The sequence below is a fragment of the Georgenia sp. AZ-5 genome, assembly GCF_043952095.1.
GTDB lineage: Bacteria > Actinomycetota > Actinomycetes > Actinomycetales > Actinomycetaceae > Georgenia.
The window spans coordinates 2600727-2657442 of record NZ_JBINOU010000001.1; the positions used below are offsets into that span (position 1 = coordinate 2600727).

A 56716-nucleotide genomic window follows, 5' to 3' on the forward strand; every position below is an offset into this window, starting at 1 on the left:
GCTGGGCCGCGCGGTGGGAGCGAGCGAAGCAGGAGCACGAGGACCTGCTCACCAAGATCGAGCGCCGGACCGGCTCCATCGCGCAGGACTTCGACAAGGTGTGCGACATCCTCGTGGAGCTGCACTACCTCGAGCGCGCCGGTGACGGCGGGATCGCGGTCACCGAGGACGGCAGGTGGCTCGGCCGTGTGTATGCCGAGAAGGACCTGCTGCTGGCCGAGTGCCTGCGCTCGGGCACCTGGGAGCAGCTGACCCCGGCCGAGCTGGCCGCCGTCGTGTCCACCACCGTCTACGAGGCGCGCACCCCGGAGCAGCGCGGGCCCGGCCCGGTGCCCGGCGGGCGGCACGGCCGGCTCGGGCAGGCCTTGAGCGCGACCTCGGCACTGAGCGACCGGCTCGGCGAGCTCGAGCGGCTGCACGGGCTGCCGGTCACGGCTCCGGTGGACATGGGCCTGGTGGGCGGCGTGCACCTGTGGGCGGCCGGTGCGCCGTTGGTGGAGGCGCTGCGCGCGGCGGAGCTGGGCGCGGGGGACTTCGTGCGCTGGTGCAAGCAGGTGCTGGACGTGCTGGACCAGCTCGCGACGGCCGCGCCCTCGGTGCGCCTGGCCCAGCGCGCCCACGAGGCGATGGGGATGGTGCGGCGCGGCGTCGTGGCGTGGTCGAACGTCTGACCGGCGGGCCCGCGGCGATCGTTCCGGCGCCGGCGCGATGGCCGGCCGCCGGCGCGCGGGGGCGACACACCCCCCGGCCGACACGCCGGGAATCGTCGTCGGCGGCCGTGCCGCACCCTGCCGCGTGACCTGCGCCGTCGGGCGCCATCTGCGGGGACGGGCGGCTTGTGAGAACGGCGGGGGTGGCGCTAGGTTCTTGCTCTGTCCCCCGCCGAGCAGGCCACCGCAGCGTCGATCCGCTGCGGGTCGGTTCACTCACGGGAATGCAGTGACCAGACCCGCGTAACCGTTAGAAAACGGCCACATCGCCATCACGGCGGAACAGCCGGTCCGAAGGTACGCGGGTCTGGCGCTGTCCCGATGGGCCGCTGGCGCGGGCCCCGGCCGCCCGGGGCCCGCGCCGGTCGGTCGCCCGGAGCCCGCGCCTCGGGCCGCCCGCCCACCGGGTGACCTTGGTCACCCCGCGCCGCGGCCGCCCCGGCCCGCGAGGCGCACTCCCCGACGACCGGCCGCACCTAGACTGACATGGTGCGTCATGCCCTCCCGTCCCGCCGGTGGACAGTGCTGCTGGCCGTCGCCGGTGGCCTGGCCACGGAGACGGCGTTCCCGGGCAGGTCCTGGTGGTTCATGGCGTACCTCGGCGTGGCCCTGCTGCTGCTGGCGCTGCGGCGCGACTCCGCGCGGTGGGCCTTCGTCGTCGGCTTCCTCTACGGGCTGGCGTTCTTCCTCCCGCACATCTGGTGGGCCAACGAGGCCGTGGGCGAGCCCATCGGCTGGGTCGCGCTCTCGGTGGCCGAGTCGCTGTACCTCGGCGCGTTCGGCTCGCTGTGGGTGTGGGCGCGGCGGGGCTCGTGGCTGCGCGCCCGGACCTGGCTGCAGGTCCCGGCCGCCGCGGTGCTGTGGGTCGCCGGCGAGCAGGTCCGCGGCCGCTGGCCCTTCGGCGGCTTCCCCTGGGGGACGCTGGCGTTCTCCCAGACGGACGCGCCGCTCCTGCGACTGGCCCCGCTGGGCGGCACGATCCTCGTCAGCGCCGTGGTGGTTTCCCTCGGCGCGCTCCTCGCCGTGGTGCTGGTGCACCTGCGCAGCCTCCGCGTGGGCTCGGCCAGCGCCGCCTTCGTGGTCGCCGTCGGCGTGCTCTTCGTCCCCCTGATGGTGCCGCTGGGCACACAGGCCGAGGCGGGCGCGCTGCGGGTGGGCGCCGTGCAGGGCAACGTGCCCACCGAGGGGGCGGCGGCGATGTCGCAGGCCCGGGCCGTGGCCGCGAACCACGCCGAGGGCACGCTGGCCCTGCTGGACCGGGTCGAGCCCGGCGAGCTGGACCTGGTGCTGTGGCCCGAGAGCGCCTCGGACATCGACCCCCGCACCGACCCCGACGTGGCCGCCGCGGTGGACGGCGCCGCCCGCGCGGTGGACGCCCCCATCCTCCTGGGCACCCAGCGCTTCCTCGACGACGTGCGGTACAACGACTACATCCTCTGGGAGCCGGGCGCGGGCAGCGACGCGTCCTACACCAAGCAGCATCCCGTGCCCTTCGGCGAGTACATCCCGTACCGGGACTTCTTCCGCCGGTTCACCTCCGCCGTCGACCTGGTCACGACCGACATGCTGCCCGGCACCGGGTTGGCGACCGTGCCGGTGCCGATCGACCGCCTCGGGCGCACCGTGCCGGTCACCACGGCGATCTGCTTCGAGGTGGCCTACGACGACCTCATCCGCGAGTCGGTGGTGGACGGCGGGGAGCTCATCGTCATCCCGACCAACAACGCCTCGTTCGGCATGACGCAGGAGTCGACCCAGCAGCTGGCGATGTCCCGCTTCCGCGCCGTGGAGCACGGACGGGCCGTCGTGCAGATCTCCACCGTCGGGGTCAGCGGCGTGATCAGCCCCAACGGCGTGGTGCAGGAGCGGACGGGGCTGTGGACCGCGGAGCAGATGCTCGAGACCCTGCCGCTGCGCACCTCGATCACCTTGGCGGACCGGCTGGGGCAGTGGCCCGCCGCCGTGACGACCGCCCTCGCCGTGGCGCTGCTCGCGGCCGGGCTGCTCACCTGGCTGCGCGACCGTCGTGACGGTGCGCCTCTGGCCGGCCGCGGTGCCGGCGGTGCCGCGGGCCGGGGTGCCGGCCGCGGTGCCGGTGGGTCGGCGGGCAAGGGTTCCGGCCGTGCGCCGGGGGAGCGGGCGGGCTCGCCCCGGGGCGCGGGGCGGCGCGGCGGGCGCGCGCCGGCCCGCGTGGGCGGGGGCCGCGGGCGGACCGGCCCGTGAGAGTCCTGGTCGTCATCCCTACCTACAACGAGCGTGCGTCCCTGCCCCGGGTGATCGCCCGGACCCGGGCCGCGGTGCCGGACGCCGACATCCTCGTCGTCGACGACGCCAGCCCGGACGGCACGGGGGCCGTCGCCGACGAGGCGGCCGCGCGCGACCCCCGGGTGCGGGCGCTGCACCGCCGGGCCAAGGACGGGCTCGGCCGGGCCTACGTCGAGGGCTTCCGGTGGGCGCTGGCGCGCGGGTACGACGCCGTGGTGGAGATGGACGCCGACGGGTCCCACCGTCCCGAGCAGCTCCCCGCCCTGCTGGCACGGGCGGCCGCCGGTGACGCCCCCGACCTGGTGCTCGGTGCGCGCTGGGTGCCGGGCGGGGCCGTGGTGAACTGGCCGCTGCACCGCCAGCTGCTCTCGCGGGGCGGGAACCTCTACGTGCGCCTGGCGCTCGGCCTGCCGGTCCAGGACGCGACCGGCGGCTTCCGGGTGTACCCCGCCGCCACGCTGCGGCGCCTGCCGCTGGACGACATCCAGTCGCAGGGGTACTGCTTCCAGGTCGACATGACCTGGCGCGTCCACCGCGACGGCGGGCGGATCGCCGAGGTCCCCATCAGCTTCGTGGAGCGCACCGAGGGCCGCTCGAAGATGAGCCGGGACATCGTGCTCGAGGCGCTCTGGCGCACCACGCTGTGGGGCGTGGCCCACCGCGGCCGCCAGCTCTGCGGCGTGCTGCGCGGAGCCGGTCGGCGCCGCACGCGCCGGTAGACCTGGCGGGTCGCAGCGGAGCCTGACGCGCCGACGGCGGGTCACTGCGCGCCGGTGGACGGAGGACACGCCACCCGGGGGTTCTCGCGCGCCGGTGGACGCGGAACGGCCCGCCGCCCCGATGGGGGCGACGGGCCGAACGGTGCCTGCTCAGGCGCTGCGGCGGCGCAGCTCGCCGCTGCGCAGGAGCGCGAGGCGCTCCTCGAGCAGCGCCTCGAGCTCCGGGATCGAGCGCCGCTCGAGCAGCATGTCCCAGTGCGTGCGCGGCGGCTTCACCGGCTTCTTCGGCTCGGGCTTGGTGGCATCGCGGAGCAGCGCCTCCTTGCCGCACTTGCACTCCCACACCGGCGGGACCTCGGCATCGACCGAGAACGGCAGCGTGAAGGTGTGCCCGTCCGCGCAGTGGTACTCAGCACGGATGCGCGGGGCGAAGTCGACGCCCTCGTCAGTCTCCATGCTGTTCGCGCCGATCTTCATCCCTCGCAGTGAGCGCTCTGCCATGTGCATCTCCCTCGCTCGTCAGTTCGCCGGCGGCCTGAGCCGGCCGGCTGCGGGGACCAGAAGGTCACCACCCGCGTTCGTCCACCCTGTCCAACGCCGTTCGTTCATCCGGTGTTCCACCGAAGTTGTGAAGGTTCTGTGACCTTCGTCGCCGTCCGCACCGTGGCGCCCCCAACCCGGCGTGCCCCCGGTACGGCATGCTGGACAGAGCAGACCACTTTGGAAGAACGATGAGGAGACCATGTCCGTTCCCGCCGCCGCCCCGCGTCCCGTCCTCGCCGACCTCCTCCCCGGCGGGCTGCCCCGCGCGGCGGCCGTCCCGCGGAGCCGTGCGCGCCTCCGGGACGCCGCCCTCGTGCTCGGCGGCGCCGCGCTCGTGGCGGGCATCGGGCAGGTCGCCGTCCCGCTGCCCTTCACCCCCGTGCCGCTGACCCTGGGGACCTTCGCGGTGCTGCTGGTCGGCGCCGCCCTCGGCCCGGCCCGCGGCGCGCTGAGCATCGCCGTGTTCCTGCTCGCCGGCGTGGCCGGTGCGCCTGTGTTCGCCGACGGCACGAGCGGCGCGGCGTTCGCGTCCTTCGGCTACGCCGTCGGCTACCTGCCGGCCGCGGCGCTGCTGGGATGGCTGGCGCGCCGTGGCGGCGACCGGTCGCCGTGGCGGACCGCCCTGGCCGCCGTCGTCTCCACCGCCGTGGTCTACACGGTGGGCGTGCCGTGGCTGATGGCCTTCCTCGGGATCGGGCTCGGCGAGGCGCTGGTCATCGGTGTGGCCCCCTTCCTCGTCGGGGACGCGATCAAGGCGATCGCGGCCGCGACGCTGCTGCCGTCGGCGTGGCGGGTGCTGGGGGAGCGCGGCGCACGCCGTTGAGCCCGAGAGCCGCGCTCGCACCGGGCGGTGACGAAGAGGTCCCCATGTCCTACGTGCCGCTGGTCAACGTCCTCGTCCGTGACTACGACGAGGCGATCGGCTTCTACACCGCGGCCTTCGGCCTCGAGCTGCTGGAGGACGTGGACCAGGGCGAGGGCAAGCGCTGGGTGGTCGTCGGGTCGCGGTCCCGCGGTGCCGGCCTTCGCCTGGCGAGGGCCAAGGAGAACCAGCGGGACCTCGTCGGCCGCCAGAGCGGCGACGGCGTGGGCTTCTTCCTGCACGTCGAGGACTTCGACGCGGCGCTGGAGCGGGCGCTGCGCCACGGCGCCGTGCCCTGCGAGGAGCCCCGGTCGGAGGCCCACGGCCGCGTCGTCATCCTGAAGGACGTCTACGGCAACAAGTGGGACGTCATCCGGCCGGCCGGCGGCGCCTGAGCGCCCGCGCCTACCTGGTCCAGCGCAGCAGCCTCTTCCTGGACGCCGCACGCCAGGCCTCGGCGTACGCCGCCCGCGCCGCGGCCGCCCGCGTCGCCTCGCGCTCGGCGAGCCGGCCGAGGTGGAAGGTGTCCTGGCCCGCGGCGCGAGCGCGCGCGGCCATCGTGGTCAGCGTCTCCCGTGCGACGACGCTGTCCTGGTGCTCGCCGAGCACGTCCTGGACGGCCTCCATGGCCGCGGCGAAGCGCTTGGCCCGCTTTCCGAACGCGGGGCGGAGCGCCTCGCCGGCGTAGCGGGCGCGCTTGGCCGCCTTGCGCACCTCGTGGAGCGCCGCGTCCGTACCGGCCGACTCGGCCACCCCGTGGGCGCGTCGCACCGCCTTGAAGGCCCTCCGGGCGAGGCGGGGCAGCTCCCGCCGCGCCTCGGCGGGGGCGCGCTCGGTGAGGGGCGGCGACTCCAGCAGTGTGTCCAGGTCGTCGAGCAGCCGGAGGTAGCGCGGGCCGTCGAGCTCCCTGAGCAGCTCGGCCCGCGCTGTGTCGTACCGGGCGGCGAGGTCGCTGTCGATGCGTCCCACCGCCGCCTGACGCTCGGCGGACGGCGGTGCGTCCGCGGCCTCCTCGCGCAGCCGCCGGCGCAATACCTCGGCGTCGCGGGCGTCTCCGAGGACCGTGGCGATCCAACGCAGCTCGCCCCGCAGGCGGTCGGTGTGCTCGCGGGCCAGGACTGGGCGGAAGGTCTTCAGCGCGGTGCGCAGGCGGCGGGTGGCGACGCGCATCTGGTGGACGGCGTCGGGAGCGTCGGTGCGCACGCCCGGGTCCGCCTCGAGCAGGGCGTCGACCTGGGCACGCAGGTAGGTCATCACGACGGCCGCCGCGGGGCCGTCGACGTCGAGCTCCTGCTCCTGCGGCCGGGCCGGGAACCGCGGGCCGAGCGCCCGGGCGAGCTTCGAGGGTGCGGGGGAGGGGACCGCCCCCGCCTCGAGGAGGGCGCGCGCCGCGGCGTGGAGCAGCTCCGGCGGGCCGCCGACGAGCTCGACCTCGATCTCCCGCCAGGTCCGCGCGCCCGGCTCGGCTCCGACGACCTCCGCCGCGACGTGGTCGTCAGCCAGCTCGGCGACCAGCTCGCCGTCGCCGCCGGCGCGCAGCCGGTGGACCGCCCGGGTCGTCCGGATGCGGGCCACCGGCTCGAGCGGCCGGCCGCGAGCGTAGGCCTTGACGAGGGCGGCGAGCCGTTCCGGCGGCGCGTCGTCGGCGCCGGCCTCGAGCGGCTCGCGGATCTCCTCCCGCGCGTCCTGCCCGCGCGGGAGCTTCAGGTGCCAGCCCTCGTCGTGGCCGCCGCTCCGGCGTCGCAGCGAGACGCCGCGCGCGGCCAGACGCAGGTCCGCGGTGTCGAGGTAGGTGCTGGTGAGCACGCGTTCACCCGCGGGCACGAGCCCGACGCCGTCGGGCCAGCGCACGCGGCCGAGCTCGAAGGCCTCGTCGACGGCGAACTTGCGCTCGACCTCGGTCTGTTGCTCCATGTGTCACTCCGTTGTGCGGCTGCCGCGGTGGCCGGACGGTGATCATCAGTGTCGGCCGACTTGCCGGTCGGTGCGCGGTAAGGGGGCCGACGGGCAGGACCGGTGACCGACCACCCGGGTTGGTGGTGGGATGCGGGGCATGACGAGCTCGCGGTGGGGCGGCCGGGTGATGAGAGACTCGGGTCGTGACGGCGATCCACCGGTACGAGGTCGAGGTCCTGCACCTGCTCGTCTCGCCGGAGCACGCCTACTTCGGGCGCGCCCGGGACGGTGCCGCGGACATCCCGACGACCGATGCCGACCGGGTCGAGCTGGTCGCGGGCAAGGGCATCGTCGGTGACCGATTCTTCGGCAAGGCCGCGCACATGGACGCCGCGGTGACCCTCATCGCCGTCGAGGCTCTCGAGGCCATGGCCGGGGAACTGGGCACCGGACCCTTCGACCCGCTCCTCACGCGGCGCAACGTGGTCCTCAGGGGAGCCCACCTGGCCCCGCTGCTGGGCGAGGAGTTCACCCTGGAGTCGCGCGGTGAGTCCGTGCGGCTGCGGGGCGGGCGCCCCGCGAACCCCTGTGCCTGGATGGACCAGGTGCTAGCCCCGGGAGCGCACGCGGCGATGAGGGGGCGCGGGGGCCTGCGCTGCCGGGCGCTGTCGGACGGCGCGCTCCACCGTGGCCCGGCCGTGCTGCTCAGCCCGGTGCCGTTGGAGCCGGAACGGGCCGGCGCGGCCACCTTGCGGCGACCGTCTCGACTTCCGTAGCGCCGGGCACCACGTCGGCCTTTGCAGCAGCGCGAGGTTCCGCGTACGGATTGCCAGTACCGATCGAGTATCGATAGATTGACATCGTTACTCGACTCCAAGGAGCACCCGATGGGAAATCTGGCCCTGCACGCGCTGCGCATCGTGCTCGCGATCTGTCTCGCCGGCACGCTGTTCGTCCAGGTGGTGATGGTGCCGCTGCTGGCCGCCGACCTGGCGGGGGGCGAGGGCATCGCCCTCGGGAACCTGCGGCTCCCTGTCCTGGCTGTCGTCTTCCTCGGCATCGTCCTCCTCGGCATCGTCACGATTCAGGTCACCCTGGTCTGCGTGTGGCGGCTGCTGACGATGGTGCGTCGCGGGACGGTGTTCTCGCACGCGGCCTTCCGGTACGTCGACATCGTGATCGGCGCGATCGCCACTGCCTCGGTGCTCACCTTCGGGCTCGCCGTCACCCTCCACCGGGCGATGTCGCCCCCGGCATAGTCCTCCTGATCTGCGGCGCCGCCCTGATAGTCGCCGGGGTCGCACTGATCGTCTTCGTGATGCGGATGCTGCTCGCCCAGGCGGTCGCTCGTGACGCCGAGGCGCACCACCTGCAGGCCGAGCTGGACGAGGTGATCTGATGCCGATCGTCGTCGACATCGATGTGATGCTGGCCCGCCGGAAGATGGCGGTAGGCACGCTCGCGGAACGTGTCGGGATCACGCCCGCCAACCTCGCGGTGCTCAAGAACGGTCGCGCCAAGGCGGTCCGCTTCACGACGCTCGCGGCACTGTGCGAGGTGCTCGAGTGCCAGCCCGGCGACCTGCTGCGGTGGGAGCCCGATGGCACGGCCGGCACGGTGACGTCGGCCGGCGTCAGTGCCGCCGACGCGGACCGATAGCCCGACACCGCTCAGCCCTGCTGGTGGGGACGAGCTTCCGGGGCACGCCGCGGGCCACGGGCTCGCACTCGCCGGGACCCGCCGTGACCTGCGGCCACGCCCGGTCGACGAAGGGGCGTCCTTGCCTCTGGTGCAGGTTCCGGCGGTTGACCGTGCAGGTTCCGGCGGTTGACCGGTAGCGAAGCGTGTTCAGGCGGTACGCGACGTGGCACGATCGCCCACGTGACCAGCAGGCCCGCCGCAGACCAGCACTTGCGTGACCTCGCTCTGCTGCGCCGCGTTCGCGACCGGATCGACCGGGAGTACGCGCAGCCGCTGGACGTCGAGGCGCTGGCCCGGGGCGTGAACATGTCGGCCGGGCACCTCAGCCGCCAGTTCCGGCTCGCCTACGGCGAGTCGCCGTACGCCTATCTGATGACGCGGCGCATCGAGCGCGCGATGGCGCTGCTGCGTCGTGGCGACCTCAGCGTCACGGAGGTCTGCTTCGCGGTCGGCTGCGCGTCGCTGGGCACCTTCAGCACTCGCTTCACGGAGCTGGTCGGGGTGCCGCCCAGCGTCTATCGGCGCGAGGCGGCGCGCGCGACGGCGGGGATGCCCCCTTGCGTGGCGAAACAGGTCACCAGACCGATCAGGAATCGAGAAGCGCGCGTCACGGAGCCGCAACTAGCGTGACGGGCATGGACATCACCATTCACGCGAGCTTCCTCCCGCACGACGACCCGGACGCCTCTCTGGCCTTCTATCGCGACATCCTCGGCTTCGAGGTCCGCAACGACGTCGGCAAGGGCACGATGCGCTGGATCACGGTCGGACCCGCCGACCAGCCGGGCACGTCCATCGTGCTGGACCCGCCGGGCGCCAACCCCGGCATCACCGACGACGAGCGCCGCACCATCGCCGAGATGATGGCCAAGGGCACCTACGCCATGCTCCTCCTGGCCACCAAGGACCTCGACGGCACGTTCGAGCGGCTGCAGGCCAGCGACGCCGAGGTCGTCCAGGAGCCGACCGAGCAGCCGTACGGGGTTCGCGACTGCGCCGTCCGCGATCCTGCCGGCAACCTGATCCGCATCCAGGAGATCCGCTGAGCCGTCCGGCCGATCGCAGCCATGACGTGGGCCGACGAAGCCGCGTAGCAGATGGAGACACGATGAGCACGGCCACGAAGAACGACACGGAGGCGCCCGCGCCGCACGTCGCCGACAGCCACGATCTGATCCGCGTGCAGGGCGCTCGCGAGAACAATCTCCAGGATGTCAGCATCGAGATCCCGAAGCGCCGGCTGACGGTGTTCACCGGCGTCTCCGGCTCCGGCAAGAGCTCGCTGGTGTTCGACACGATCGCCGCGGAGTCCCAGCGCCTGATCAACGAGACCTACAGCGCCTTCGTGCAGGGCTTCATGCCGACGCTGGCGCGGCCCGACGTCGACGTACTCGAAGGCCTGACGACCGCGATCATCGTCGACCAAGAGCGGATGGGCGCCAATCCGCGCTCCACCGTCGGCACCGCCACCGACGCCAACGCCTTGCTGCGCATCCTCTTCAGCAGGCTCGGCCAGCCGCACATCGGCTCGCCGAACGCGTACTCGTTCAACGTGCCCTCGGTGAGGGCCAGCGGTGCGATCACCATCGAGCGCGGCGCGAAGTCGAAGGCCGAGAAGGCGACCTTCAACCAGCTCGGCGGCATGTGTCCGCGGTGTGAGGGCATGGGCTCGGTCAACGACTTCGACCTGTCCGCGCTGTATGACGAGAGCAAGTCGCTCAACGAGGGCGCGCTCACGATCCCGGGCTACAGCATGGACGGCTGGTACGGCCGTATCTTCAGCGGCTCCGGCTACTTCGACATGGACAAACCGATCAGCAAGTTCACCAAGAAGGAGCTTCACGACCTGCTCTACCGGGAACCGACCAAGATCAAGGTCGAGGGCATCAACCTCACCTATGAGGGGCTGGTCCCCAAGATCCAGAAGTCGATGCTCTCCAAGGACGTCGACGCGATGCAGCCGCACATCCGCGCCTTCGTGGAGCGCGCGGTGACCTTCACCACCTGTCCCGAGTGCGAGGGCACCCGGCTCAGTCCGGAGGCGCGCTCGTCGAAGATCAAGGGGAAGAGCATCGCCGACGTCTGCGCCATGCAGATCAGCGACCTGGCCGACTGGGTGCGAGGGCTCGACGAGCCGTCGGTGGCCCCGCTGCTCACCGGGCTGCGGCACCTCCTGGACGCGTTCGCGGAGATCGGTCTGGGCTACCTCTCGCTCGACCGGCCTGCGGGCACCCTGTCCGGGGGAGAGGCGCAGCGCACCAAGATGATCCGCCATCTCGGCTCGTCGCTCACCGACGTCACCTACGTGTTCGACGAGCCCACGATCGGCCTGCACCCGCACGACATCCAGCGGATGAACGACCTGCTGCTGCAGCTGCGGGACAAGGGCAACACCGTCCTCGTCGTGGAGCACAAGCCCGAGGCGATCGCGATCGCCGACCACGTCGTCGACCTCGGACCCGGCGCCGGCACGGAGGGTGGCACCGTCTGCTTCGAGGGCACCGTCGACGGGCTGCGGGGGAGTGACACCACCACAGGCCGGCATCTCGACGACAGGGCCGTCCTGAAGGACACGGTGCGGACGCCCACCGGCGCGCTGGAGATTCGCGGCGCGTCGACGCACAACCTGAAGGACGTGGGGGTCGACGTCCCGCTAGGGGTGCTCTGCGTGATCACGGGCGTCGCCGGCTCCGGCAAGAGCTCGCTGATCCACGGCTCGGTCGCCGGACGCGACGGTGTGGTGGTGATCGACCAGGGCGCGATCCGCGGTTCGCGACGCAGCAACCCGGCGACGTACACGGGCCTGCTCGACCCGATCCGCAAGGCATTCGCGAAGGCCAACGGCGTGAAGCCGGCGCTCTTCAGCTCCAACTCCGAGGGCGCCTGCCCCACCTGCAACGGCGCCGGCGTCATCTACACCGACCTCGGCGTCATGGCCACCGTCGAGTCCACCTGCGAGGAGTGTGAGGGGAAGCGGTTCCAGGCGTCGGTGCTGGAGTACACGCTCGGCGGCCGGAACATCGCCGACGTGCTCGCGATGCCCGTGACCGAGGCCGAGGAGTTCTTCGGCGCCGGCGACGCGCGGACGCCGGCCGCCCACAAGATCCTCGACCGGCTCGCCGACGTCGGGCTCGGCTACCTCGCCCTCGGCCAGGCGCTCACCACGCTCTCCGGCGGCGAGCGGCAGCGGCTCAAGCTCGCCACCCAGATGGCCGAGAAGGGCGACGTCTACGTCCTCGACGAGCCGACCACCGGGCTGCACCTCGCCGACGTCGAGCAGCTGCTCGGCCTGCTCGACCGGCTCGTCGACTCCGGCAAGTCGGTCATCGTCATCGAGCACCACCAGGCGGTCATGGCGCACGCCGACTGGATCATCGACCTCGGGCCCGGCGCGGGCCACGACGGCGGCCGGGTCGTCTTCGAGGGCACACCCGCCGACCTCGTCGCCGCCCGGTCCACCCTCACCGGCGAGCACCTCGCGGCCTACGTCGGCTCCTGAACCGAGGCCGTCGCGAACACGACGCGACGAGTTCCCTCATCCATATCGACTCGTATCACTCAACTGTTGGTGCGACGTGTCGAAGAGAGAGGAGCAGACCACGGACTCGACTCAGGTGCCCGGCCGCCGACGCCGGCCCAGACCTGGGTGTTGACGAGCCCATCAGGGCTCGGTGAGTGAACGAGGTCGTTCGTCGGCGGGAGCGCGAGTCGCGGGCGCCCGTTGCTCAGTGGCGGGTGACCTGCTCCAGGATCTCGAGGACGTGGCGGTACGGCCGACCGGTGGCGGCGGTCATGCCCATCTCACACGTGCGGTTGCACGAGGCGTAGGCGTCGAACGGGCCGAGGGCGCGTTCCAGCGCGGCGAGCTCAGCGGCCTGCGGCTCGGTGGCGGCGGCACTCAGCTCGGGGTGGAGCAAGCCGCGGTCGCCTGCCGTGCCGCAGCATCCCCAGCTCATCGGCACGGTGACGTCGCGAGCCACCGCACGTGCCACGGCCTCTAGATCGTCGGTGATCTGAAGGTGGACTGACGAGCAGGTGGGGTGCAGCGCAAGCGAGCGCAGCCTGCGCTGGGGGTCTGTGAGGCCCAGCACCGGCAGCACGCGCCGGCGCACGAAGGTCACCGCGTCAAGCACCTGGACCTGAGACCATCGCTCAGCGTCTGGCTGGGGCAGGAGCGTGGCCAGGCCCGCCAGTCCGTGGGTGCAGCTCGAGGCGTCGCACACCACCGGGATGCGGCCTTCGTCGGTGAGGGGCCAGAGCGCCTCGGCGACCTTTCGGGCCATCACGGCAGCGCCGTCGACGAGGCCCTTTGAGTCCCAGACGGTTCCGCAGCAGAGGCTGTCCGCAACCGCGGGTGCGGCGAGGTCGAGTCCCGCCCGCTCGCACAGGCGCAGGAACGCGGCGCCGGCGCCGGTGCCGCCGCCTTCGGGCGCGAAGACCGAGCCGATGCAGGCGGGGAAGAACACGGCGTCGGCCGCGGTCAGAGAAGAGCCGTCGACGACGGCGATGACGGCCGGCGAGCGGCCCAGCAGAGCAAGACGCGAGCCAGCCGCACCGGGAAGGCCCGGCCCGAGCTGGGGGATCCAGTCGCGCAGGCGGTGACCGACGAGTCGTCGCGCCACGCGCGTTGTGCCGGACAGCACCGTGTCGGGCACCTGTTCGGCGAGTTTGAGCCCACCGCGCAGCGCCGCCGTGACCGGCCTCCACGCCCTGGCTGCCAGGGTGCCGCCGGTCTGCAGCGGGGTGCCGCGGCCCTGAGCGCGGAAGGACTTCATGACCAGGCCGGTGTCGATGCTGACCGGGCAGGCCAGGTCGCACATCGAATCCGCGGCGCAGGTCTGCACCGCCTGGTAGTCGTAGGCCTGCTCCAGCTCCGCGCGAGCCCTCGGCGGGGCGACCGCGATCTCGCGCAGCAGGGTGATGCGCTGGCGCGGCGTGGTGGTGGTGTTGCGGGAGGGGCACACCGGCTCGCAGTAGCCGCACTCCACGCACCGGTCCAGCTCGGGGTGCACGGCGGGCACCGTCTTGAGATGGCGCAGGTGTGCGCGCGGGTCCTCGTTGAGGATGACGCCGGGGTTCAGGACTCCCACGGGGTCGCACAACGCCTTGATGTCGCACATGACGTCATAGAGAGCGTCCCCGTACTGCCGTCGGACGAAGGGCGCCATGATCCGGCCCGTGCCGTGCTCGGCCTTGAGCGAACCGTCCGCCCTCAGCACGAGGTCTACCAGTTCCTCGGTGAAGGCCGCGTAGGCCTCGAGCTCGGACGGCACGTCCAGGCGGGGGTTGATCATGAAGTGCAGATTGGCGTCCCTGGCATGCCCGAAAGTCACGGCGTCGTCGTAGCCGTATCTGCCCAGCAGCGCCCCGAGCTCCTTCACCGTGCCTGTGAGTGCGCGGGGCGGGACGACGACGTCCTCCAGCAGCGCGGTGGTGCCCGGCGGTCGGGCGCCGGCGACGGCGGCGTAGAGCCCCTTGCGCACCGTCCACATGCGCCCGCGCGCCATGGGGTCGCTGGTGAGAACGGCCGGGACGGACAGGTCGAGTGCCGCCATGACCGGCTCCAGCCTGGCGCGGCTGTCCGCCAGCTCCTCCGCGGTGGCCTCCTGCAGCTCGACGAGCAGGGCCGTGTGGTGCTCCACCGTGATGGCCCTCATGACCTCGCTCGCCCGCGGGTCGCGCTGGGCGACCCGTAGCGCCCGGGGGTCCATGAGCTCGATGGCGACGGCGCCGGCGGCGGCGAGGGGGGCGATGGCGTCGGTCGCGGCGTTGATCGATGGGAAGATGCACAGCGTGGTCGCCGTGTGCGGCAAGGTGGGCAGCGTGCGCAGCGTGACCTCTGCGACGTAGCCGAGTGTTCCTTCCGAGCCGATGAGGAGGCGCTGGAGGATGCACACGGCGTCGTCGTGGTCGAGGAAGGCGTTGAGGCCATAGCCCATCGTGTTCTTCATCGAGAACTGATGCTCGATGCGGGCCCGGAGGGAGGCGTCGCCGCGCACCCGGTCCCGCAGGCGCAGCAGACCGGCATGGAGCTCCGGCTCCCGCACACGCAGCAGGGCGTCGGCGTCTGGGCGCGCGGTATCGATGATCGTGCCGCTGGGCAGCACCAGCACCATGGACTCCACGGTGCGGTAGGCGGTGGCGGCGGTGCCGGAGGTCATACCGGAGGAGTTGTTGGCCACCACGCCGCCGATGGTGCACGCCCCCTCGCTGGCCGGGTCCGGGCCGAGCCGGCGATGGTAGGGCGCGAGTGCGGCGTTGACCCGGCGCAGGACCGCGCCCGGTTCGCATCGGACGCGCGCGCCGTCGTCGAGCACCGTGACTTCGGCGCGGTGCCGCCGCGTGTCCACGAGTACTCCGTCGGTGACCGCCTGCCCTGACAATGACGTGCCGCCGGAGCGGAAGGTCAACGCCACCCGGTCGCGCGTGGCGGCCATCATGATGGCGGCCACCTCCTCGGTCGTGGCGGGCGTGACCACGGCCCGGGGCACCATCCGGTAGTGAGAGGCATCGTGCGCAAGCCGGGCCCGGTCCACCGCGCGGGTGCTCAACGAGCCCGGTGCGACCGCCGCGGCCAGGGCAGGGAGATAGCGGGTCGGTCCGGTGGTCATGGCCGCCGGTTTCTCCTCTCGAACCAGCTGCGTCGTCGTCCGGTCTGCGGCGCCACGTTCGCTCATCAGTGTGCGGTCCAGCCGCCGTCCACGGTGAGCTGGGCTCCGGTCATGAACCGCGCCTCGTCCGAGGCGAGGTAAGCGGCGGCGGCAGCCATGTCGCGGGTCTCAGCGATGTACTCGCCGTCCTCCATGCGCAACGGTGTCATCCGTTGCCACAGTTCTTGGGTGACGGGGTCGGCCCGGTAGCTGACGTTGATCTGGGTCTTGGTGGCGCCGGGGCAGAGCGCGTTGATGGTGACCGAGTACTGCCCCGTCTCCACCGCCACGGACTTGACCATGCCGATGACGGCGGCCTTGCTGGCGCAGTAGGCCGCCATGCCGGCCACGCCCACCTGTCCGAAGTTGGAGGCGACGACGATGATGGTGCCGCGGCGGCGCGGGACCATGATGCGGAGGGCCTGCTGCACGGCGATGAATGTGCCTCGGAGGTTGAGGCGCATGTGCCGGTCGAAGGCGTCCAGCGGGATCTCCCGCGTGTCACCTACCGGTTCTGCCATCCCGGCGGCCACGAACGTCACTTCAAGCCCGTCCAGGCGCTCGGCCACCGTCCGGAAGGCTGCCGCGGTGCTGGCTTCGTCGGTGAGGTCGCATTGTGCGAAGAGTGCTTCGCCGCCGTCGGCGACGATCTGCTCGGCGGTGGCCGTGCCGCCTTCTCGGGGTTCCTCGCGCAGGTCCGCGACGGCGACCCGGGCGCCTTCGGCCGCGAAGCGGCGCGAGACTGCCCGGCCGATGCCGGAGCTGCCTCCGATGACCAGTGCGCGTTTGCCGACCAGCCGGGTGTTAGGCACTGTCGTCCGTTCTTCGGTTCTGCTCACAACGACTCCCATCGACTGATGCTGCGGCAGTCCATCTCGAACTCGACATCGATCAGCGGGGGTCGCGTCGCCCAGGACGTGTAGCCCCACCGCCCGACCCCCGGCATCGCCCTCACGAGGGACTCGGTGAGCCCGGAAATCTCGTGTGCGGTGTAGACGTTGGTGGTCGTGGGTTCATCCGGGGAGTGGTCCAGCGCGGCGAGCCGGGCGCGCATCTCCGAGAGCACCGAGGCGACCTTGCGGGCGAGGCCGCCGGGGGAGAGGTCGCCGCGGGCGACGATGCTGGCCGGGTCGAGCCCTCCCTCGACCTCCCCGCTCCCGGCGATGACGAAGTCCGTGCCGGACCGCTCGGCCGCCTCGCGGATCACGAAGGCAGTCAGGAGCACCGGCTCCGGGGGTGGGGCGTAGAGGGGTACCACGTTGGTCCGGGCGAGCGGGTTGACGCCGTCCTGGAGGAGGCCGCGCTCGGCGAGGAGGTGGCGATAGACGTCGTTGAAGGCGTCGAAGCCGTCGAAGCTGAAGGGCTCCGGGGAGCGCAGCTCCACACCGACGAGGGCCGAGGCCGGCAGGCCCCGAGCCTCGAGCTCTGTGTCCAGGCGCTGGAAGCCGCTCGCCACGGGCGGCGGCTCGTGGAACCGGAGGCCGAGGATCTCGTACCCGGGCTCAGCGGCGACCCCGGAAGAGTACGGGTCGATGGCGGGCAGGTACCGGTACGCCTTCGTGCCATGGACGGCGACATCGTGCGGCACGGTTGCCGTCTCCCTTCTGACGCCCCGGCGCTCTCAGGCAACGCGGGGGAGGATGAGGTGCGAGGGGTGGTCGGGATCGTGGAGGACCGCGGAGCGGCTCACCGCCAGTCGGCCGTCAGGGTCCCGGAGGCCGGCCCATCGAGGGCTGCTGCCCTGGGTCAGATGCAGGCGCAGCCGCTCTCCGCTGCCCACGCGGAAGCCGACCGGTCCGAAGGCGAGGCGCAGGACGGCCGGCTCGTGCACCGGCACGGTGCAGCGGGCCACCGCCTCGGCGAGGTTGACGCTGACCCCCGAGGCGGTGACGAGGCACAGGCGGGCCAGCCACTGGCTCGTGCGGTCAGGCGTCCGGAAGTAGAACGTGATCTCGGCCTCGCCGAGCACCACCAGGTCACGCCCGAGCTGCGGGGAGGTGTACACGAGCACGTCGCGACGTTGCTCGACGCCCTCCTGGTCGGCCGGGCCCATGGCGACGACGTCGGGGTCGCCGCAGTCGTCCCCGCCAGCCGTCGGCACCGGGTCGGCGTGGTCGTAGACGAGGTGGTCCGGCGCGCCGGGGCGCGGCCCCTCAGGCGTGAGAACGCCGTCCCCGTGCCGCCCGTTCGCGCGGCCACCGCTGGCGAGGTGCCACTCGCTCGGCACCGACTCCGGCGGCCACGCGGTGCCGGTCCAGCTGTCCGGGCTGTTGAGCACCGCCACCCGCACGGGGGGCCCGGCGTCATTGCCTCCGCGCAACATCGCGTCGAAGAACGCGACCTGAAGGTCGTCCACCTGCCAGGCCGCCGGGTCTGGCCCGGCCAGCGGCCACAGGCTGGCCCGACGCACCGGCTGATGAGTCCACGGGCCGACGGCCAGGCGGTCGGCGGACGAAGGACGCCCCTCGGCGGCGCGGAGGTGCTGGTAGTGCTCGACGGCGCCGGCCCGGAAGGTGTCGTACCAGCCGGCCAGGTGCAGAGCCTGTGCCCGGATGGCGGTGTAGGCGGGGCGGTGCGCCGGGGAGTGCCAGTAGGTCTCCTCCGGGTCCCCGGCGAGCCAGTGCCTCATCCAGTCGTGCGCCTCCCGGGGGACGCAGGTCGCGAGGTCCTCGGCCGGGGCGAGGACCAGCTGGCGCAGCAGGTCGCGGGTCAACGGTGGGCCCTGTGCCGGCCCAAGCCGCAGCCCGCCGAGCTCGGCGGCCCAGCCCAGAAGGAACCCGGCGGCCGGGACGCCGCCGCGAAAGAGGCAGCCCTCGCCAAGCCCGGGCGGGCTCAGCGCCGGGACGATGGCCCGCAGGGGCGCGGCGTCGCCGAGCCTGCCGGCCGTGAGCAGCTGCAGCAACCCGCTGTAGGAGTACCCGTACATCCCGACGGCGCCGTCGCACCACGGTTGGTCGGCCACCCACGCGACGAGGTCAGCGCCGTCCTGCGCCTCGTGGCTGAGCGGGACGAACCGCCCGGCCGAGCGGTGCCGCCCCCGGACGTCCTCCACGACGACGGCGTAGCCCCGGGCGGCGTACCAGGCCGGCGCGGCGTACCAGTAGCTCTGGGCGCGGCGCTTGTCGTACGGGAGCCTCATCACCAGGGCGGGGAGGCGCCCTCGACCCGAGGGCCGGTAGATGTCCGCACGCAGCGTCGTGCCGTCCTGGCGGCGGACGGCGACGTCGTCGTCGAGGCGGACGCCCCCCAGGTCACTCATCGCTCTTGCGGCCCAGGGAGTCCAGCGCGGCCGCGGCCAGGATCACCAGACCGATGGCGACGCGCTGGTAGAACGATGAGACGTCCATGAGGACGAGCCCGTTGCGGATCGTCGCGATGAGGATGACGCCCAGGACGGTGCCGCCGATGCGCCCGACACCGCCGAAGAGGCTGGTGCCGCCGATGACGACGGCTGCGATGGCGTCGAGGATGAGGTCCTCGGCGATGATCGGGGAGCCGACGCCGAGGCGGGCGGTGCTGATGAGGCCCGCGAAGCCCGCCATCAACCCGCTGATGGTCAGGACGACGAGCCGGGTGCGGCGGATGGGTACGCCGGCGATCTTCGCCGCCTCCCGGTTGCCCCCCACGGCGTAGACGTTGAGACCAAAGCTCGTTCGGGACAGCACGAAGCCCAGGACGGGGATGACGATCACCGGGATCCAGAGCACGCCGGGGAACCCGAGGACGTTCGTCGTGGCGAATGCGGTGACGCCCCGGGGGAGCCCGGTGATCGCCCGCCCGTCGCTGATGACGAGGGCCAGCCCACGCAACGTGCTCATCATCGCAAGGGTGCAGATGAACGACGGAATGTTGAGGAAGGTCGTCAGCGACCCGTTGAGCATGCCCACCGCCACGCCGATGGCCAGGCCGATGAGGACGCCTAGCGGCCACGGGACTCGGTACGCCGTCATGAGCAGCGCGCTGGCTGCGCTGACCAGCGCCATCGCGGAGCCGACGCTGAGGTCGAGATCGCCGGCGATGATCACCAGGGTCAGCCCGGCGGCCGCCAGGGCGAGGGGGGCGGCGTTGACGAGGATGTTCGTGATGTTCGCCGTCGTGAGGAATCGCGGCGTAAGGATGGTCAGGATGACCCACAGGGCAGCCACTGGGATGAGCAGGCGCAAATCGCGGTGGTGCTGACCCCACCTCAGGGTCCGCGCAGCGACGCCGGTGTGTTTGGGCGTCGCCGTCGTCTTCGTCGTCGAAACCATGGTTCTCAGTCCTCGCTCTGGCCGTGCGCGTGGGCGTCGGGGATCTCCGAGGGGCTCAGCAGCATCGTCAGCTCCTCGTGGGTCTTGTTCCTCGGGTCCAGCTCGGCGGTCACGATGCCGTCACGCAGGACGAGGATGCGGTGAGCGAGCGCGAGCACCTCGCGGGTGTCGGAGGAGATGAGCACCACCCCCAGCCCGGCGGCGGCCTGCTCGACGATGATGCGGTAGATCTCCCGCTTGCTCCCGACGTCGACGCCGCGCGTCGGCTCGTCCAGGACGAGGACGCGCGGCCCGCACGTCAGTGCGCGGCCGATGACGAGCTTCTGCTGGTTTCCGCCGCTCAGCCGCGCGAGGTGCTGCCCCTCGTGGGCGTACTTGACGCCCAGGCTGCTGACGGTGGTTCGGAACAGGCCCTGGACCGCCCTGCTGCCCGGCAGCAGCAGCTGGACGCCGCCCTGGCGCACGCCCCTGTTGAGCAGGGAGACGACGCCGTTGCGGTAGACGGACAGGTCCGGGAAGACGGCCTGTGCCTTACGTTCCTCGGGCACGAGCACGAGCCCCTTGCGCACCCCCTCGCGGGGGCCCGCGGGCTCGTAGTCCTCCCCGTCGACGGCGACCACGCCCGCCGTGGCGTCGAGCCCGACGAGGGCCCGGGCGAGCTCGGTCTTGCCGGCGCCGAGCAGGCCGGTGATGCCGAGGATCTCCCCGCGTCGCACGGTCAGGGAGACGTCCTTCAGCCCCGATCCGCTGGCCATGTGATCCACCCTCAGGACGACGTCCGCGGGCTCGTGCTCCACGGGCGGGAACTGGTCCTCCAGGGACCGGTCGAGCATGGCCTGGATCATCGTCGGGATGGTGATCTCGGCACCGCGGAGCTCGGCTACCACCCGGCCGTTGCGCAGCACGGACACCGCGTCCGCGAGGTCCTGGACCTCCTGGAGGTGGTGAGAGACGTAGAGGATCGCGGTGCCTCGCGCGAGCAGGCGGCGCAGCAGTCGGAAGAGCTCGTCCCTCTCGTGCGGGGCGAGCGCGGCGGTGGGCTCGTCGAGGATGAGGACGCGTGCGTCCCGGCGCAGCGACCTGGCGATGAGCACCATCTGGGCGTGGCTGGGGCTGATGCCACGCACCGGGGCCGTGACGTCGATATCGGTGATGCCGATCTCGTGGAGGAGCTCGCCGGCGCGGCGCTCGTTGGCCCTCTCGTCCCGCACGCCCAGCGCCCGCCTGAGGGCATCGCGGTGGCGCAGCGGCTCGCCGAGCATGATGTTCTGCGCGACCGTAAGGTCCGGGACGAGCAGGAGCTCCTGGTGGATGACGGAAACCCCGGCGTCGCGGGCGTGCGTCTGCGACCAGTGCGTCACGGGTTCGTCGTCGACGACGATCCGTCCGGAGTCGGGCCGGATGAGCCCCGTCAGGACCTTGATCAGGGTGCTCTTGCCCGCGCCGTTCTCACCCACGAGCCCGGTGAGGGTGCCGCGCTGGAGGGCGAGATCGACGCGGTCCAGCACCTGGACGCCGGAGAAGCTCTTGGATATCTGCTCCGCGCGAATCAGCGTCATAGGGGTCTTCCGTTCATGTCATGCGGCGGCGAGGCGCTCACTGTCTGGGCGAGTACGAGTCATTCGCACTGCCCGGCGCTGGCTTCTTCGAGCCGGGAAACCAGCACGTCGTTGGCCTCCTGCTCGCCGTCCAGGATGGCCTGAGCCTCTTCGGGAGTCAGGACGGGCACTTCCGGCTCGATCGTGGGTGGCACCTCCCTGCCGGCGCTGTCGTCCACTGCAGCGTCGATGAGGCCGGAACCGAAAACGTCGAACGGCAGGACCGCCTCGAGCACGAAGTCGCCGTTGAGCAGTGACTCGAGGCCGACGCACGTGCCGTTCCAGCCGATGATGTCGATCTGCTCCTTGCCCGCCTCAGAGGCGGCCTGGAGGGCACCGAAGGCCATCTCGTCGTTGTTCGCGAAGATGACGTCGAGGTCGGGGTGGGCGTTGATCATGTCACCGGCAACGCGCAGGGCCTCGTCGCGGGCCCAGTTCGCGGGGCCCTCGGCCACGATCTGGACGCCGGATCCCTCGACCCCTGTCTTGAAGCCGTTCGTCCGGTTCTCCGCGCTGAGGTTGCCCGGTGTGCCGGTGATGATGGCGACCTGGGCGTCGGGGTACTGATCAGCGACCCGCGCGCCGATCTCCTGAGCGGCCTCCACCTCATTGCCGGAGATGAATGTCAGCGCCTTCCCTTCCTCGATGACGCCGGGGACTCCATCGATGAGGATGACGGTCTTGATGCCCTGGGCGTCGGCGTTGGTGACGACCGGGACGACGGCCTCGCCGTCCCACGGGTGCAGGCCGAGGTAGTCGACGCCCTGCGCGATCATCGCCTCGGCCTTCTCGATCTGTTCCTCGACGCCCTCGGACGTCTCGACTAGGAGCTCGACGCCGACCTCCTCGGCCCTCTCTTCCATCGCGTCGTTCATGACCTGGACGGCGGGGTTGGCGGCGCTGCCGCTGACGGCGCCGATCGTGATCTGGGGCGCCTCACCGCCTTGCTCACCGCCGGCCCCCGTTTCCTCAGCGCGGTTGCAGGCGGCCGCGATCATCGTGCACGCCGCGAGACCGACCGCAGCGCGTGCGAGTCCTGAACGCATGACGATTTCTCCTTGCCTGGATCTATGGACCGGATGTCGTGCTGTCGACGGGCCCCAGGGCCCGGTCCGCCCGTCGCACCGCGGCGGAGGAGACGCCGACACCGATGGCGGCGACGTCCGTGACCCCCGGAATGCGCAGGAGGCGCGGCCGTACGCCCGCGAGGAGCGTCATCGGCCGCAGGCGGCATGCGGTGCATGCCATGAGGAAGCGGATGGTGACCACGCCGTCGTGGAGGCTCACGAGCTCGCAGTCACCGCCGTGAAGGCGCAGGAGCGGGCGCACGCGCGCGTCCAGCACCTCGATCACGGCTCGCTCTGTGGTGCTCGCGGTCCCGGAGCTCATGCTTCGACCCGCTCGTTCCGCGGTGCGGAGTCGACGTCGACCCCGAGCAGGCGGGCGAAGTTGAGCCCGAAGATGTTGTGCCGGTCTTGCTCGGTCAGGTCAGGGTAGCCCCAGCCGTCCTGGAGCTCTTCGCTGATGGACATGCTGGCGAGGGCCTCCAGGTATGGCTGCGGCGGCCCGTAGAGGGCCGCCTCCGAACCCCACAGGAGTTTCTCGGAACCGCACTCCTGGAGGAGCTGGCCGAGCTGACGCTCGAACTTCTTCGGCGCCACGAGGTAGTTGCCGGCTGTCCCCGACAGCGCCAGGTAGACGTTGGGGAAGCGGCCGCCGATATTGATGCACTCGTCGACGTACGGCTCGGCGAGGTGGTGGATGACGATGTTCAGCTCGGGAAAGTCGTACGCGACCGCCTGGAGGTCGTTGGGCTTGAAGTCCTCCATGTAGATGGGGCCGAACGGGACGCCCTTGTGGAACTGGATGATGTCGATTCCGGCTCCGAGGATGGTCTCGTAGAGGGGATAGGCGAGCTCGCGGTCGTCGCAGCGCCAGCTCTTGCCGCCGGGGTGGGCGTTGTAGAACTTGAAGGAGCGCGCGCCCATCTCGGCCACCTGGCGCCGGATCTCGTCCTTGGCCTTGTCCACGCCGTGGTAGACCGGGTCGACGCCGCCGCAGAAGAGGACCTTGCCGGGGTAGGCGGCCGCGAACTGGTACTGCGCCTGGACGGGCGCGAAGCCGTCCTTGAACCAGTCGAAGATGGGCACGGCCTGCGCCATGACCATGTCCGTGTCGGACTGCTCGAAGATCATCTCGTGCATGTCCGCCGTCGTGAACTCGCGGACGTAGCCCTCGGGGTAGAGGTCGCGGTTCTCCGGCGCCCGCCAGGTGTCGCCGAGCGCGGTGATCGACGCACGGCCCAGCGGGGCGGCCTTGTTCTCCGCGAGGTTGTCGTCGGCGAGGTTGTAGACGTGGCAGACGGCGTCGAAGACGAAATACTGGTTGAGCATGGTCAGACTCCTCGTTGGCTCGCGTGGAGGGACATCGCTGTGATCTCCGCCGGGTAGGGCGTGGGGCGGGCCGGGCCCCCGGCGGCCCGGTACTGCGCGACGAAGCCGGAGAGCAGCGCCTCCAGGTGCAGCCGGGGGCGGAAGCCAGTGGCGCGCAGGCGGCTGTCGTCCAGCACGTAGGGCCGGTCCGCGAACGGGAAGACCATGTCCGTCCAGGAGAAGGGCGCGTTGCCGAGCCCTACCGCCTCGAGCGCGACGGGGACGATGGTCGGCGTCCGCGTGCCCATCGCCTCCGCGAGGAGGCGCACGAGCCCGATGAGGGAGGCGAACTGGGCGTTGCCGATGTTGTAGGCGCTTGGCGTGCCGTCCACCGGGGGCTCGACGTCGCAGAGGTGCAGGAGCGCACCGGCCACGTCGATCGGAGAGACGAGCTGGATGGGGGACCGGCCGCTGTCGGGGACGTAGATCGCCACCCCTGCGGCGATGCGGTCCGCGATGAACTGCAGGCGGTTCATGAAGTCGGGGTGCCCGACGATGTAGGGCGCCCGGAGCACCGTTATCGCCACCCCCTTGGTGTAGCTGGCGGCGATGCGCTCGTTGGTGAGCTTCTTCTCGCCGTAGGAGCCCCACAGCGGGTCCCCGCCGAGCGGCTGATCCTCGGTCCAGGGCAGGAGGTCACCGGGGGCGTAGACCGCAGCCGTGCTCATGAGCAGGTAGCGCTGCACTGTGGCGGCGAGTGCGGCCAAGGCCGCCTCGACGTGCTCGGGCTCGTAGGAGGACAGGTCGACGACGACGTCGGGCGCCCGCGCGGCGAGCTCTTCGAGGACCCGGGGGTCGCCCCGATCACCGGCGAGGTGCGAGGCGTTCGCCAATCCCGGCGGGGGCGGGGAGTGGCGGTTGACCACGGTGATCTGCCAGCCGCTTTGCGCCGCGGCGTGGAGCAACGGTGGCCCGATCATCCGGCCGCCGCCGAAGACGGCGAGGTGCCGTGACATTCCCCTGCTTCCTCCGGTGTCTCGGTGGGGCTCGTGCTAGAGGGCCTCGAACCTTCGAGTTGCCTCGAGGAGCTGGCTGACGGCGCGTTCTTCGTCAAAGCGCTGGCTCGGTGCTCCCATGGAGAGGGTGAGGAGCTCCTCGTCGTTGCCGGCGTCGATGGGAACGGCGGCGGCGGACAGGCCCGGTTGGAACTCGTCGCGCTGGACGGCGTAACCGCGCGTCCGGATGGTCTCCAGCTTCTCGGCGGGCGGCAGGACCACACCCTGGGCAGCCATCGCGTTGAGCTTCTCAGGCGAGGCGTACGCCAGCAGCACCTGGCCTGCGGCGGACTCGAGTGGCATTCGGGTGCCGACCTTGATGTCGGCGCGGACGAGCTGCTGGGACTCTATGCGTTGGACGATGAGGACGTCGTGTCGGTCGAGCACGGCGACGGCTACGGCCTCTCCGGTGCGGTAGGCCAGCTCCTCCAGCAGGGGCAGGAGGCGCTGCGCGAGCCCGGCCTGCTCGAGCGCGACCTTGCCGACGTGCACCGCGCGCAAAGAGAGGAAGTAGCGGGAGCCCTGCGTCTGCCGCGCCCAGCCCGCGTGCACCAGCGTCTGCAGCTGCTGGTGGAGCGTGCCGCGCCGCACGCCCATCCTCCGCGCGAGTTCGGAGACGGCGATCGGCTCGTCGCTCGCGGCGAGCGCGTCAAGCACCTCAAGGCAGCGGAGCGAGGACTGCAGGAGCCGCTTTGCTTCGGGCACTGTCCCGAAACCTCCAATTGCCGCACATGACAGACGGCGTCTGTCATGTGCGAACGTATCCGCGGCGATCCGGCGTGTCAACGGGTCGTCACGGATGTTGCTGAGTTGCAACCTCGTGGTTGCCGGCTAGGAGTACGGTCGTTCTCGCGACGGCGGGCAGGGGGTCGAGCCATGCAGATCATGAGGATCGGGCCATACGGCGAGGAGATCCCCGCGGTCCGCGACCGCGGCGGGATCGTCCACGACGCGCGGCCCGTCACGGCGGACATAGACGGGCCATTCCTCGCCGGCGACGGGGTACGGCGCCTGCGCGAGGCGTTGGATACGGATTCCCTGCCTAGGCTCGAGCCGGGGGAGCGGATCGGTGCCCCGATCGCCCGGCCGATGGCGGTGGTGTGTATCGGGCAGAACTACGCGGCCCATGCGGCGGAGTCGGGGAACGCACCCCCGAGCTCCCCGATCCTCTTCCTCAAGCACCCGAACACGGTCGTCGGGCCGTACGACGACATCGTCATCCCGAGGGGCGCGACAAAGGTCGACTGGGAGGTCGAGCTCGGTGTCGTCGTCGGTCGCGCGGCCGAATACGTCGACGGTCCCGAGGAAGCTCTCGCCTGCGTCGCCGGCTACGTCGTGAGCCACGACGTCTCAGAACGGGCCTTCCAGCTCGAGCGGTCAGGCGGGCAGTGGTCCAAGGGCAAGTGCGCGCCGACCTTCAACCCGGTTGGGCCGTGGTTGGTCCCGGCCGGCGAGTTGAGCCCTCAGGAACTGGAGTTGTGGTCGACGGTCAACGGCGAGCCCCGCCAGGCCTCGTCCACGGCGGACATGATCTTCTCGGCGGCGTACCTCATCCACCACATCTCTCAGTACATGCGTCTCGAGCCCGGTGACCTCGTCAACACGGGAACCCCACAGGGTGTCGCTCTTTCCGGCAGGTTCCCGTACCTGAAGGTTGGCGACGTGGTGGAGATGGGGATCGACGGACTGGGGTCTCAACGGTCGAACGTGGTGGGCTGACCCAGCACCTGGGCTGGCGCTTGTGGTTGGCGGGCGATGCACTGTACGGAGGCCGAAGGACGGCGCCTCGCCCGCAACCCGGTGACGTATACCGGTAAAGGCGACGTATTCAAGGGTGACGAGTTGCGTTCAAGGGTGACGAGTTGCGCTGAGCTCAGTGCGTCAGCACCCACTTCAGCACGGCCGCCAGGCGCCGAAGACCGCGAGGGCGATCCCGGCCAGGAACAGCCGCCGCGAGCTCTTCTCGCCCCGCAGGCGCGCGACCATCGAACCAAGGAGGGCCAGGCCGCTCCCGTGGGTCAACTGGCAGCGAGACGTTTTGGACGTGGGACGAGTAGGGGCATTCGAGTGGCGCTGGACGCCCCTCGGGGCGAATGCGCTGCGCGCAACTGCTCGCATCCTCATCGGAACATGTTGGCGTCGTGTCAGCGACAGCCCCGCGGTGGCTGCCGAACTAGCGCATTCCTAACCGTTGTAATTAGAAGTCAACGAATGTTGGCGATCGCGACATCCTCCACACCTACGCTGTGTGTCGTGCAGCCGCTGACGATCCACCGGTACGGCAGCTCCGGTGCCAGGCCTGTCGTGCTGGTGCACGGGCTGACCGAGTCGGGCACGACCTGGCCGGACCTGGTGCATCACTGGGGCCACCGGTGGGACGTCCACGCTCCCGATCTTCGTGGTCACGGGCACTCTCCGCGCTTCACCGAAGACGAGCTCGCCGCAGCGCCGGCCGTTCTGCTCGCCGACCTCGTCGCGCTTGTGGACGCGCTGCCCGAGCCGGTCGTGCTCGTCGGGCACTCGCTCGGAGGCCTCCTCGCGCTGCGCGCCGCGCTCGAGCGACCGCAACGGGTCTGGGCACTCGTCCTCGAGGACCCCGCCAAGCCGGCCGGGTCCGCACCCCACCCGGAGTTCGTCGCCGGGATCGAGGAGTTCCTGGACTCCATGGCCGACCCGGCCGAGCAAGTGGGGCGGATGCTGGGGGAGACCACGTGGAGCCGCGCCGAGGTCGAGGCGTGGGCAGCCTGCAAGCCGTTGGTCGACCGGGAGTACACCCGGCGAGGGCTGTTTCTCGGCGACGTCGGCTGGGAGGAGCTCTTCAACCGGCTGACGGCGCCGACCCTGCTGGTCGTGCCGCCGGGCTCGGACATGGCGCCCCGCCCGGAGGCGCTACACAACGACCTGGTCCGGGCGGCTATCGTCCCGGACTCCGGCCACTGCGTGCGGCGGGACCAGCCGGCCCGGTACCACCAGATCGTCGACGCCTTCCTCGCGGAGGCTGGGTACAGTTTGCGGGCTGAAGGGTGTTCCCATGGCCGCTCTCGTCTTCGCGGCGACTCATCGCCCTATACCGGTAAGGCGACGTATTCGAGGGTGGCAAGTACGCAGGCTTCCGGTTGAGCGTCCCGCTCCCGGTTTTTGAATCGCCCCGGGTTTGGTGGAGGCTCGGTTAGTTGGTTCCGGCCTCGATCAGGACGGGTTTCTCAGGGTAGTGCTGGGCGTGGCTGGTGGCCCAGAAGGTGGCCTCGTACTCGGCGGGTGGGACGTGCCCGATCTCGCCGTGGAGGCGCCGGTGGTTGTACCAGTCGATGTACTCGGCGACGGCGATCTCGACGTCGGTGATGGACTTCCACCCGCCCCGACGCATGACCGGGTTGCGTACGCACTCGGCCTTGAATAGCGAGTTGAACGCCTCGGCCATCGCGTTGTCGTAGGAGTCTCCCTTGCTGCCGACGGACGCGACGGCCTCGGCCTCGGCGAGCCGTTCGGTGTAGCGGACCGCTCGGTACTGCACGCCCCGGTCGGAGTGGTGGACCAGGCCGGTGACGTCCTGGCCGGCCCGCCGCCGTGCCCACAGGCCCATCTCGAGAGCGTCGAGGGCGAGGTCGGTGCGCAGGGAGGTGGACACCTGCCAGCCCACGATCATGCGGGAGAAGACGTCGAGGACGAACGCTGCGTAGACCCAGCCGGAGTAGGTGCGGATGTAGGTCAGGTCGGCCACCCACAGCCGGTTCGGCCCGTCGGCGGCGAACTGCCGCTTGACGAGGTCACCCGGTCGAGGCGTTTGCGCCCCCTCGGTGATGGTGGTCCTGCGGGTCTTCTCCCGGGCGATCCCCCGCAGGCCCTCGGCTCGCATGAGCCGCTCGACGGTGCACCGGGCCACCTGGTGGCCCTTGCGGCGCAGCTCGGCGTAGATCTTGCGGGCCCCGTAGACCCCGAGGTTGTCCGTGTGCACGCCTTGATCTCCTCACTCAACTCAGCGTCGCGGACCGCCCGTGCGGAGGGCTGACGGTTTCGGTGGGCGTAGTAGGTGCTCGGGGCGATCTGCACGCCGGCGTCCTTGAGCACGGCGCAGATCGGCTCGACCCCGAGCTTGCGACCCTCGAGGACCCGGTCGCGGTGGGTGTCGATGTAGTCGACCACCACCGCGGTCGGTACCTCGGTGGCTACTTGATCTTGCGGTCGAGCTCCGCGGCCGCGAAAAAAGCCGCGGAGGTCTTGAGGATCTCATTGGCCCGCCGCAGCTCGCGGACCTCCCGCTCCAGCTCGGCGATCCGCGTCGCGTCATCGCTCGTGGTCCCGGGCCGGACCCCGCCGTCGATCTCGGCCTGACGGACCCAGGTCCGCAACGCCTCGGGGTGGATTCCGAGCTGGTCCGCGATCCGCTTGATCGCGCCCTTGCTCGTCGCCGGGTCCTGCCGCGCGTCCATCGCCATCCGGGTAGCGCGGTCCCTCAACTCCTCGCTGTACTTCCGCGGTGCTGCCATGACTCTCATCCTTCCGTGGAATGAGAGCCTCCATCAGACCCGGGGCGATTCATTTCGTTCGGCCAGACCGGGCTGGCACTCCGGCAACAAAGCGGGTAAGAACCGGTTTCAGTGGTCCCGTTCTAGTCTGTGGTGGCGTTTCGTGCTTGGCGTGGGGTGAGCCTGATGACGCGCAGCCCGGGGACGTCGACGGTGCTGGGGTCGTGCATGCCCTCCACGACGACGGTGCTGTCAAGCTCTGGCAGCTCCGCGAGGACTTCGAGATGGGTCAGGTGGCCGGCCATCCCGAGAGTGAGCCCGGCGAGCTTTCTGCAGCCGCGCAGCGGGGTGAGGTCGACCCGGGGCGGGTGCTCCGGGACGCGGGTGAGATCCACGTGGAGGCCCCAGAGGTGGGGCAGCTGGTCGATGCCGTGCAGGCCGGTGATGGGCAGGCCGATGAGCTGGAGGTACTCCAGGCGCTCCGGCGGGTGTTCCCAGCCGAAGCTGATCGGGCCCGCGTTGCGCTTGGCCTGGATCTTCGCCTGCTTCAGGTTGGTGCACCCGTCGAGGATGCGCAGGTCCGGGTGGTCGAATCCGGCCAGGGCCACACTCACGAGGTGGGGACAGGCGTCGAGCCCGCCGTCGAGACCGGCCACCGGCGAGATGGTCAGGCCACGGACGTTGGGAAGCTGGTCGGTGGAGATTACCTGCGAGGACCGCCCGATCCGCTGGAAGGACTCCAGCCGAGGAAGCACCTCTGGCGGGATGGGCGGCACCCGTTCGTAGTTCAGCTCCACGGCCTTGAGCCCGTCCAGGTCCGCCAACCAGTCCAGGTCACCGCGCTTCAGACCCGCCAGGGCCGGACCAGTCAGGATCACCCCCTCGACGCCTCTGTACCGCATCCGGGCCACATCCTCAGGCGTGACCCGGCACTCGTACGAGACAGCGAACAGATACGTCTTGTCGTCTCGTGGGTAACGAGCGAAGCCCACGCCTAGCCCTGGCGCTCTTCCCGGTTGCACCATCTGGTGATTGTCACGTGTTCAGCACCCCCGAGCGGGCCTAACCAGCCGCCGACCTGCGGCGACCCTCCGATCGACCGACGGGAGTTCTCGCACCTGCTGCAACTCCCGTGGTCGATCCGATAATGTGCATTATGTCAGAACCCGGGCCCGGACCCTGACTCGGCGTCGCCCCCGACGAAGACGGCCGCACACGTCGACCCTCCCCCGCGCGACGGGCAGTTCGGCGAGCACGGTGCCGCCTGTCATCAGTGGCGGCGGCTGGGACGACTGGTCCCCGGTGGCGCTCGCCCAGCGTCGCACCCCCTGGAGCTGACGTGATCGGGGCGGGCCGAGAAGAAGGCCGCGGTGGGATGTCGAGAAGACCCGTCCGGCTCCGTCCCTGAAGCGAACGCGGCCACAATGGGCCGTACCGCACAAGGAGCGAACACGATGGCCAAGTACCTGCTGCTCAAGCACTACCGCGGCGCGCCGGCACCGGTCAACGACGTGCCGATGGACCAGTGGTCGCCGGAGGAGATCTCGGCTCACATGCAGTACATGCGCGACTTCGCCGCTCGGCTCGAGGGCACCGGCGAGTTCGTGGACGGGCAGGCGCTCTCCCCCGAGGGGACGTTCGTCCGCTACGACGGCGAAGGCCGGCCGCCGGTCACCGACGGCCCGTTCGCGGAGACCAAGGACCTGATCGCCGGCTGGATGGTGATCGACGTCGAGAGCTACGAGCGCGCGCTCGAGCTCGCCGGCGAGCTGTCCGCGGCTCCGGGCGCCGGGGGGAAGCCGATCCACGAGTGGCTCGAGGTGCGCCCGTTCCTTGCCGCGCCTCCGACCGTCACGGAGTGACGCCCGGTGGACGAGGCCCTGCTGCGGACCCTCACGCCCGCCGTGATCGGGATCCTCGTCCGCCGCGGAGCCGACTTCGCCGCGGCCGAGGACGCCGTGCAGGACAGCCTGGTTGAAGCCGTGCGGGTGTGGCCCGACTCCACGCCGCGGGATCCCAAGGGCTGGCTGGTCGCCGTGGCCTGGCGCAAGTTCCTCGACGCCGCCCGCGCCGACGCCTCCCGGCGCCGGCGCGAGGCGCGCGTCGAGGCCGAGCCCGTGCCCGGCCCCGGCGAGGCCGTGGACGACACGCTCCAGCTCTACTTCCTGTGCGCCCACCCGTCCCTGACACCGGCCTCGGCCGTCGCGCTGACGCTCCGCGCCGTCGGCGGCCTCACCACGCGACAGATCGCCCAGGCCTACCTCGTGCCGGAGGCGACCATGGCCCAGCGCATCAGCCGGGCCAAGCGGACCGTCTCGGGCGTCCGGTTGGACCAGCCCGGCGACGTCGCCACGGTGCTGCGGGTCCTGTACCTCGTCTTCAACGAGGGGTATTCCGGCGACGTCGACCTGGCCGCCGAGGCCATCCGGCTGTCTCGCCAGCTGGCGGCGCAGATCGAGCATGAGGAGGTGGCGGGACTGCTGGCCCTCATGCTGCTCCACCACGCGCGGCGCCCCGCGCGGACCCGCCCCGACGGCAGCCTCGTGCCCCTCGCCGAGCAGGACCGCAGCCTGTGGGACACCCGGCTGATCACCGAGGGCGTCGACGTGCTGCAGAAGGCCCTCGCCCGCGGCCGCCTGGGCGAGTTCCAGGCCCACGCCGCCGTCGCCGCCCTCCACGCCGACGCACAGACGGCGGAGGACACCGACTGGGTCCAGATCGTCGGGTGGTACGACGAGCTGGTGCGGCTCACGGACAGCCCGGTGGTCCGCCTCAACCGGGCCGTCGCGGTCGGCGAGGCCGACGGCCCGCGGGCCGGCCTGGCGGCCCTGGCGGGGCTCCCCCCGTCCCTGCCCCGCCACGCCGCCGTCGCGGCGTACCTGCACGAGCGTGACGGTGACCCGGTGACCGCGGCACGGCTCTACGCCGAAGCCGCACGGTTGGCGCCCAACCTCCCCGAGCGCGATCACCTGACGCGACAGGCCGCGCGGCTCAACGCGGCACTGCGCAGCTGAGCGCCGCTTCATGGGTCTCGCACAGGCGGGACCGGGGGCGAGGACCAGCCGTCCTCCCAGTGACTCGCGCCCTCTCTACCGAGCAAAAGCTGCCCGCCGGGAGCCGATCCCCCAGTCCCCTCTCCGCTCTTCGTCCCCTCCGGCGCGAGCTCACCATGGTTCGACCGGGACGCGACGCCCGGGCCATCGGCTCGCACGAACGGCGCCGTCCTCGCACCGACAGTGCCCGGCCCGAACCCGCGGCCGTCTCAGTACGCCCGCGGACCGGTGGATTGCCGTGGCGCCCACAGCGAACACGACTGCGTGCAGCCGGCGCGCACCCCGCGACAGCCCGTGACGGTCTCCGGCCAGCACTCCTCGCCCGTCACCGGGTCCATGACCGTGGACACCGTCACGTCCCACCCGTTGCTGAAGACCTCGCAGTCGCAGAACACGCCCACGCGCCCGAGCCGCCGCTCCAGCGCGTACGCCTGCGGCGCCCGCAGCCTCCGCCACCGCCGCACCCACCGCAGGGTGTGGTCGCAGCCGAGCTCCACCAGCATGCGGTTGGTGAAGCACATGAGGCACTCCCCGCGCCGCGGCGCGGTGATGAGCTCCGCCAGGCCGGCGAGCTCCTCCTCCAGCGCCTGCACGCCCTCGTCGACGCTCACGTCGCCCTCCCCCGGTCGCCGCGTCCGCCCGTTCGAACGCGTGTACGGAAAGGATGCCGGTGGCCACCCACATTGCCGCCCGACCGCCGGGTCCGGACGCCGCTGGCCGGCTGCCTGCACGCCGTCCTCGAGGCCCCGCGTCCCGCGCCACGGCCGACGTGACTCTGCCGGCGTGGCCTCCGCCGCCTCGGATCAGCCGTTCAGCGCCCGCTCCACGATCGCCGCGTGCGTCGGCGCCAGGTTCCGCTTGGCCGCCAGCGTCACCGAGCGCGGGTCGGCGAAGGCCTCCGCCGTGACCTCGTCGCCGCGGCGCACCGGCATGGCGTGCATCAGCAGCACGCCCTCTCCCGCGGCGTCGAGCACCTCCTGGGTGATCTGGTACGGCTCGAAGGTGGTGCGGCGCCGGCCCGGCTTCCGGGCGGCCTTGGGCCAGGCGTCGGTGTAGATGACGTCGGCTCCGTCCAGCGCGGCGGCCAGGTCGTGGGTGACCGTCACGCTCCCCCGCTGCCGGCGGGCGCTGAGGGAGTCGAGGAAGTCTTCGTCGAGGCCGTGCCCGGGCGGGCAGACCTGCCGCACCTCGAGCTCGAAACCCACCGTGAGCTCGCACCAGGACCGCAGCACGTTGGTCGCCTCGCCCACGAACGTCAGCACCACGTCGTCGATCGGGCCGCGCCGCTCGAGGACGCTGAACGCCTCGGAGAACACCTCCACCGGGTGCCCGGCGTCGGACATCGCGTTGATCACCGGCACGTCGCACGCCTCGGCGAACGCGGCGAGCCCCTCGTGGTTCGCGGCGCGCACCACCACCGCGTCCACCGCCCCGGAGAGGATCGCGGCGACGTCCTCCACCGGCTCTCGGTCGTCGAGCGGCACGGGCAGGTCCACCCGGTGGGCCCCGACGGCGTCGATCGCGGTGTCGTAGGCCAGGCGGCTGCGCAGCGCCGGCCCGTCGAAGACGGTGGCGACGCGCCGGTCGGCGAAGCGGGCACGCCGGCGGGAGCGCTGGTCCTTCCAGCCCGCGGCGGCGAGCCAGAGCCGCTCGATCTCCGGACGGCTCAGGTCGAGCAGCGTCAGCAGGCTGCGGTCGTGCGGCACCGTGCCAACCTATCGCAGGACCGGCGGGGCGCCTGACGGCGTCCCGTCAGGCCCGGTCTGCGCGGGCGGCGACGCGCGCGGGGCCGGACTGCCACAGCCAGGCGATGCCCAGCACCGGCAGGACCGCGGGGACGTAGCCGTAGCCCGCGCCGAACCGCGACCACACCGTGTCGTCAGGGAACAGCTCGGGCCGAAGCACGCTGAGCGCGCCGACGACGAGCACGCCGACGAGCTCGAACGCCACGGTGGCCCAGGCCACCCGGCGCATGCGGCGGCCGTTGTGGGCCAGCGCCACGGTCGCCAGCAGGTACACGGCGGCCGCCACCGCCGAGAGGGAGTAGGCCAGCGGTGCCTCGGAGGCCTTCTGGAGCAGCTGCACCGTCGAGCGGCCCGTGGCGGCGACGGCGAGGATCCCGTAGACGAGGATCAGCACGCGCCCCAGCCCGTAGGCCGGCCGCCGGGTGTCGGTCGTCGGCGTGGTCGGGACGCCGCCCACCGCCTGTTCCGGGGTGGTCATACCCTCGCCATCCTTCTCCGGGTCGTTCCTCACGCGTTCCACACCTGCCACACGCGCGCCTGCATGGCGAGGATCGCGACGCACGCCACGAGCAGCACCACCGAGCTCCACCGGGTCCGGTCCGCGAACGCCCACGCGCCCGCGACGGGCAGCAGGAACAGGGCGGTGATGACGTATCCCCAGAAGGTCCACGGCTCGGCGAGGACGTGCCCGCGGGCGAGCCCGACGAGCGCGACCACGATCTGCGCGGCCAGCGCCGCCTCGACCACGCCGCCGAGGATCAGCTGCTTGAGGACGACAGCACGGTCGCGCAGCGTGAACCACAGCGCCCACAGGCCCAGCACGGCAACGATGGCCGCCGCCAGCGAGACGGTGAAGAGCACCCCGGGAGATTACCGCCCACAGGCCCCCGGGCTAGCATCGAGCCCGTGACCGACCTGAAGGTGAGCACCAAGGACCCTGCCCGCACCGACGCCGACGCCATCGTGATCGGGGTGGCGGCCGGCGACGACGGCCCGCGCCTGCTGGCGTCCGCTCAGCTGCCGAAGAAGACGGTCGCCTCCCTGGCCGCGATCCTGCCGGCGCTCGGCGTCAGCGGGAAGGCCGACGAGGTCGTCCGCGTGCCCGCCGGGGAGGAGCTGGCCGCCACGGTGATCGTGCTCACCGGCGTGGGCCCGGAGGTCACCGCGGAGTCGCTGCGGCGCGCCGCAGGCGCCGCCGTGCGCAGCCTGGCCGGCACCGCCGACGCCGTCCTGGCGCTGCCCGCCGACGACGCCGACCAGGTCGGCGCCGTGGCCGAGGGGGCGCTCATGGGCGCCTACCGCTTCGACCACTACAAGACCACCGACCCCGCCCCGGTGGCCCGCCTCGAGCTCGCCACTCCCCTGGCCCGGACCAAGGAGGCCAGGGCCGCGCTGGCACGGGCGCAGGCCGTGGGCGACGGCGTGCGGGGCGTGCGCGACCTGGTCAACGCCTCGCCGCGGCACCTCTACCCCGCGTCCTTCGCGGACGAGGCCCGGGCCGCGGTGAGGGGCACCAAGGTCAAGATCACCGTGCTGGACGAGACCGAGCTCGCCGCGCAGGGCTTCGGCGGGATCCTCGCCGTCGGGCAGGGTTCGGCCCGGCCGCCGCGCCTGGTCAAGGTCGCCTACGCCCCCGCCCGCGCCAAGGCGCACTACGCGCTGGTGGGCAAGGGCATCACCTTCGACTCGGGCGGCCTGTCGCTCAAGCCCGCCAAGAGCATGGAGACGATGAAGGACGACATGGCCGGCGCGGCCACGGTCCTGCACACCGTGCTGGCCGCCGCGGCGCTCGAGCTGCCGGTCCGGGTCACGGGCTGGCTGGCCCTCGCGGAGAACATGCCCGGCGGCGCCGCGCAGCGGCCCTCCGACGTCATCACCATGCGCGACGGCACGACGGTCGAGGTGCTCAACACCGACGCCGAGGGCCGGCTGGTGCTCGGCGACGCGCTCGTCGCCGCCTGCGAGGAGAAGCCCGACGCGGTGCTCGACATCGCCACGCTCACCGGCGCGCAGGTCGTCGCGCTGGGCAGCCGGGTCGGCGCGGTCATGGGCACGGACGCGGTGCGCGGCGAGGTCCTCTCCGCCGCCGAGCAGGTCGGCGAGCAGTTCTGGCCGATGCCGCTGCCCGCCGAGCTCCGCGAGTCGCTGAAGTCCCCGGTGGCCGACATCGCCAACATGGGCGACCGCTTCGGCGGCATGCTCGTGGCCGGTCTCTTCCTCAAGGAGTTCGTCGGCGCCGCCCCGTGGGCGCACCTCGACATCGCCGGCCCGGCGTACAACGAGTCCGCCGCGTACGGCTACACGCCCAAGGGCGGCACCGGCATGGGGCTGCGCACCCTCCTCGGGGTGCTCGAGCAGGCGGCCCGCCGCTGACGGTGCTACCTCACTGACGGCTGACGGCGGCACCTCGGTGCCGCCGTCCTCTGCGCCTCCATCGCCTCAGCGGCGCCCGCGGTTGGCCGAGCTCCAGCGCCGCATGCTGGAGGGATACCCGGTGAGGTGGACGTCGTAGATCGGGATGCCCAGCTCCTGCGCCAGCGCCCGGCCGGCCGCGGCGTCCGGGACGCGGCGGCGCGTCCACTCCCCCGTGCGGGCGACGAGCACCACGGTCTGCGGGTCGTGCGCCGTGGCCGGCTCCAGGAAGGCCTCGACGCCCGCCCGGGTGCTCACGAAGTCGCGGAAGTGTGCCCTGGTGCGCTCGCGCGCGTCTTTCGCCCTGGCACGGTCGGGCCTGGCCGGCCGGCGGGAGAACAGGCGCATGGCACCCGAAGATATGCCCGGTTCCTGGGCGTCCGCTGGGAGCTCAGCCCGCCGCGCCCGGCCACGGGGCGGCGGAGAGACGGGAACTGCAGCAGCATGTGGCCTGCGGGTTTTGTGACCGCCTCGGCGTGGAACGGTTCGTCGCCAACCCTGAGAGGGTGAAACAATGACCGCGGCATTCGGCCCGACCGGGGCCAGCCTGGCTGTTCGAAGCGCTCGAGGAGAGGTACGTGGCTGATACGCAGGAGTACGACATTGTCATCCTTGGCGCAGGTAGTGGGGGTTATGCGGCCGCACTGCGCGGCGCGCAGCTGGGGCTGAAGGTCGCCCTCATCGAGGCCGACAAGCTCGGCGGCACCTGCCTGCACCGTGGATGCATCCCGACCAAGGCCCTGCTGCACTCCGCGGAGGTCGTCGACACCATCCGCGAGTCGAAGACCTTCGGGGTGCAGAGCACCCTCGACGGCATCGACATGTCGGGCGTGAACAGCTTCAAGGACGGCATCATCGGCCGCCTGTACAAGGGCCTGCAGGGTCTGGTCTCCTCCCGCAAGGTCGACCTCATCAACGGCTGGGGCAAGCTCGTCGCCCCGGACACCGTCGAGGTCGACGGCACCCTCTACAAGGGCAAGAACGTCGTCCTCGCCTCCGGCTCCTACTCCAAGACCATCCCGGGCCTGGAGATCGGTGGCCGGGTCATGACCTCGGAGCAGGCGCTCGAGCTGGACTTCGTGCCCAAGACGGCCATCGTCCTCGGCGGCGGCGTCATCGGCGTCGAGTTCGCGTCGGTGTGGAACTCCTTCGGTGCCGACGTCACCATCATCGAGGGCCTGCCCCACCTCGTCCCCAACGAGGACGAGGCGCTGTCGAAGGGGCTCGAGCGCGCCTTCCGCAAGCGCAAGATCGCCTTCCACACCAAGACGATGTTCTCCGGCGTCACCCAGAACGACGACGGCGTCGTCGTCACCACCCAGGACGGCAAGACACTCGAGGCCGAGGTCCTCCTCGTCGCCGTCGGCCGCGGCCCGGCCACCGCGAACCTCGGCTACGAGGAGAACGGCATCCCGATGGAGCGCGGCTTCGTGCTCACCAACGAGCGTCTCCACACCGGCGTGGGCAACGTCTACGCCGTCGGCGACATCGTCCCCGGCCTGCAGCTCGCGCACCGCGGCTTCGCCCAGGGGATCTTCGTCGCCGAGGAGATCGCGGGCCTGAACCCCGTCCCGATCGTCGAGTCCGGCATTCCGCGCGTGACCTACTGCGAGCCCCAGGTCGGCTCGGTCGGCCTCACCGAGGCCCAGGCCAAGGAGCGGCTCGGCGCCGACGCGGTCGAGACCGTCGAGTACAACCTCGCCGGGAACGGCAAGAGCCAGATCCTCACCACCCAGGGCTTCGTCAAGCTGGTGCGCGAGAAGGACGGCCCGATCGTGGGCGTCCACATGCTCGGCGCGCGCGTCGGCGAGCTGATCGGCGAGGGGCAGCTCATGGTGAACTGGGAGGCCTACCCCGAGGACGTGGCCAGCCTCGTCCACGCCCATCCCACGCAGGACGAGGCCATGGGCGAGGCCGCCCTCGCCCTCGCCGGCAAGCCGCTGCACGCTCACAACTGACCCGATCGAAGGAGACCCCAGGACATGTCTGAGTCCGTGAAGATGCCCGCGCTGGGCGAGTCCGTCACCGAGGGCACCGTCACGCGGTGGCTCAAGGCTGTGGGCGAGTCGGTCGAGGTCGACGAGCCGCTGGTGGAGGTGTCGACCGACAAGGTCGACACCGAGGTGCCCTCGCCGGTGGCCGGCGTCGTCGAGAAGATCCTCGTCGAGGAGGACGAGACGGTCGAGGTCGGCGCCGAGCTGGCGATCATCGGCGACGGCACGGGCGGCGGCGAGCCCGCCGGCGACGCCGCCCCCGCCACGACCGGCGAGCCGGACACCGCCCCCACCACCGCCACCGAGGCTCCCGCCGCCGAGGCCGTCGAGCAGGCGCAGCCCACCGCCGAGGCGACCCCCGAGGAGGCCAAGGCCGAGGCGACCGCAGCGGCGCCCGCCCAGGGCGGCGCCCCCGCCGGCGAGCCCGTGAAGATGCCCGCCCTGGGCGAGTCCGTCACCGAAGGCACCGTCACCCGCTGGCTCAAGGCTGAGGGCGAGACCGTCGAGGTCGACGAGCCGCTCCTGGAGGTCTCCACCGACAAGGTCGACACCGAGGTGCCCTCGCCGGTCGCCGGGACGGTCATCAAGATCCTCGTCCAGGAGGACGAGACCGTCGAGGTCGGCGCCGAGCTGGCCATCGTCGGCGAGGCGGGTGCGGCCGCCCCGGCCGCCGCCGCCCCCGCCGCCGAGGAGGCGCCGCAGGCGGCTCCCGCCGAGGCGCCGCAGGCCGAGGCCGCCCCCGCCGCCGAGGAGGCGCCGCAGGCGGCTCCCGCCGAGGCGCCGCAGGCCGAGGCCGCCCCCGCCGCCGAGGAGGCGCCGGCCCCGCAGGCCGCCGCCGCCCCGCCGGCTGAGGCCCCGCAGGCGGAGGCCGCCCCGGCTCCCGCCCCCGCCGAGGAGGCGGCTCCCCAGGCCGCTGCCGCGGCCGGCACGCCGTACATCACCCCGCTGGTGCGCAAGCTCGCGGCCGAGAAGGGCGTGGACCTGTCCACGCTGACCGGCACGGGCGTGGGCGGCCGTATCCGCAAGCAGGACGTCGAGGCCGCCGCCGAGAAGGCCGCGGCGGAGAAGGCCGCCGCGGCACCCGCCGCCGCCCCGGCCGCCGCACCGGCCGCCAAGCCCGCGGCCATCGAGGTCTCGCCGCTGCGCGGCACGACCGAGAAGATGTCCCGGCTGCGGAAGATCATCGCCAAGCGCATGGTCGAGTCGCTCCAGACCTCGGCGCAGCTCACCACCGTGGTCGAGGTGGACGTCACCAGGATCGCCGCGCTGCGCGCCCGTGCTAAGAACGCCTTCCAGGCGGCGGAGGGCACGAAGCTGACCTTCCTGCCGTTCTTCGTCAAGGCCGCCACCGAGGCGCTCAAGGCGCACCCCAAGGTCAACGCGACCATCGAGGGTGACCAGGTGGTCTACCACGGCGCCGAGCACATCGGCATCGCTGTCGACACCCCGCGCGGGCTGCTGGTGCCGGTGATCAAGGACGCCGGCGACCTCAACGTCGGTGGCATCGCCAAGAAGATCAACGACCTCGCCGCGCGCACCCGCGACAACAAGGTCACGCCCGATGAGCTCTCCGGCTCCACCTTCACCATCACCAACACCGGCTCGGGCGGCGCGCTGTTCGACACGCCGATCATCAACCAGCCCGAGGTGGCCATCCTCGGCGTCGGGACGATCGTCAAGCGGCCGGCGGTCGTGAAGGACGCCGACGGCAACGAGACCATCGGCATCCGGTCCATGGTGTACCTGGCCCTGAGCTACGACCACCGCCTGGTCGACGGCGCCGACGCGGCCCGCTACCTCATGACGGTCAAGGCGCGCCTGGAGGAGGGCGCGTTCGAGTCCGAGGTCGGCCTGTGAAACCGGCCTGACGGCCCGACCGGCGTTCGCGGGGCCCCGCACCCTCGTGGTCCGGGGCCCCGCCGCATCCACGGGCGGCGGGCACGCCGAAGGCGGGGCGAGATCGGCTGAAGAGGTGATCCGAGCGCCGGGTCCAGCGGCAGGGCTCTCGGCGCTCCGCGTCCAGGGGCTCCACGTCTCAGGGCCCCGGGCACGGGAGCGCGCCGGCCACCCGCCACGGCGGCCCCCCGAGCTCCAGGCGGGCGCACCGCGCCGGCTGCTCGGGGACCGCACCCGTCCCTCGCCCCGCCGGTCCCCCCGCGCCTCCCGTGCCCACGCCGTCCGGGGCCACCGGCGCGAGCTCGTAGGCGCGCTGCCGGGTCACCACCTCGACGACGACGGGCTCGCCGGCGAGGACCCTGGCGGACAGGAGCTCGGTGCGCAGGCCCGCGGGGCGGGTGCCGGTGGAGCGCAGCCGGTCGAGGAGCGCCGCGTCCTCGCGGGCGGCGGGCGAGCCGGGCACCGTCAGCCGCTCGAGCGCCTCGCCGTCCAGTTCCTCGAGCGCGGCGTCCCTGGCGGCGAGGAGGTTCGCGACGCCTGCCTCCGGCCGTCCCGCCGCCCCGGCCCCCGCCGGCCCTCCCGGGCCGGCGCTCCCCCGCGGCGGGGTGTCACGCACGTCCGCGGCCGATGTCGGCCGGCCCGCCGGCATGCCCTCCGCGCTGCCGGTCGACGCGGGGCCGCCGGCGCTGGCCGCGCCCGCGATGACGAGCAGCCCCAGGGTGCCGAGGGCGACCGCGCGCCGCCCTCCCCCGCGCCCGTGGCGGCCCCTCGGACGGGTGCGTCCGGCTCGGAGGGTGAGGTCGTGCCGCGCGCCCGCCCGCAGCTGCGCCTGGGCGAGGTCCGCCGCGCCGGGCAGGGCCACCGGGACCCTCGGCACGGCGAGCGCGCGCGTGGCGAGGTCGCGCGCGGCCGGACGGCGCGACGGGTCAGCCTCCAGCGCCGGCCCCAGCAGGCGCGCCAACGCGGGCTCCTCACCGCCCGCCCAGAGCAGCAGGCGGGCCAGGGCCCAGACGTCCCCGTGTGCGCCGGCCGGCCCGCCCCGCTGCCGCTCCGGGGGCACGAAGCCAGCCGTCCCGCTCTCGTGCGTCACCTCACCCGCGAGGTCGGTCAGCACGGGGACGCCGCCCGGGCAGACGAGCACGTTGCGCGGCGAGACGTCCCCGTGCACGATGCCCCGTTCGTGCAGGTGGCCCAGCGCGCTGCCCAGCGCCATCAACAGCGTGGCCACCTCACCGGGCGCCAGCGCGCCCCGCGCGGCCCGCACCGTCGCCAGGGTCGGCCCGGCCAGGGGCTCGCTCACCAGGGCACATCGGTCGGGCGTCAGCGCGACCAGGTCGAGCACCTGCGGCAGGTGGGGGTGGGCCGTGGCACGGAGCCGGCCCAGCCGCCGGAGCTGCGCCGCGCCTCGCTCCCCCGGCGGCAGGCGCAGCAGCGCGACGACGGCCGGCCGGCCGGCCCGGTCGCGGGCGGCCCACACGGCGCCGGAGGCACCGAAGCCCACCGGTGCGTCGAGCCGGTAGCCGGGCACGGCCGGCACGGCGGACTCCTGGTACCGCGGTGTCCTGCGCATGCCGGGAGCCAAGCACCGCCCGTCCGGCGGCGGCGCGTGCCCTCCACAGACCGGCACCGCGCGGTGACCTGTGGACGGACGCCCGGCGCGGGCCCGTGGTGGAGGGTCGGTCCCGGGGCACGCGGCGCGCCCACGGCCAACGGCATGCCGGGGCACCGCGGGGCCGGACGCCGGACCGACCGACGGGCCGGCCCGCGCGGAGGCATAACATCAGCGCGTGCGATTCGAACGCGTGGGGCTGGGTCAGGAGCACGTCGACTACGAGTGGGCGTGGGACCTCCAGCGGCAGGTCCATGCGGAGGTCGTGGCCGGCGAGCGCGAGGGCACGGTGCTCCTGCTCGAGCACTCCAGCGTCTACACCGCCGGTAAGCGCACCGCCGCGCGCGACCGCCCCACCGACGGGACGCCCGTCATCGACGTCGACCGCGGCGGGCGCATCACGTGGCACGGGCCGGGGCAGCTCATCGCCTACCCCATCGTCCGGCTGCGCGAGCCCGTCGACGTCGTCGCGTACGTGCGCGCCCTGGAGCAGGCAGTGATCGACCTCGCCGCCCAGCTCGGGGTGGCGACCCTGCGGGTGCCCGGCAGGTCCGGGGTGTGGGTCGCCGCCGACCAGCGCGGGCGCGACCGCAAGCTGTGCGCCATCGGCGTGCGCGTGGCCAAGGGGGTGACCATGCACGGCATCGCCATCAACGCCTGCCCCGACCTGACGGCGTACGACCGGATCGTGCCCTGCGGCATCGACGACGCCGACGTGACGTCCCTCACCGCGGAGACCGGCAGGACCGTCTCCGTGGCCGACATCGTCGACGGCGCCGAGCGCCAGCTCGCGCGCCACCTCGCCGCCCTGACGGTCCCGGGCGACGGGAGCGGCACCAGCACGCCGGCCGCTGTGGAGGGGGCCGCCGTGGAGGCGCCCGCCCCCGAGGGGCCCGCCGCGGCGCGCCCGGCCGAGGCGCTCCTCCCCCGGGCGTAGCCCGGTGCTCGCGACCCGCCGTCCGGTCGCCCCTGCGCACGGTGCGCGCCGCGACGTAGGATCCCAGGAGCCGCGCGCGCGGAACCAGAGAGGGACGAGGTAACCGACCGTGACGATCGCACCTGAAGGCCGCCGGATGCTCCGCGTCGAGGCGCGCAACGCCGAGACGCCCATCGAGCGCAAGCCCTCGTGGATCAAGACGAAGGCCGTCATGGGCCCCGAGTACCGCGACCTCAAGCAGCTCGTCCACGGCAACGGTCTGCACACGGTGTGCGAGGAGGCCGGCTGCCCCAACATCTTCGAGTGCTGGGAGGACCGCGAGGCCACGTTCCTCATCGGCGGCTCCCAGTGCACCCGCCGCTGCGACTTCTGCCAGATCGACACCGGCAAGCCCTCGGCCCTGGACCGGATGGAGCCGCTCAAGGTGGCCAGGTCCGTGCAGAAGATGGGCCTGCGCTACTCGACCATCACCGGCGTCGCGCGCGACGACCTCGAGGACGGCGGTGCCTGGCTCTACGCCGAGACGGTGCGCCAGATCCACGCCCTCAACCCCGGCACCGGCGTCGAGCTGCTCATCCCCGACTTCGACGCCAAGCCCGGCCAGCTCGCCGAGGTCTTCTCCTCGCGGCCGGAGGTGCTCGCCCACAACGTCGAGACCGTGCCGCGGATCTTCCGCCGCATCCGGCCGGGCTTCCGGTACCAGCGTTCCCTCGGCGTGCTCACCTCCGCGCACGAGGACGGCCTCGTCACCAAGTCCAACCTCATGCTGGGCATGGGAGAGACCTTCGAGGAGGTCGTCGACGCCCTGCAGCTGCTGCACGACGCCGGCACGGACCTCATCACGATCAACCAGTACCTGCGCCCGTCCGTGCGCCACCACCCCGTCGACCGGTGGGTGAAGCCCGAGGAGTTCGTCGAGCTGGCGGAGATCGCCGAGGAGATCGGCTTCCTCGGCGTCATGGCGGGCCCCATGGTCCGCTCCAGCTACCGCGCGGGCCGGCTGTGGGGCCAGGCGATGGTGAAGAAGGGCCGTGAGGTGCCCGCGCACCTCGCCCACCTGACCGAGCCGACGACCTCCCGGCAGGAAGCCGCGGCGCTCGTCTGACGTGCGGCGGCTGCGGTCCCTCCGCCAGTACGGCACCCTCCCGCGGCTGCTCGGCTGGTCCTTCCTCGTCGTCGGCTTCGTCAGCCGCCTGCCCACGTCGATGGTCATCATCGGCGTGCTCACGCTCGTGGCCGCCGCCACCGGGTCCGTGGGCGCCGCCGGCGCGGCGTCCGCGTCGCTCGCCCTCGCCACGGCGGCGTCCGGTCCGCTGATCGGCCGGTGGACCGACAAGGCCGGCCAGCGGCTGCCCCTCCTGGTCCTCGCCCCCATCAACGCCGCCGCCCTCGTGGCGCTGGTCGCCGCGGCGCGGGCCCAGGCACCCCTGCCGGCGCTGTGCCTGCTCTGCGTGCTCGTCGGGGCCACCACCGTGCCCGTCGGCTCCCTCGCCCGCGTGCGGTGGCTCGCGCGCAGCACCGGGCCGCGGCAGACCGGCGCCGCCCTGAGCTACGAGTCGATGGCCGACGAGCTCGTCTTCGTGCTCGGCCCCGCGCTCGTCGGCGTGGCGGCCTCGGCCGCGTCCCCCGCGCTGCCCGTCCTGCTCGCGGCGCTGCTCGTGGCCGCCTTCGTCCCCGCCTTCGCGCTGCACCCCACCGCTGCGCGGGACTCGCGCGTTTCGGGCGGCCACGGCCGGGTCCGTGGCCCCCGGCTGGCCACCGTCCTGCGGGCCGTCGCGGCGCCGGTCGCCGGCATGGCGTGCGTGGGCATGTTCTTCGGCGCGAGCCAGACGGCGGTGACCGCGTACGCGGCCGACGTCGGCGAGCCGAGCCGGGCCGGACTCGTCTACGCCCTCATGGGCACGGGCTCGGCGGTCGCGGCGATCGCCGTCATCGCCCTGCCCGAGGCGGTGGGCACCCGCCTGCGGCTGCTCCTCTCCGGGGCCGGCATGGCCGCCCTCGCCGCCGCCCTGACTGCCGCGGCCACGCTCGGCTCCGTGGCGCTGCTGGTGCTCGCGGTCGGGTTCTTCGTAGGCCCCGCCATGGTCACGCTGTTCACCGTCGCCGGCCGCCTCGCCCCCACGGGGGCGACCGCCGCGGCGATGACCGCGCTGGGCTCGGCCAACGTCGTCGGCGTGGCCGCCGCCGCCGCCCTGGCGGGCGCGCTGTCCGACGCGTACGGGCCGGCCGCGGGGTTCACGGTCGCCGCCGCGGCGGGCGCGGCCCTCGCCGTCCTCGCGCTGGCCCTGCGCGTGCCCGCCCGCCACCCGCGCGCCGCCGGCCCCGCACCGGCCTCCTAGCTCGCGGCCGAGCGGCTCCCCGGGCCCGGTATTCTTGGGCATCATGGCCCGCAAGAAGAACAGCGACGTCGAGGGATCCTCCGCCGCACCCAAGGAGAAGAAGCGGCGGTGGTACCACAACATCGCTGACGCCTACCGGATGACCAAGAAGGTCAGGCCGGCGATCACGTGGATCCTCGTCGGGATCTTCGTGGGAGTCATGGCGATCGCCCTCGCGATCGGCTTCGCGTGGGGCCACCCGTGGTACATGACGTTCTTCGGCCTGCTTCTCGCGCTGATGCTCATGATGATCGTGCTGGCGCAGCAGACCCGGAAGGCGGGCTACTCCCAGATCGACGGTCAGCCGGGGGCCGCGGGCGCGGCCCTGGGCCAGATCCGGCGCGGCTGGAACATCGAGGAGCAGCCCGTCGCGGTCAACCCGCGCACACAGGACCTCGTCTACCGGATGGTCGGCCGGCCCGGCATCGTGCTGGTCTCCGAGGGGCCGAGCCACCGCGTGCGGCGCATGCTCGAGGACGAGCGCCGCAAGGTCGCTCGCGTGGCGCCGAACGTCCCCGTGCACCTCGTGCAGTACGGGAACGAGGAGGGGCAGGTCCCCCTCGCCAAGCTCGTCAGCCACGTCCAGAAGCTCAAGGGCAAGCTGACCCCCGCCGAGGTCGCCGCCGTCGCCAAGCGGCTCCAGGCGCTCGGCGCGGCGCGCATGCCGATCCCGAAGGGCGTCGACCCCATGAAGGCGCGCCCCGACCGCAAGGGGATGCGCGGTCGCTGACGCGACGGCCCCCGTACCGACGGTGCGGGGGCCGTTCCCTGTTTTGGGGCTGCGTTCGCGCGAGACGTCTCCGCCGGCCACGCAGCGCGTCCACGGGGGGCGCTGCCCGGCGGTGCGCAGGCACGGTGGCGTCCCCGGCTCGTGGGACCACCCGCCGGGGGTTCCGCCGTCGGTCAGCGCACGCGGGTGATGACGGTGCCGGCCCACATGTCGTGCAGCCCGCGCCCGTCCGGACCCCAGACGACGGCCGGGATGACCAGGCACAGCCCCACCGTGCGGACCAGGGCGCGCAGCGGGCCGGCGAACCCGCCGCCGGGCGTCCGGACGGCGAGCCCCGCGATCGCGTGGCCGATCGTCGCACTGAGGGTGCTCAGCATGAGCCAGGTCATGAGGGCGAAGATGGCCAGGGTCGCCATCGGGTGGTTCTGGAAGAACCCGGCGCTGATCGCCGTGGCGATCCCCCAGTCGACGAACAGAGCGACCAGGCGACGGCCCATGCTGGCCACGGGTGGGGCGGAGGTGGCTGCGTTCGGCACGTCCCGACCCTATCCCGGGCGCCTTCGGTGTCCGCCCGCGCCGCTGCTGGGGCCGGTCCCGCGCCATGGTGACCCATGTCTCGCCCCCGGGACGGCACGTAACATGCCTGACACATTCGGGTGACACGAGGGAAACCGGCTCCCGATAACTTCGTACCCGGTTCCCATCCGGATCAGACGAGTCCACAAGCCAAGGAGCAACGGATGTTTTCCACCGCCGAAGAGGCGATCGCCTTCACGAAGGAGCAGGACGTCAGGTTCGTCGACGTCCGCTTCTGCGACCTGCCGGGCGTCATGCAGCACTTCAACATCCCGGTCGAGGCCTTCAACGAGGACGCCTTCACGGACGGTCTGATGTTCGACGGATCCTCGATCCGTGGCTTCCAGGCGATCCACGAGTCCGACATGAAGCTCGTGCCGGACGTGACCAGCGCCTTCGTGGACCCCTTCCGCAAGCAGAAGACGCTCGTCGTGAACTTCTCGATCGTGGACCCCTTCACCGACGAGGCCTACTCGCGCGACCCCCGCAACATCGCCGCCAAGGCGGAGGCGTACCTGCGGAGCACCGGCATCGCCGACACGGTGTACTTCGGCGCCGAGGCGGAGTTCTACATCTTCGACGCCGTGCGCTTCGAGACGACGCAGCACTCCAGCTTCTACTACCTGGACTCCAACGAGGCGGCCTGGAACACCGGCCGGGAGGAGGGCCCGAACCTGGGCTACAAGACCCGGTACAAGGGCGGGTACTTCCCCGTCTCGCCCAACGACCAGATGGCCGACCTTCGCGACCAGATGGTCTCCTGCCTGCAGGAGTCGGGCCTCGACGTCGAGCGGGCGCACCACGAGGTCGGCACCGCCGGGCAGATGGAGATCAACTACCGCTTCGACACGCTGCGTGCCGCCGCCGACGACGTGATGAAGTTCAAGTACATCATCAAGAATGTCGCCTGGGAGGCCGGCAAGTCCGCCACCTTCATGCCCAAGCCGCTCTTCGGTGACAACGGCTCGGGCATGCACTCGCACCAGTCGCTCTGGAAGGACGGCCAGCCGCTGTTCTTCGACGAGCGCGGCTACGGCGGGCTGTCCGACACCGCCCGCTGGTACATCGGCGGCCTGCTCCGCCACGCCCCCTCGCTGCTGGCCTTCACCAACCCGACGGTGAACTCCTATCACCGCCTGGTGCCCGGCTTCGAGGCCCCGGTGAACCTGGTGTACTCGGCCCGCAACCGCTCGGCGTGCATCCGCATCCCCGTCACCGGCACCTCGCCGAAGGCCAAGCGGATCGAGTTCCGGGTGCCCGACCCGTCGTCGAACCCCTACCTCGCCTTCTCGGCGATGCTCATGGCCGGCCTGGACGGCATCCGCAACCGCATCGAGCCGGCGGAGCCGATCGACAAGGACCTCTACGAGCTGCCCCCGGAGGAGCACGCCAAGATCGCGCAGGTGCCCGACTCCCTGCCGGCGGTGCTGGACGCCCTCGAGGCGGACCACGACTACCTCACCGAGGGCGACGTCTTCACGCCGGACCTCATCGAGACGTGGATCGACTACAAGCGCACCAACGAGATCGACCCGCTGCGCCTGCGCCCGCACCCGCACGAGTTCGAGCTCTACTACGACCTCTGAGCCGCCCCGCCGAGGCCCGCACGGACGCGTCCGTGCGGGCCTCGGCGTGTACGCCCGGCATGGGCAACTGCTAGGAGGTGGAAGTCCTCTGGGGGAGGCGGTGGTGCTAACCCCGAGTCGGAGGCAACTGCGTCACCGTGAGGTGGGGTGGGAAGGAAGCCCGAGACGTAACTCTGCACCGAGGAACACGAATCGCGTATGAGGCGTGATGGTCGGGGTGAGCCAGCACGAGATGGCGAAGCCCGTCACCACCAAGGCGGCCATTGCGTAGACGCGGCGGGGGTAGAGGGAAAGTGGTTGTTCTTATCCGGGGAGACCTGTCCGGGTGTCCCGCCCCGGCGGGACGGTCAGGGCCGAGAGGGTCTGGCTGACCGGGCAGGAGTCAGCAGAGGTCGTAGTACCGCCTGGAGGGATACCCGCCGGGGGAGTCCGGGGGGATGGGGCGGGAAGGGCCGAACGTCAGATGCATCGAAGGATCTGGTGGTGCTCGTATGAGTCGTGGTGATCGCAGCCATCCCGCGAACGCGGGTCTGGCGGGGCAGGAGGCGGTGCTCCCGCCGGAATCCCGTCCAGGGCGTAGCGGCTCGTCGGCGGCCACCGGTGGCAGCGGTGCGGAGCCGGTGGGGGTGTGGGACGAGGTGTTCTCGCCCGGCAACCTCTCGGCAGCGTTGAAGCGAGTCCGCGCCAGTCGCGGGGCGCCGGGAGTGGACGGGATGACCACGGAGGAGTTGGTGCCGTGGCTGGACGTCCACTGGCCGGAGGTCCGGGCGGCGTTGGACGAAGGCACCTACTGGCCCTCGCCGGTTCGCCGGGTGGTGATCCCCAAGCCCGGCGGCGGGGAGCGGTTGCTGGGTGTTCCGACCGTGCTGGACCGCCTGGTCCAGCAGGCGCTCGCGCAGGTCCTGACCGGGATCTTCGATCCCGGTTTCGCCGAGTCCTCCTACGGGTTCCGGCCCGGCAGGTCCGCCCATCAGGCGGTCCGGGCCGGGCAGGTCTTCATCGAGGAGGGCTACCGGTGGGTCGTCGACGTGGATCTGGAGAAGTTCTTCGACCGGGTCGGCCACGATGCGTTGATGGCCAGGGTCGCGCGGAAGGTCACTGACAAGCGCGTGCTCAAGCTCATCCGCCGGTTCTTGGACGCCGGGGTGATGGTCGAGGGGGTCAAGCAGCCCACCGCGGAGGGAACTCCGCAGGGGTCGCCGCTGTCCCCGTTGTTGTCGAACATCATGCTCGACGACCTCGACCGCGAGCTGGGCAGACGCGGGCTGCGGTTCGTGCGCTACGCCGACGACATTCGCGTCTTCGTGCGTTCCAAACGCGCCGCCACCAGGGTCCTGGGCGGCATCACAGAGGTCGTCGAGGGGCGGTTGAAGCTGCGGGTGAATCGGGAGAAGTCCTCGGTCCAACCCGCCGGTCGGGCGGTTCTTCTGGGCTTCGGGTTCTTCTTCGTCACCGGCGGCAAGGTCAAGGTCCGGGTCGCACCAAAGGCGATCGCTCGCCTGAAGACGCGGCTGCGGGAGTTGACCCGCCGGAACTGGGGGGTGTCGATGGGCTCTCGCATCGGCGTCCTGAACCGGTTCGTCCGCGGCTGGATGGGCTACTTCCGGGTCGCGGACACCCCGCGGGTGTTCCGGGACCTCGACGAGTGGTTCTACCGCCGCCTGCGGCAGATCTACTGGAAGCAGTGGAAGCGGATCAGGACTCGGCGCCGGATGCTCGCGCAGTTGGGCATCCCACCGCTCAGCGCGATCCGCTGGGCGGCGTCGAGCAAGGGCTACTGGCGCATCGCCGGCTCGCCCGTGCTCCAACGCGCCCTGCCCCGCCGCTACTGGGACCGTCAGGGACTGATCGGCCTGCGCACCGCATGGGAGCGCTTCAGGCAAGCGGTCTGACGAACCGCCGGATGCGGGCCCGCATGTCCGGTGGTGTGGGAGGGGGCCGGGCGACCCGGCCCCCTACCCGATCGGTCCGGCCGGGGGCTGACGTCATCCGGCGGGTCTGCCCCTTCGGCCGCGCGCCAGCAGCCCTGTGCCGCAACGCACAGCGCCGGGAGTGCATAGTCATGCATGGTTCCGGATATGGTGTGGGGAATCCCAGCACCATGTCGACCGGAGTTCCCATGAGCCGTCTTCCCGCCCTCGCCGCCCTCGCGGCGGGCGCCGTCGTCCTGACCGCCTGCACCAACGCCGTCGAGACCGGCGCCCTGCCCGAGTCCGACGGCGCGAGCGCCGAGGCCGGGTACGACGTCTCGGGCATCGAGAGGGTGGACGAGATCGCCGCGATGCTCCCGGCGGACTTCGACGGCACGCTGACGGTCGGCAGCAACCTCCAGTACGCGCCCGCCGAGTTCCTCGGCGGCAGCGACGGCCAGACCCCCACCGGCTACGACGTCGACCTGGCCAAGGCGCTCGGCCAGGTGCTCGGCGCCGAGGTCGAGGTCCAGCACGCCGAGTTCGCCTCGATCATCCCCGCCATCGGCACCCGGTACGACGCCGGCATCGCCTCCTTCTCCATCACGCCGGAGCGCCAGTCGGAGGTCGACATGGTCTCCTACATCGCCGCCGGCTCGACGTTCTCGGTGCAGAAGGGCAACCCGGAGGGCCTCGACCCCGCGGACCTGTGCGGCACCACCATGGGCGTGCAGACCGGCACCATCCAGGACGAGGGCGCCGAGACTCTGTCCGCCGAGTGTGCCGCCGGGGGCGCCGAGCCCATCGAGGTCCTGCGGTACGACTCCCAGGCCGACGTCACGACCAACCTCGTGGGCGGGAAGATCGACGTGATGTACGCCGACTCCCCCGTCGGCCAGTACGCCGAGGTCCAGACCGGCGGCCAGGTCGAGCAGCTGGGCGACGTCACCGACGCCGCGCCGCAGGGCATCGCCGTCTCCAAGGACGACCCCGAGCTCACGGCGGCGCTCCAGACGGCCATGCAGCACCTGATGGACGAGGGTGTCTGGGAGGACATCCTGGCCACCTGGAACGTCACCGGCGCCCTGCCCACCGCCGAGCTGAACCCGGCGGTCTGACGTGGCGCGCGACCACCACGCGGACGTGCCGCAGCTCATCCGCGCCCACCCCGTGCGCCGGCCCGGCCGACTGGTCTCCGCCGCCGTCGTCGCCGTGCTGGCGGCGATGGTGGTCAGCGCCCTCGTCACCAACCCCAACTTCCGCTGGGACGTCGTCTGGCTCTACCTGCGCGACGTCACCGTGGCCAGGGGCGTGGGCTGGACGCTCCTGCTGACCGCCGCCTCGATGGTCATCGCGATCGTCCTCGCCCTGGCGCTGGCCATCATGCGCCGCTCGGACAACCCGGTGATGCGCTGGGTCGCCTGGGTGTACATCTGGTTCTTCCGGGGCACCCCGATCTACACCCAGCTCACCTTCTGGGGGCTGCTCGCGGTGCTCTACCCGCGGCTGAGCCTCGGCATCCCCTTCGGCCCCGAGTTCCTCGTGTTCGACACGGACGACGTCTTCAACGCCGCTCTCGCGGCCATCCTGGGCCTGGCGCTCAACGAGGCCGCCTACCTTGCGGAGATCTTCCGCTCCGGCCTGGCGAGCGTGGACGCCGGGCAGGCCGAGGCCGCCCGGGCGCTGGGCATGAAGGAGTCGAAGATCCTGCGCCGGGTGATCCTCCCCCAGGCGATGCGCGTGATCGTGCCGCCGACGGGCAACGAGACCATCTCCATGCTCAAGACGACGTCGCTGGTGCTGGCGGTGCCGTTCACCCTCGACCTGACCTTCGTGACCAACTCCGTGGGCAACCGCCTGTTCCTGCCCATCCCCCTGCTGATGGTCGCGGCCATCTGGTACCTCGCCATCACCTCGGTGCTCATGGTCGGCCAGCACTACCTGGAGCGGTACTACGGCCGCGGCTACGCCGACGCGCGCGCCGGCGGCGGCCCGGGCGGCAAGGGCGGCGCACTGGGGCGCAAGCAGCAGGCGATCCTGGCCGCCGGCACCGCGAAGGACGACCCGTTCCTGGAGTACACGCCATGACCGAGACCCCCACCATCCAGATCGACGGCGTGCACAAGTTCTTCGGCGAGCTGCACGTGCTGCGCGGCGTGGACCTGACGGTGCCCGCCGGCTCCGTCTGCGTCGTCGTCGGCCCCTCCGGCTCCGGCAAGTCCACGCTGCTGCGCTGCGTGAACCAGCTCGAGGAGATCGACGCCGGCCGCATCGCCGTGGACGGCGAGCTCATGGGGTACCGGGAGGAGGTCAGGGGCGGGCGCAGCGAGCTCTACCGCCTGCACCCGAAGCGGGTCGCGCAGCAGCGCGCGCGCATCGGGATGGTCTTCCAGCGCTTCAACCTCTTCCCCCACATGACGGCGCTCCAGAACGTCATGGAGGCCCCGGTGCAGGTCAAGGGCGTCGGCAAGGCGGCCGCGCGGGCCAAGGCCACGGAGCTGCTCGGCCGCGTGGGCCTCGCGGACCGGCTGGACCACTACCCCTCCCAGCTCTCCGGGGGCCAGCAGCAGCGGGTCGCCATCGCCCGCGCCCTGGCCATGGAGCCCGAGCTGATGCTCTTCGACGAGCCCACCTCGGCGCTCGACCCCGAGCTCGTCGGCGAGGTGCTCGCCGTCATGCAGGACCTCGCCGCCTCCGGCATGACCATGATGGTGGTGACGCACGAGATCGGCTTCGCCCGCGAGGTCGGCGACCACCTCGTGTTCATGGACGGCGGCGTCATCGTCGAGCAGGGCCCGCCCGCGCAGGTGCTCGACGACCCCCGGCACGAGCGCACCCAGGCCTTCCTGTCCAAGGTGCTCTGACACCAGGCGGGCGGGCCCGCACGCCCGCGCCGGGTGGCTGGGCGCGAGCGGCGCCGGCCCGGCTCGTTCCCCCGGCGACCGTTCGGCGACGCCTGTAGTCTCGCGTGCACCGCGGCGCAGCGGTGCTCTTCCCGTTCGGCACGGGCGCCGGTGGAAGGGGGCGAGATGTACGATCACCGCCTGTTCGCCCGCACCGTGTCGGAGTTCGTGCGCACCCTGGTCACGCCCTACGACGTCGACGCCGTGCTCCACGAGCTGCCCAACCGCGTCCGCGACGTGCTCGACCTGGCCGGCGCCGGGGCCGCGATCGACGTGCAGGGCCGCCTCAGCCTCGTCACCACCGTGCTGCCGGGCCTGGCGGAGCTGGAGAGGTACCAGTCCGAGCACCAGGAGGGTCCCTGCTACGAGGCCTTCACCCTGGGCCGGCCGGTCGCCGTCCCGGACCTGGCGTCGGAGGACGACCGGTGGCCGGGCTTCCGGGACCGGGCGCTGGCCGCGGGCATCGGGGCCGTCGCCGGCATCCCCCTGCGGCTGGCCGACCGCACGTTCGGGGCCGTGAACCTGTACTCGCGCGAGTCACGGGAGTGGCCCGAGGAGGACCTCGAGGCCGCTTCCGTGCTGGCCGACATGGCCACCGGCTACCTCATCAACGCCTCCACCTACCGCCAGCAGGAGCAGCTCGCGGAACAGCTCCAGCACGCGCTGGACGCCCGGGTGGTCATCGAGCAGGCCAAGGGCGTGATCGCCGAGGCCCGGGGCATCGACGTCGAGCAGGCCTTCCAGCGCATCCGCCAGCACGCGCGCCGCCACAGCGTCCGTGTCCGGGACGTCGCCGACGCGATCGTCCACGTGGGTCTGCGGGTATAGCTGCGCTACAGGTGTTGCATCGGGGCGCGGCGGGCCGTAACCTGTTCGTGATCCCCGCCCCAGACCCTTAGGCGGACGCCGCCCCAGACCTCGGCGGCACGGGGGCCGCCGGCCGTCACCGGGTGACGCGGACGTCACCGGACGGCGCCGCGCCGTTCCCGCATCAGCGCCAGTTCAACGCAACGCAGCGGAGGAAATTTCTTGAGCGCACAGCACACCATCGACCTGCCCGTGACCGAGCGCCAGCCCGCCGCCGGCGCCCTGGCCCGCACCCTCGACGACGTCGTCGCCCTCCAGCGCCGTGTCGGAGCGCTCTACCTGCGCATCAGCGAGGGGCCTGAGACCGACGCCGTGGTCGGCAGCTGGGACGCCGAGAGCGGCTACCCGCTGCCCGGCCTGGCGGTGTGGCCCCTCGCGGCCGAGCCGTGGTGGCCGGCCGGTCCGGCGGTCTGGATCGCCCGCCAGCTCGTCCAGAGCTCCTACCTGCTCGGGGACCGCAAGCGGCCGTGGCTGCTCACCGGCACCGAGGTCGGCCGGGGTGCCGACGGCGAGCCGCTGGTCACCAACGTCACCCCGCTCGCCGACGTCGCGCCCGGCGTCTCGCTCGAGGCGCAGAGCGCCTACGCCGCCTGGCGGTGCCGCGACTTCCGCTGACGGCGGGTCACGTGGCTGGGCGGGCCCGAGGGGCTCGCCCAGCCGCGTGCAGGCGCGCGGTCAGGGGCGGAAGAGCGTGCGAGAAGTGCCTGAGCGAGCGTTTCCGCGCGAGACGCACACTCAGGACCTTCTCGGCGGCTGAGAGCCGGGTGAGCGCTCGCGACCCGCATGACCGCTCGCGACGCAACTGACCGCTCACCCGTAGAAGAGGTCCTCGACGACAGCGCGGGCGCGGCGCGCGGCGCGGAGGTACTCCTCCTCCAGCTCCTGCCGTGCGCCGGGCTCGTGGCCCAGGATGCGCGCGACGACCTCGAGGTCCGGCGTCTCGTGGGGCAGCACGTCGAAGCGATGCCCCGTGGTGCGGCCCGTGGCCAGCACGATGGCGCTGCGGATGCGCGAGGCGAGCTTCCAGGCGTGCCTCAGCCGGTCCGCCTCCTCCACGGTGACCAGCCCCGCCGCGTGCAGGGCGTGCAGCGCCTGCATGGTCGACGGCGTGCGCAGCGCGGGCACCGCGCCGGCGTGCCGCAGCTGCAGCAGCTGCACCGTCCACTCGACGTCGCCGAGCCCGCCCCGCCCCAGCTTGAGGTGGCGGGTGGGCGGCACCCCGCGGGGCATCCGCTCGGACTCCACGCGGGCCTTGATCCGCCGCAGCTCGCGCAGGTCCCCGCCGCCGAGGCCGCCCTGCGGGTAGCGCAGCGGGTCGACCAGCGCCGTGAACCGGGCGGCGAGGTCGTCGTCGCCGGCCACCGGCCGGGCGCGCAGCAGCGCCTGCCGCTCCCACGGCTCGACCCAGCGCTCGTAGTACTCGGCGTAGGAGGACAGCGACCGGATGATCGGGCCGTGGCGGCCCTCCGGGCGCAGGTCTGCGTCCACGGGCAGCGGCGGCTCGGCCCCCGTCTCCCCCAGCAGCGCCCGCACCCTCGACGCCACGGCGACGGCGGCGCGCGCCGCGACCTCGCCGTCCACGCCCGAGCGCGGCTCGTGCACGAACAGCACGTCGGCGTCGGAGGCGTAGCCCATCTCCGCGCCGCCGAGGCGGCCCATGGCGACCACCAGGTACCGGGAGGCCGGCGCGTCCAGGCCCGCCTCCGCCGTCGCCTCCGCCTCCGCGACGCGCAGGGCGCCCTGCAGCGCCACGTCCGCCGCCGTCGTGATCATCGCCGCGGACCGGGCGAACGGGATGTTCTCCAGCACGTCGCCGATCGCCGCCCGCAGCAGCTCCCGGCGGCGCACGTAGCGCGCGACCATCACCCCGGGCACCGGCTCGGTGCGGCGGGCCTGCAGCGCGTGCAGCTCGCCCGACAGCGCCGCGGCGGTACGGGGCGCGATCTCGGCGTCCTCGCCCAGCCAGGCCACCGCCTCGGGCAGTCGCCCGAGGGCCTCGGCGACGTACCGGCTGGTCGAGAGCAGCAGGGCGAGCCGCTCAGCGGCGACCCCGGAGTCCCGGAGCAGCTTGAGGTACCAGTGCGTGGTCCCCATGGTCTCGGAGAGCTTGCGGAAGGACAGCAGGCCGGAGTCCGGCTCCGGGCCCTGCGCGAACCAGCCCAGCATGACCGGCAGCAGCTGCCGCTGGATGGCCGCACGCCGCGACAGGCCCTCGGTCAGCGCGCCGATGTGGCGCAGCGCCCCGTCGGGGTCGTGGAAGCCGATCGCCCGCAGCCGGGCGCGGGCCGCGTCGGGGGCGAGGGAGACGTCCTCGGCGGACAGCCGCGCCGTCAGCGGCAGCAGCGGCCGGTAGAAGATCTCCTCGTGCAGGTGCCGCACGTCGCGGCGGACCTGGCGCCACCGCTCCTCCAGGGACTCTCCCGAGTCCACGCCGTCGGCGCGCATCGCCCGCCCGAGCCGGCGCAGGTCCGCCTCCCCCGTCGGCACCAGGTGCGAGCGGCGCAGCCGGTACAGCTGGATGCGGTGCTCGAGCACGCGCAGGAACCGGTAGTGGTGCGAGAGCTCCGCGGCGTGGTCGCGCGCGACGTACCCGCCCCGGGCGAGCTGGCCCAGGCCCTCCAGCGTGGTGCCCGAGCGGATCGAGGGGTCGGTGCGGCCGTGGACGAGCTGGAGCAGCTGGACGGTGAACTCCACGTCGCGCAGGCCGCCCTTGCCGAGCTTGAGCTGGCGGTCCGCCTCGGCGGCCGGCACGTGGTCCTCGACGCGCCGCCGCATGGCCTGGGCCTCCTCGACGAAGTGCTCGCGCTCGACGGCGGTCCACACCATCGGCCGCAGCGCCTCCAGGTACGCCTCCCCCAGCGCGGCGTCCCCGGCCACCGGGCGCGCCTTGACGAGGGCCTGGAACTCCCAGCCCTTGGCCCACCGCTCGTAGTACGCCACGTGCGAGGCGAGCGTGCGCACCAGCGGCCCGTCCTTGCCCTCCGGCCGCAGGTTGGCGTCCAGCGGCCACAGCGCCGGCTCCGAGCCCATGGT

51 protein-coding genes and 2 pseudogenes (2 of these 53 only partly in view) are annotated in these 56716 nt (G+C 72.3%); 29 read left to right on the plus strand and 24 right to left on the minus strand.

Annotation, left to right across the window (positions count from 1 at the left end):
• From ACF0H8_RS12140 to ACF0H8_RS12150, 3 genes are all read left to right on the plus strand, one after another.
• On the plus strand, positions 1-671 hold the 3' end of the coding sequence (locus ACF0H8_RS12140) for a DEAD/DEAH box helicase (protein ID WP_395289166.1). The gene continues 2173 nt to the left of window position 1, outside the view; only the last 671 of its 2844 coding nucleotides appear in the window; its start codon lies off the left edge, out of view; its stop codon occupies positions 669-671.
• A 525-nt stretch (positions 672-1196) separates the two neighbouring features.
• Positions 1197-2933, plus strand: coding sequence for an apolipoprotein N-acyltransferase (gene lnt / locus ACF0H8_RS12145; RefSeq protein ID WP_395289167.1), 1737 nt, complete (start codon positions 1197-1199; stop codon positions 2931-2933).
• Complete coding sequence (locus ACF0H8_RS12150; protein ID WP_395289168.1) at positions 2930-3694, plus strand: polyprenol monophosphomannose synthase; 765 nt, start codon at positions 2930-2932, stop codon at positions 3692-3694. Before lnt ends, ACF0H8_RS12150 begins: the two co-directional genes overlap by 4 nt.
• Positions 3695-3844: 150 nt before the next feature.
• Here the strand turns inward: ACF0H8_RS12150 and ACF0H8_RS12155 are convergent, their stop codons facing one another.
• Positions 3845-4195, minus strand: a complete 351-nt coding sequence (locus ACF0H8_RS12155; RefSeq protein ID WP_395289169.1) for an RNA polymerase-binding protein RbpA — start codon at positions 4193-4195, stop codon at positions 3845-3847.
• 241 nt (positions 4196-4436) lie between these two features.
• On the opposite strand from ACF0H8_RS12155, the gene ACF0H8_RS12160 reads away from it, so the two are divergent.
• Positions 4437-5060: a biotin transporter BioY gene (locus ACF0H8_RS12160; RefSeq protein WP_395289170.1), complete on the plus strand. Its 624-nt coding sequence runs from the start codon at positions 4437-4439 to the stop codon at positions 5058-5060.
• Between the two features lie 44 nt (positions 5061-5104).
• Complete coding sequence (locus ACF0H8_RS12165) at positions 5105-5494, plus strand: VOC family protein (RefSeq protein ID WP_395289171.1); 390 nt, start codon at positions 5105-5107, stop codon at positions 5492-5494.
• A gap of 10 nt (positions 5495-5504) precedes the next feature.
• On the opposite strand, the gene ACF0H8_RS12170 is transcribed toward ACF0H8_RS12165, so the two are convergent.
• A complete protein-coding gene (locus ACF0H8_RS12170) occupies positions 5505-7013 on the minus strand; it encodes a CHAD domain-containing protein (protein WP_395289172.1) in 1509 nt (502 codons plus the stop codon).
• Between the two features lie 185 nt (positions 7014-7198).
• Between ACF0H8_RS12170 and ACF0H8_RS12175 the strand changes: the two genes are divergently transcribed.
• The 6 genes and pseudogenes from ACF0H8_RS12175 to ACF0H8_RS12200 all read left to right on the plus strand — a co-directional run bounded on the left by ACF0H8_RS12175 (position 7199) and on the right by ACF0H8_RS12200 (position 12195).
• The gene (locus tag ACF0H8_RS12175) at positions 7199-7771 is read left to right on the plus strand and encodes an MOSC domain-containing protein (RefSeq protein ID WP_395289173.1); all 573 of its coding nucleotides are present in this window, start codon (positions 7199-7201) and stop codon (positions 7769-7771) included.
• 111 nt (positions 7772-7882) lie between these two features.
• Positions 7883-8394, plus strand: a pseudogene (locus ACF0H8_RS12180) (DUF2975 domain-containing protein).
• Positions 8394-8654: a helix-turn-helix domain-containing protein gene (locus ACF0H8_RS12185; RefSeq protein WP_395289174.1), complete on the plus strand. Its 261-nt coding sequence runs from the start codon at positions 8394-8396 to the stop codon at positions 8652-8654. Before ACF0H8_RS12180 ends, ACF0H8_RS12185 begins: the two are co-directional and overlap by 1 nt.
• A gap of 222 nt (positions 8655-8876) precedes the next feature.
• Positions 8877-9326, plus strand: a complete 450-nt coding sequence (locus ACF0H8_RS12190; RefSeq protein ID WP_395289175.1) for a helix-turn-helix transcriptional regulator — start codon at positions 8877-8879, stop codon at positions 9324-9326.
• 5 nt (positions 9327-9331) lie between these two features.
• Positions 9332-9742 (plus strand): VOC family protein, encoded by a 411-nt coding sequence (locus tag ACF0H8_RS12195; protein WP_395289176.1) that lies wholly within the window; start codon positions 9332-9334, stop codon positions 9740-9742.
• Between the two features lie 62 nt (positions 9743-9804).
• Positions 9805-12195, plus strand: coding sequence for an ATP-binding cassette domain-containing protein (locus tag ACF0H8_RS12200; protein WP_395289177.1), 2391 nt, complete (start codon positions 9805-9807; stop codon positions 12193-12195).
• 226 nt (positions 12196-12421) lie between these two features.
• Here ACF0H8_RS12200 and ACF0H8_RS12205 read toward each other — a convergent pair whose 3' ends face one another.
• The 11 genes from ACF0H8_RS12205 to ACF0H8_RS12255 all read right to left on the minus strand — a co-directional run bounded on the left by ACF0H8_RS12205 (position 12422) and on the right by ACF0H8_RS12255 (position 25326).
• On the minus strand, positions 12422-15307 hold the full coding sequence (locus tag ACF0H8_RS12205; protein ID WP_395289178.1) for an FAD-binding and (Fe-S)-binding domain-containing protein: 2886 nt from the start codon (positions 15305-15307) through the stop codon (positions 12422-12424).
• 65 nt (positions 15308-15372) lie between these two features.
• Positions 15373-16158: an SDR family NAD(P)-dependent oxidoreductase gene (locus ACF0H8_RS12210; RefSeq protein WP_395289179.1), complete on the minus strand. Its 786-nt coding sequence runs from the start codon at positions 16156-16158 to the stop codon at positions 15373-15375.
• A 23-nt stretch (positions 16159-16181) separates the two neighbouring features.
• Positions 16182-16934, minus strand: a complete 753-nt coding sequence (locus ACF0H8_RS12215; RefSeq protein ID WP_395289180.1) for a hypothetical protein — start codon at positions 16932-16934, stop codon at positions 16182-16184.
• 33 nt (positions 16935-16967) lie between these two features.
• Entirely contained in the window at positions 16968-18605 is a 1638-nt protein-coding gene (locus ACF0H8_RS12220) for a CocE/NonD family hydrolase (RefSeq protein WP_395289181.1), read from the minus strand.
• On the minus strand, positions 18598-19596 hold the full coding sequence (locus ACF0H8_RS12225; protein WP_395289182.1) for an ABC transporter permease: 999 nt from the start codon (positions 19594-19596) through the stop codon (positions 18598-18600). Before ACF0H8_RS12225 ends, ACF0H8_RS12220 begins: the two co-directional genes overlap by 8 nt.
• A gap of 5 nt (positions 19597-19601) precedes the next feature.
• The gene (locus tag ACF0H8_RS12230; RefSeq protein WP_395289183.1) at positions 19602-21155 is read right to left on the minus strand and encodes a sugar ABC transporter ATP-binding protein; all 1554 of its coding nucleotides are present in this window, start codon (positions 21153-21155) and stop codon (positions 19602-19604) included.
• A 59-nt stretch (positions 21156-21214) separates the two neighbouring features.
• The gene (locus tag ACF0H8_RS12235) at positions 21215-22240 is read right to left on the minus strand and encodes a sugar ABC transporter substrate-binding protein (RefSeq protein WP_395289184.1); all 1026 of its coding nucleotides are present in this window, start codon (positions 22238-22240) and stop codon (positions 21215-21217) included.
• A 22-nt stretch (positions 22241-22262) separates the two neighbouring features.
• A complete protein-coding gene (locus tag ACF0H8_RS12240; RefSeq protein WP_395289185.1) occupies positions 22263-22583 on the minus strand; it encodes a NifU family protein in 321 nt (106 codons plus the stop codon).
• Complete coding sequence (locus ACF0H8_RS12245) at positions 22580-23587, minus strand: amidohydrolase family protein (RefSeq protein WP_395289186.1); 1008 nt, start codon at positions 23585-23587, stop codon at positions 22580-22582. The genes ACF0H8_RS12240 and ACF0H8_RS12245 overlap by 4 nt, the downstream gene beginning before the upstream one ends.
• Positions 23588-23589: 2 nt before the next feature.
• A complete protein-coding gene (locus ACF0H8_RS12250) occupies positions 23590-24582 on the minus strand; it encodes an NAD-dependent epimerase/dehydratase family protein (RefSeq protein WP_395289187.1) in 993 nt (330 codons plus the stop codon).
• A gap of 36 nt (positions 24583-24618) precedes the next feature.
• On the minus strand, positions 24619-25326 hold the full coding sequence (locus ACF0H8_RS12255; RefSeq protein WP_395289188.1) for an IclR family transcriptional regulator: 708 nt from the start codon (positions 25324-25326) through the stop codon (positions 24619-24621).
• 171 nt (positions 25327-25497) lie between these two features.
• On the opposite strand from ACF0H8_RS12255, the gene ACF0H8_RS12260 reads away from it, so the two are divergent.
• Positions 25498-26340, plus strand: a complete 843-nt coding sequence (locus tag ACF0H8_RS12260; RefSeq protein ID WP_395290881.1) for a fumarylacetoacetate hydrolase family protein — start codon at positions 25498-25500, stop codon at positions 26338-26340.
• Between the two features lie 174 nt (positions 26341-26514).
• Here the strand turns inward: ACF0H8_RS12260 and ACF0H8_RS12265 are convergent, their stop codons facing one another.
• Positions 26515-26643 carry a hypothetical protein gene (locus tag ACF0H8_RS12265; protein ID WP_395289189.1) on the minus strand — a complete coding sequence of 43 codons (129 nt, stop codon included), beginning with the start codon at positions 26641-26643 and terminating at the stop codon, positions 26515-26517.
• Between the two features lie 231 nt (positions 26644-26874).
• Between ACF0H8_RS12265 and ACF0H8_RS12270 the strand changes: the two genes are divergently transcribed.
• Positions 26875-27741, plus strand: coding sequence for an alpha/beta fold hydrolase (locus ACF0H8_RS12270; RefSeq protein ID WP_395289190.1), 867 nt, complete (start codon positions 26875-26877; stop codon positions 27739-27741).
• Positions 27742-27790: 49 nt separating this feature from the next.
• Here the strand turns inward: ACF0H8_RS12270 and ACF0H8_RS12275 are convergent.
• Both ACF0H8_RS12275 and ACF0H8_RS12280 read right to left on the minus strand, forming a co-directional pair.
• Positions 27791-29108, minus strand: a pseudogene (locus ACF0H8_RS12275) (IS3 family transposase).
• Positions 29109-29230: 122 nt separating this feature from the next.
• Positions 29231-29989 (minus strand): hypothetical protein, encoded by a 759-nt coding sequence (locus ACF0H8_RS12280; protein ID WP_395289191.1) that lies wholly within the window; start codon positions 29987-29989, stop codon positions 29231-29233.
• A 552-nt stretch (positions 29990-30541) separates the two neighbouring features.
• On the opposite strand from ACF0H8_RS12280, the gene ACF0H8_RS12285 reads away from it, so the two are divergent.
• Positions 30542-30949 carry a YciI family protein gene (locus tag ACF0H8_RS12285; protein ID WP_395289192.1) on the plus strand — a complete coding sequence of 136 codons (408 nt, stop codon included), beginning with the start codon at positions 30542-30544 and terminating at the stop codon, positions 30947-30949.
• A 6-nt stretch (positions 30950-30955) separates the two neighbouring features.
• A complete protein-coding gene (locus ACF0H8_RS12290; protein ID WP_395289193.1) occupies positions 30956-32101 on the plus strand; it encodes an RNA polymerase sigma factor in 1146 nt (381 codons plus the stop codon).
• 248 nt (positions 32102-32349) lie between these two features.
• Here the strand turns inward: ACF0H8_RS12290 and ACF0H8_RS12295 are convergent, their stop codons facing one another.
• From ACF0H8_RS12295 to ACF0H8_RS12310, 4 genes are all read right to left on the minus strand, one after another.
• Entirely contained in the window at positions 32350-32751 is a 402-nt protein-coding gene (locus tag ACF0H8_RS12295) for a DUF2695 domain-containing protein (RefSeq protein WP_395289194.1), read from the minus strand.
• 192 nt (positions 32752-32943) lie between these two features.
• Entirely contained in the window at positions 32944-33846 is a 903-nt protein-coding gene (locus ACF0H8_RS12300; RefSeq protein WP_395289195.1) for an ornithine carbamoyltransferase, read from the minus strand.
• A 46-nt stretch (positions 33847-33892) separates the two neighbouring features.
• Positions 33893-34363: a hypothetical protein gene (locus tag ACF0H8_RS12305; protein WP_395289196.1), complete on the minus strand. Its 471-nt coding sequence runs from the start codon at positions 34361-34363 to the stop codon at positions 33893-33895.
• A gap of 29 nt (positions 34364-34392) precedes the next feature.
• Complete coding sequence (locus ACF0H8_RS12310) at positions 34393-34746, minus strand: hypothetical protein (protein WP_395289197.1); 354 nt, start codon at positions 34744-34746, stop codon at positions 34393-34395.
• Between the two features lie 45 nt (positions 34747-34791).
• On the opposite strand from ACF0H8_RS12310, the gene ACF0H8_RS12315 reads away from it, so the two are divergent.
• A complete protein-coding gene (locus tag ACF0H8_RS12315; RefSeq protein WP_395289198.1) occupies positions 34792-36258 on the plus strand; it encodes a leucyl aminopeptidase in 1467 nt (488 codons plus the stop codon).
• A 66-nt stretch (positions 36259-36324) separates the two neighbouring features.
• On the opposite strand, the gene ACF0H8_RS12320 is transcribed toward ACF0H8_RS12315, so the two are convergent.
• Entirely contained in the window at positions 36325-36645 is a 321-nt protein-coding gene (locus ACF0H8_RS12320) for an oxidoreductase (protein ID WP_395289199.1), read from the minus strand.
• 230 nt (positions 36646-36875) lie between these two features.
• Here ACF0H8_RS12320 and lpdA point away from each other — a divergent pair, with 230 nt between their 5' ends.
• Positions 36876-38255 (plus strand): dihydrolipoyl dehydrogenase, encoded by a 1380-nt coding sequence (lpdA, locus tag ACF0H8_RS12325; RefSeq protein ID WP_395289200.1) that lies wholly within the window; start codon positions 36876-36878, stop codon positions 38253-38255.
• Positions 38256-38279: 24 nt separating this feature from the next.
• A complete protein-coding gene (gene sucB / locus ACF0H8_RS12330; RefSeq protein WP_395289201.1) occupies positions 38280-40148 on the plus strand; it encodes a 2-oxoglutarate dehydrogenase, E2 component, dihydrolipoamide succinyltransferase in 1869 nt (622 codons plus the stop codon).
• A gap of 178 nt (positions 40149-40326) precedes the next feature.
• Here sucB and ACF0H8_RS12335 read toward each other — a convergent pair whose 3' ends face one another.
• Positions 40327-41757 carry a protein kinase gene (locus ACF0H8_RS12335; protein ID WP_395289202.1) on the minus strand — a complete coding sequence of 477 codons (1431 nt, stop codon included), beginning with the start codon at positions 41755-41757 and terminating at the stop codon, positions 40327-40329.
• 217 nt (positions 41758-41974) lie between these two features.
• On the opposite strand from ACF0H8_RS12335, the gene lipB reads away from it, so the two are divergent.
• From lipB to ACF0H8_RS12355, 4 genes are all read left to right on the plus strand, one after another.
• Positions 41975-42733: a lipoyl(octanoyl) transferase LipB gene (lipB, locus tag ACF0H8_RS12340; RefSeq protein WP_395289203.1), complete on the plus strand. Its 759-nt coding sequence runs from the start codon at positions 41975-41977 to the stop codon at positions 42731-42733.
• A gap of 109 nt (positions 42734-42842) precedes the next feature.
• Positions 42843-43838, plus strand: coding sequence for a lipoyl synthase (gene lipA / locus ACF0H8_RS12345; RefSeq protein ID WP_395289204.1), 996 nt, complete (start codon positions 42843-42845; stop codon positions 43836-43838).
• Position 43839: 1 nt separating this feature from the next.
• Positions 43840-45072 carry an MFS transporter gene (locus ACF0H8_RS12350; protein WP_395289205.1) on the plus strand — a complete coding sequence of 411 codons (1233 nt, stop codon included), beginning with the start codon at positions 43840-43842 and terminating at the stop codon, positions 45070-45072.
• A gap of 43 nt (positions 45073-45115) precedes the next feature.
• Positions 45116-45841 (plus strand): DUF4191 domain-containing protein, encoded by a 726-nt coding sequence (locus ACF0H8_RS12355; protein ID WP_395289206.1) that lies wholly within the window; start codon positions 45116-45118, stop codon positions 45839-45841.
• Between the two features lie 173 nt (positions 45842-46014).
• Here ACF0H8_RS12355 and ACF0H8_RS12360 read toward each other — a convergent pair whose 3' ends face one another.
• Complete coding sequence (locus ACF0H8_RS12360; protein WP_395289207.1) at positions 46015-46377, minus strand: RDD family protein; 363 nt, start codon at positions 46375-46377, stop codon at positions 46015-46017.
• Between the two features lie 204 nt (positions 46378-46581).
• Here ACF0H8_RS12360 and glnA point away from each other — a divergent pair, with 204 nt between their 5' ends.
• The 7 genes from glnA to ACF0H8_RS12395 all read left to right on the plus strand — a co-directional run bounded on the left by glnA (position 46582) and on the right by ACF0H8_RS12395 (position 54298).
• On the plus strand, positions 46582-48003 hold the full coding sequence (glnA, locus tag ACF0H8_RS12365) for a type I glutamate--ammonia ligase (RefSeq protein WP_395289208.1): 1422 nt from the start codon (positions 46582-46584) through the stop codon (positions 48001-48003).
• Positions 48004-48629: 626 nt separating this feature from the next.
• The gene (ltrA, locus tag ACF0H8_RS12370; protein WP_395290882.1) at positions 48630-49895 is read left to right on the plus strand and encodes a group II intron reverse transcriptase/maturase; all 1266 of its coding nucleotides are present in this window, start codon (positions 48630-48632) and stop codon (positions 49893-49895) included.
• A 227-nt stretch (positions 49896-50122) separates the two neighbouring features.
• Positions 50123-51031 carry an ABC transporter substrate-binding protein gene (locus tag ACF0H8_RS12375; RefSeq protein ID WP_395289209.1) on the plus strand — a complete coding sequence of 303 codons (909 nt, stop codon included), beginning with the start codon at positions 50123-50125 and terminating at the stop codon, positions 51029-51031.
• A 25-nt stretch (positions 51032-51056) separates the two neighbouring features.
• Positions 51057-52001: an amino acid ABC transporter permease gene (locus ACF0H8_RS12380; protein ID WP_395289210.1), complete on the plus strand. Its 945-nt coding sequence runs from the start codon at positions 51057-51059 to the stop codon at positions 51999-52001.
• Positions 51998-52777, plus strand: a complete 780-nt coding sequence (locus tag ACF0H8_RS12385) for an amino acid ABC transporter ATP-binding protein (protein WP_395289211.1) — start codon at positions 51998-52000, stop codon at positions 52775-52777. Before ACF0H8_RS12380 ends, ACF0H8_RS12385 begins: the two co-directional genes overlap by 4 nt.
• A 165-nt stretch (positions 52778-52942) precedes the next feature.
• Positions 52943-53644: an ANTAR domain-containing protein gene (locus ACF0H8_RS12390; RefSeq protein ID WP_395289212.1), complete on the plus strand. Its 702-nt coding sequence runs from the start codon at positions 52943-52945 to the stop codon at positions 53642-53644.
• A gap of 201 nt (positions 53645-53845) precedes the next feature.
• Positions 53846-54298: a DUF6098 family protein gene (locus ACF0H8_RS12395; protein ID WP_395289213.1), complete on the plus strand. Its 453-nt coding sequence runs from the start codon at positions 53846-53848 to the stop codon at positions 54296-54298.
• A 195-nt stretch (positions 54299-54493) separates the two neighbouring features.
• On the opposite strand, the gene ACF0H8_RS12400 is transcribed toward ACF0H8_RS12395, so the two are convergent.
• On the minus strand, positions 54494-56716 hold the 3' portion of the coding sequence (locus ACF0H8_RS12400) for a bifunctional [glutamine synthetase] adenylyltransferase/[glutamine synthetase]-adenylyl-L-tyrosine phosphorylase (protein ID WP_395289214.1). The gene runs 834 nt beyond the window's last position; 2223 of the gene's 3057 nt are visible here — the last part of the coding sequence; its start codon lies beyond the right edge, outside the window; it ends in the stop codon at positions 54494-54496.

What these genes read in the sequence shown, in the direction of transcription:
- sucB (WP_395289201.1), top strand. Translation starts at nt 38,280, where the DNA reads ATGTCTGAGTCCGTGAAGATGCCCGCGCTGGGCGAGTCCGTCACCGAG.
- ACF0H8_RS12335 (WP_395289202.1), bottom strand. Translation starts at nt 41,757, where the DNA reads ATGCGCAGGACACCGCGGTACCAGGAGTCCGCCGTGCCGGCCGTGCCC.
- ACF0H8_RS12205 (WP_395289178.1), bottom strand. Translation starts at nt 15,307, where the DNA reads ATGACCACCGGACCGACCCGCTATCTCCCTGCCCTGGCCGCGGCGGTC.
- ACF0H8_RS12170 (WP_395289172.1), bottom strand. Translation starts at nt 7,013, where the DNA reads ATGGAGCAACAGACCGAGGTCGAGCGCAAGTTCGCCGTCGACGAGGCC.
- ACF0H8_RS12280 (WP_395289191.1), bottom strand. Translation starts at nt 29,989, where the DNA reads ATGCGGTACAGAGGCGTCGAGGGGGTGATCCTGACTGGTCCGGCCCTG.
- ACF0H8_RS12220 (WP_395289181.1), bottom strand. Translation starts at nt 18,605, where the DNA reads ATGAGTGACCTGGGGGGCGTCCGCCTCGACGACGACGTCGCCGTCCGC.
- ACF0H8_RS12355 (WP_395289206.1), top strand. Translation starts at nt 45,116, where the DNA reads ATGGCCCGCAAGAAGAACAGCGACGTCGAGGGATCCTCCGCCGCACCC.
- ACF0H8_RS12165 (WP_395289171.1), top strand. Translation starts at nt 5,105, where the DNA reads ATGTCCTACGTGCCGCTGGTCAACGTCCTCGTCCGTGACTACGACGAG.
- ACF0H8_RS12160 (WP_395289170.1), top strand. Translation starts at nt 4,437, where the DNA reads ATGTCCGTTCCCGCCGCCGCCCCGCGTCCCGTCCTCGCCGACCTCCTC.
- ACF0H8_RS12305 (WP_395289196.1), bottom strand. Translation starts at nt 34,363, where the DNA reads ATGACCACCCCGGAACAGGCGGTGGGCGGCGTCCCGACCACGCCGACG.
- ACF0H8_RS12230 (WP_395289183.1), bottom strand. Translation starts at nt 21,155, where the DNA reads ATGACGCTGATTCGCGCGGAGCAGATATCCAAGAGCTTCTCCGGCGTC.
- ACF0H8_RS12240 (WP_395289185.1), bottom strand. Translation starts at nt 22,583, where the DNA reads ATGAGCTCCGGGACCGCGAGCACCACAGAGCGAGCCGTGATCGAGGTG.
- ACF0H8_RS12320 (WP_395289199.1), bottom strand. Translation starts at nt 36,645, where the DNA reads ATGCGCCTGTTCTCCCGCCGGCCGGCCAGGCCCGACCGTGCCAGGGCG.
- ACF0H8_RS12235 (WP_395289184.1), bottom strand. Translation starts at nt 22,240, where the DNA reads ATGCGTTCAGGACTCGCACGCGCTGCGGTCGGTCTCGCGGCGTGCACG.
- ACF0H8_RS12390 (WP_395289212.1), top strand. Translation starts at nt 52,943, where the DNA reads ATGTACGATCACCGCCTGTTCGCCCGCACCGTGTCGGAGTTCGTGCGC.
- ACF0H8_RS12375 (WP_395289209.1), top strand. Translation starts at nt 50,123, where the DNA reads ATGAGCCGTCTTCCCGCCCTCGCCGCCCTCGCGGCGGGCGCCGTCGTC.
- ACF0H8_RS12285 (WP_395289192.1), top strand. Translation starts at nt 30,542, where the DNA reads ATGGCCAAGTACCTGCTGCTCAAGCACTACCGCGGCGCGCCGGCACCG.
- ACF0H8_RS12385 (WP_395289211.1), top strand. Translation starts at nt 51,998, where the DNA reads ATGACCGAGACCCCCACCATCCAGATCGACGGCGTGCACAAGTTCTTC.
- glnA (WP_395289208.1), top strand. Translation starts at nt 46,582, where the DNA reads ATGTTTTCCACCGCCGAAGAGGCGATCGCCTTCACGAAGGAGCAGGAC.
- lnt (WP_395289167.1), top strand. Translation starts at nt 1,197, where the DNA reads ATGGTGCGTCATGCCCTCCCGTCCCGCCGGTGGACAGTGCTGCTGGCC.
- ACF0H8_RS12260 (WP_395290881.1), top strand. Translation starts at nt 25,498, where the DNA reads ATGCAGATCATGAGGATCGGGCCATACGGCGAGGAGATCCCCGCGGTC.
- ACF0H8_RS12245 (WP_395289186.1), bottom strand. Translation starts at nt 23,587, where the DNA reads ATGCTCAACCAGTATTTCGTCTTCGACGCCGTCTGCCACGTCTACAAC.
- ACF0H8_RS12250 (WP_395289187.1), bottom strand. Translation starts at nt 24,582, where the DNA reads ATGTCACGGCACCTCGCCGTCTTCGGCGGCGGCCGGATGATCGGGCCA.
- ACF0H8_RS12195 (WP_395289176.1), top strand. Translation starts at nt 9,332, where the DNA reads ATGGACATCACCATTCACGCGAGCTTCCTCCCGCACGACGACCCGGAC.
- ACF0H8_RS12155 (WP_395289169.1), bottom strand. Translation starts at nt 4,195, where the DNA reads ATGGCAGAGCGCTCACTGCGAGGGATGAAGATCGGCGCGAACAGCATG.
- ACF0H8_RS12225 (WP_395289182.1), bottom strand. Translation starts at nt 19,596, where the DNA reads ATGGTTTCGACGACGAAGACGACGGCGACGCCCAAACACACCGGCGTC.
- ACF0H8_RS12185 (WP_395289174.1), top strand. Translation starts at nt 8,394, where the DNA reads ATGCCGATCGTCGTCGACATCGATGTGATGCTGGCCCGCCGGAAGATG.
- ACF0H8_RS12200 (WP_395289177.1), top strand. Translation starts at nt 9,805, where the DNA reads ATGAGCACGGCCACGAAGAACGACACGGAGGCGCCCGCGCCGCACGTC.